The following is a 55,024-nucleotide window of genomic DNA, read 5'->3' as shown; positions in this document are numbered from 1 at the left end:
GGGACTCGCGTCCCGGGCGTATTTTTTTGACTTATATTCCAAAGGCCTGAATTGCCCGTCGGACAAATATGCCGCTGCGCCGCTCATATTATATTCCTGATACGGAGCTGTTTTTGCAGCAAGTTTTGTGCGACGCAAAGCCCTGGACGAGGGGGGTTTTTGTGGTGAATTTGAACCATTTGTCGACGAAAAATTTAATAGCATTTGCCAAGCTTCGACCCGGTCACACATTTCCCGTGTCAAGCGAAGAATCTCGGAATCTTGGCGCTGAATCCTGTTGACCCTCATTAGGGAAACAGTAACCTCTGAGCTTCTGAGGGCGAACAATCCCAAGCGGATAATATTCCGGGGGCGACACGGCAGGGCGGCGTGTCGTGATGGGGGAAATTGCGCCACAATAACAAACACCTGGCTCTCACCTCGACGTGGGGCAAATTAGAAGTGTGGCGGACGATGGCGTATAAAAAACTGGCAGTTTCCGAGACAAAAATGGCGGCTTTTGACGCCCAGGGCGCGACCGAAATTTCCGCGATCTGGCGTGCCGTTCGGGCCCGTTTGCGGGTCGAATTTGGCGATGCGCTTTATTCCCAGGAAATTGCCCGTTTGCGCGTCCGTCTGTCGGATGCGGGCGCCATCATTGTCCTCGCGCCAAGCACGTTCAATCGCGACTGGATTGAAGATCATGCCGGGGCGCGAATTCGCGCGATTTGGGCTGAACTCGATTGTATCCGCCGCGACCTGTTGGTGTTGGCTGACGGTCAGCTTGAACCACAATCGGACGTGGCACCGGTCATCACAGCGCCCGCCGCTTCGCCCATCGCATCGAGCGGGCGGGTCCCGGCGCCGAAGCCAGGCCGTGAAGCAACCACTGAATCGCGTTTCACCTTCGAGTCCTTCCGCGTTGGTCCGGCCAATGAAGTGGCCGCCGCGGCAGCGCGCAGTATTGTTTCCGCTGCGACGCCGCCCTTCAATCCGGTTTTCTTTTATGGCGATTACGGTGTCGGCAAGACGCATTTGATGCATGCCGTCGCCAGCGCGGTGACCCACGGCCCCACCCGCCGCAAGGCGCTGTATCTGACGGCCGAGGAGTTTCTCTCTGGGTTTGTCACCGCGATGCGGGCGCGCGATACCATCACTTTCAAGGAGACGGTGCGCGGCGTTGATTTCCTGCTGATCGATGATGTTCACTTTATCGCCGGCAAGCCAAAGACCGAGGATGAGTTCCTTCACACCATCGCGGCCCTGATCGCCGAGAACAAGCAGGTGGTGCTCGCGTCGCACCGACCGCCTTCAGAACTGGCGATAGCCGATGACCGCTTGCGGTCGCTGCTGACCGGCGGTCTGGCCTGCCCGCTGAGCAAGCCCGATCTCGACCTGCGCCGCCAGATTCTCGATTGCAAGATCGCCCAAGCGAAAGGCCATTACCCGGTCTTGTCCGTCTCCGAGCCAGTGCGCGATTTCCTCGCTGCCCGGATCACGACCGGACCGCGCGAACTGGAAGGCGTCCTCAACAACGTCATTTGCCGCACGGCTCTGCTGGGTCTGCCGGTGACGATGGAGGCGGTTTCGACGGCGCTGCGCGAATTATCGCTGAGCGCGGAAAAGCGCCTGACCGTCGACGAGATCCAGAAAGCTGTTGCGGCCCATTTCGGGGTCACCACGACAGACATCTGTTCCAAACGCCGGACCCAGAGCGTGGTGCGTCCGCGACATGTGGCGATGTATCTCGCCAAAACGCTGACGACGCGTTCATTGCCGGATATTGGGCGCCGCTTCGGCGGCCGCGACCATTCGACCGTGATCCACGCGGTCAACAAGATCATCGCCATGATTGAATCCGGCGATGCGATCGGTCACGACATTGATTGTCTGACCCGGGAATTGCGGGACTGAATCTGACCGGAAAATCGCGATTCGCTGGATAATTCTCTTGCGAATGCAATTTTTCATGTATCCTCTTTTACCCAACCTTTTCGGTGTCGGCTGATTTGCCAGCGCGCCACCGGCTCATGAAGACGTCAAAGCGGAACGCGAGATATGAAGCTGACGATCGAGCGCGCCACGCTCCTCAAGGCCTTGGGCCATGTTCAGGCCGTGGTCGAAAAGCGCAATACGATTCCCATCCTCTCGAATGTGCTGATTTCGGCAGGTCCCAATGGCGCGAGTTTCGCGGCCACGGACCTTGATATCGAAATTCTTGAGACGGCAGAAGCGCGTTGCGACGGCGAGGGCATGGTCACTGCGCCGGCTCACACGCTCTACGACATTACGCGCAAGCTGCCTGATGGTGCCGATGTGACGTTGGAAATGACCGGCGAAGATCCGCGTCTGATCCTGAAGGCCGGGCGCTCCAATTTCTCGCTGCCGTCCTTGCCGCCTGGTGATTTCCCGGTGATGCCGACGGAGGATCTCGAACACAGCTTCTCGCTGCCCGCAGCGCAGCTCGCCCGATTGATCGACAAGACCCGCTTTGCGATCTCGACCGAAGAGACCCGGTATTATCTCAACGGGATTCATCTGCACGCCTCCGAACAGGCCGGCCGCAAGACTTTGCGCGCTGTCGCCACCGATGGCGTGCGGCTGGCACTGGCGGAAGTTGATCTGCCCGATGGTGCGGCCGGCATGCCCGGCGTGATCGTGCCACGCAAGACGGTGCAGGAAATTCGCCGTCTGCTCGAAGACGCCAGCGAGGATGTCGAAGTCTCGGTCTCGGAGGGCAAGATCCGCTTCCGGCTTGGCAATGCCGTCTTGACGTCGAAACTGATCGACGGGGCTTTCCCCGATTACGAGCGCGTCATTCCGCGCGGCAATACGCGCATGATGTCGGTCGAGAACAAGCGTTTCGCCGAGGCGGTTGACCGGGTTGCGACCATTTCGATGGAGAAGTCACGTTCGGTGAAGCTCTCGCTTGGTGAGGATACGCTGGTTCTTGCGGTGAATAATCCGGAGAGCGGACAGGCCGAGGAAGAATTGGCCGTCTCCTACACCGATGAAGGCTTCTCGATCGGCTTCAATGCCCGCTACATGCTGGATGTCGCTTCGCAGATCGAAGGCGACCAGGCGCAGTTTCATTTTGCCGATGCCGCGTCACCAGCCCTGGTGACCGATAGCGGTGATCCGGATGCGCTTTACGTGTTGATGCCGCTGCGGGTGTGAGCAAACCGGCCGACACAGACGATGTGAACTCACCGCCGCCGGCCATCCCGGCGGCGGTTCGTCGTTTGCGGCTTACCGATTTTCGCTGCTATCCGGCCCTCGACCTTGAAATCGATGCACGCCCTGTCGCGCTGTATGGCGAGAATGGCTCGGGCAAGACCAATTTGCTTGAAGCCCTGTCGTTTCTGGCGCCCGGGCGCGGCCTGCGCTCGGCTGGCGCCGATGGCGTCGCGCGAAAGCTGGATGGGGTATCCGCGCCGGCCTGGGGCGTGTTTGCTGAAATTGAGACGTTTTCCGGCGATTTCAAACTCGGGGTTGGCGCGCGCGCTGGCGGCCGGCGTGAAACCCGTATTGATGGCGACCCAGCCCAACAGGTCGAGCTGTCGCGCCTGATCCCGATGATCTGGTTGACACCAGCCCAAGACCGGCTGTTCGCGGGTCCACGCGCTGATCGGCTGAAATTCTTCGACCGGCTGGTCTATGCCGCCGATCCGGCCCACGCCGAAGCCGCGACGGCCTATGAGAAGACAAGGGTCCGGCGTCAGCGCCTGCTCGATGATGGGCGCGCCGATCCGGTCTGGGTCGATGCGCTGGAGACTGAAATGGCCGGACACGGGGTCGCCGTTGCGGCAGCGCGGCTGGAGGCGCTGATCCGGCTGCAGGCTGAAATCGATGCGCGCCCCGAAGGTGCCTTCCCACAGGCCGATCTTGCCTTGGACGGCGCTGTCGAATCCGATCTGGCGTCGGGCGTTTCGGTGCCCGATGCGGAGGACAGGTTTGTCCGGGCCTTGCGCGACGGGCGCAGCCGCGACGGCGCCGTTGGGCGCACCTTGACGCGGGGTCCGCACCGGACCGAACTGGTGACCCGCCATCGTGACAAGGATCAACCGGCGGGCGATTGCTCGACTGGCGAGCAGAAGGCCCTGATCCTGACCCTCGCGTTGGCGCAGGCGCGTGTGTTGGCGCAGCGCAATGCGATCGCGCCGCTCTTATTGTTCGATGAGGCCTGTGCCCATCTCGACGCGACAAGGCGTGAGGGTCTGGCGCGCGAGATCCTCGCAACCGGCTCACAGGCTTGGTTGACGGGGGTCGAGCGGGTGTTGTTCGAGCCGTTTGGCGATGGCGCTCAATACCTGCGCGTCGAGGGTGCGAGCGTGTTTCCGGATCGCGGCTAGCCACGTCCCTCGATCATCGAAAAAACCTCTTGAGCAGGTCAAGCCTTGCCTGAAAAGCCCATATCGGGTAATAATTTGCCACGCTCCGGGGTTATGGAGAGATCGGTGCCACGGCACCTCAGAGAATTTCACCCCGCAATCGAACGATCCTGCCTTCGAGGCAATAGGCTTGCCTTGATTATGTCTGTCCGGAACACCCATCCGGCAGCCGACCCCGTTCGTTTGAGCACTGCGCGGCTTGTCCAGGCACTGGCGCATTACAGGGATTTGGCGTGATGCGGCATTGACCGCCCGGGACCGCGCGCGAGGAACGGAGATCGTCTATGTTTTTTGATGAGATGCTGGATGCCGACGGCCAGCCCCACGAACCTTATGCAGATTATGCCGCGTGGATGGCAACGATGGAGGGACCGGCGCTTCGCCGCAAGGCGCGCGAAGCCGAGGCTTTCTTCCGGCGCACCGGCATCACCTTCAATGTTTATGGCCGGTCGGCGGGCGATGAGCGATTGATCCCGTTTGATCTCGTTCCCCGTATCATTTCAGCGCGTGAATGGGCCCGGCTGACGAAGGGGATCGAGCAGCGGGTGCGGGCGATCAATGCCTTTTTGTATGACATCTATCACGACCAGGAAATCATCCGGGCCGGCCGAATTCCGGCCAGCCTGATCGCCAATAATGACGCGTTTCTGCCGAAGATGTTCGGCGTAAAACCGCCGGGGGGCGTCTATACTCACATCGTCGGCGTCGATCTGGTGCGGACGGGAAAGAATGAGTTTTTCGTTCTGGAAGACAATGCCCGCACGCCGTCTGGCGTGTCCTATATGCTGGAAAACCGGGAAACCATGCTCAACATGTTTCCCGAGCTGTTCTCGAAAATCTGCGTCCGCTCGGTGAGCAATTATCCCACGCTCTTGCGTCGCTCCCTGTCCAAGAGCGCTCCACCCGTTTGCGAGGGCCGGCCGGTCGTCGCTGTTCTGACTCCGGGCCTGCACAACTCAGCCTATTTCGAGCACGCGTTTTTGGCTGAACAAATGGGTGCCGAACTTGTTGAGGGGCATGACCTTCGTGTCATCAACGGTCGCGTCGCGATGCGGACGACACAAGGCTATACCCCAATCGACATCCTCTACCGGCGCGTCGATGACGATTACCTCGACCCGCTGAATTTCCGACCGGATTCGCTGCTGGGCGTGCCGGGCATCATGGACGTCTATCGCGCTGGGGGCATCACGATCGTCAATGCGCCGGGCACCGGCGTCGCCGATGACAAGGCCGTGTATTCCTACATGCCCGACATCATTGAATTTTATACCGGCGAGAGTGCGATTTTGAAAAACGTCCCGACATGGCGCTGTTCCGAACCGGACTCACTCGCTTATGTGCTTGAGCACTTGGCCGAGCTGGTCGTCAAGGAGGTCCACGGTTCGGGTGGCTATGGCATGCTGGTCGGTCCCGCTGCCAGCAAGGCCGAGATCACGGCGTTTGCGCGCAAGCTGAAGGCGCGCCCCGCGGCCTATATCGCCCAGCCGACACTGGCGCTGTCGACGGTTCCCGTCCTGACCAAGGCCGGGCTGGCACCGCGCCATGTCGATTTGCGTCCATTCGTGATGGTGTCCCCCGACCGTATCGACATCACGCCGGGCGGGCTGACCCGTGTGGCGATGAAGGAGGGCTCCCTGGTGGTGAATTCCAGCCAGGGCGGCGGCACCAAAGACACTTGGGTATTGGAGGACTGAATATGCTTGGAAAAACAGCCTCTGGCCTGTTCTGGATGTTCCGCCATCTGGAACGCAGCGAAAACACGACCCGGCTCGTCGAAGCGGGGTTTCGGATGTCCCTGACGCGTGCGGCGGGGAATGATAATGAGTGGGCATCGATCATCATGACTGCGGGGTGTTCGCAGGCTTATCTTGAGCATTACGATAATTACGACACCGCCAATGTGCTCGATTTTCTGCTCCGAAATCGCACGAACGCCTCGAGCGTCATGTCGATTATGGAGAATGCGCGCAACAATGCCCGCATGGTCCGCACGGCACTGACGCGCGAAGTGTGGGAGGCGATCAATGGGGGATGGCTGATCCTCAAGGAGCGTTTGGCCAAACCGGTGGCGACGAGCGAGCTGCCCAGTGTGCTCGCCTGCATCCGCCAGCAAAGCGCGCTGGTCCGCGCCGCCCTTCACGGAACCAAGCTGCGCAATGATGGTTATCGTTTCTGCCGTCTGGGGACATTTTCCGAGCGCGCGGACAATATGGCCCGAATCCTCGACGTGAAATATTATGTCCTGCTGCCATCCACCTCCTATGTCGGCTCCTCGCTCGACAATGTGCAGTGGGAAACCATCCTGCGCTCGGCTTCGGCTGAAAGTGCCTTTCACTGGATACATGGCGGCGAAACCAGTCCGCTCGACATTGCTGATTTCCTGATCCGCGACCCGCAAATGCCGCGTTCGCTGATTTATTGCTGCGAGAAAATGCGCGGTAATCTTGCCTTGCTGGCGGACCAGTATGGCGAACGCACGCCGTGCCTGGAAATGGCAGAGGTTATGACCACGACGTTACGCGGCCAAAGTGTGGACCAGATTTTCAAGATCGGGCTGCACGAGTTTCTCGTCAACTTCCTGGAACAAAACAATTCTCTCGCGACTCAAATCGAGCGCGATTACAGATTTCAGGAGTGAGCCCATGCGTCTGAAAATCTCCCATACAACCCGGTATGACTATCGCGATCCGGTCCCTTACGGACTGCAGCAGGTGCGACTGCGGCCCGATACGTCGGCGACGCAAACCGTGAGCCGTTGGACGGTTGCGATTGATGGTGGGCGCGAGGAGGTCGCATTCCGCGACCAACACCAGAATCTTGTCGACCTCATCAGTGTCGATCCCGACGCGCGAACGGTCTCGATCCGTTGCGAGGGCGATGTCGAGACCCGCGACAGTGCCGGCGTGTTCGGACCGCACGCAGGCTTTACGCCGCTCTGGTATTTCCTTCGTGAAACGGCATTGACCCGGCCTGGTGCCGGTATCGCCGCCCTGATCAAGCCTCTGGTCAAGGCCAAGCACGAGCCGATCGAACAACTCCACGTGCTGTCGAAGGCCATCACTGCGGTCATGCCCTACAGCACGCAGGGGACCCATTCGGCCACGACAGCGGAAGAATCCCTCGGTGCCGGCTCCGGCGTCTGCCAGGATCACGCCCAGGTCTTCATCGCAGCAGCCCGCGAGCTCGGATATCCCGCCCGCTATGTCAGCGGCTATCTGATGATGGACGACCGGGTCGATCAGGAAGCGAGCCACGCCTGGGCCGAGGCGCATATCGAGGGCCTCGGCTGGGTCGGGTTTGATGTCTCCAACTGCATCGCGCCGGATGAACGCTATGTTCGTATCGCGACGGGCCTCGATTATCGCGAAGCGGCCCCGGTTTCCGGCGTGGTGTTTGGCGGCGGAACGGAATCGATGATTGTGTCCCTGCAAGTACAGCAGTAACGCTTGCGCCGACATCGGACCGGAGTGTGATTGCATGACTTATTGCGTTGGCATGCGCCTTGATCGCGGCCTTATTTTCATGTCCGACTCGCGGACCAATGCGGGCATCGACAATGTGTCGGTGTTCCGCAAGATGTTCACCTGGTCGACGCCGGGCGAGCGCGTGATCACGATTATGACGGCCGGCAATCTGGCGACGACCCAGGCTGTGGTCAGCCTGCTCGACGAACGGTCCAAAGTGCCGGCTGATCGCAAGCCGAGCATCCTGGAAGCGGCGACCATGTTCCAGGTCGCGACGCTGGTCGGGGAAACGCTGAGTGAGCTGGTCCGCAGCCAGGCGGGTGAAGCGCCAACGGCGGAATCGCAATTCGGTGCGACATTGATCATTGGCGGTCAGATCGCTGGTATGGAGCCGCGACTTTTTCTCGTCTACCCGGAAGGGAATTTCATCGAGGCCAGTGATGACACCCCGTTCTTCCAGACCGGTGAGACCAAGTATGGCCGTCCGATCTTGCTGCGGGCCTATGACCGCGACATGTCGTTTGAGGATGCCGCGAAGCTCCTGATCCTGTCCTTCGACTCCACGCTCAAGGCCAATCTCTCCGTCGGCATGCCGCTCGATTTGCAGATCTATCAGCTCGACAGCCTGCAGGTTGGCAAGGAGCGCCGCATCGACCAGGACGATGCCTATTTCAATGAAATATCCTCAGGCTGGAGCGAGGCTCTGCGGACTGCGTTCCACTCCCTGCCGAATTTCAAATTCTGACACGGGCGTGGCAGGCGCATGACGCTCGATAATCTCCTTCTGTTCGCTGGTGCCCTGCTGATCCTGTTCGTCACGCCAGGCCCCGGCATTGCCGCGATGATCGCGCGCACGCTTGATGCCGGGCCTTGGCATGCCGCGATGTATGGGGTGGGCATTCTGACCGGCGATATTTTCTGGTTCACCCTTGCCGTCACCGGTCTGTCAGCGGTGGCGCAGCAGCTGGGGACGGTGTGGCTGGTCGCCAAGCTGGTCGGTGCCGGTTATCTGCTCTGGATGGCGGGCACGGCCTATTGGAGCGCCTGGACCGGAGCGCGGCCCAAGCCGGTCTTTGCTGCCGGTTCCAAGCGCGGCTGGGCCGGGACCTATCTGGCTGGCTTGGCGATGCCGCTCTCCAATCCCAAGCCGATCATTTTCTACCTCACCCTGGTGCCGGCCTTTATCCCGCTCGAGGCGATCACGCCGCCGGTTTATGCGCTGATGCTGGGGATCATGATCGCGCTCGCCGTGCCAACGGCCGGGGCTTATATCGGCGCCGCCCACAAGGCGCGTGAGTGGCTGAAAACGCCTTCCGTGCGGCGCGGTGCAGACATTCTCACCGGTAGCGTCATGCTAGCAATTGCGGTCGTGCTTTTGCTGCGCTGACAGAAGACTCACGCGTGCGCGCGCGTATGGCCACGGGGCTGGGTGTGCGGTACAACAAAGCCATGAGCGAACAAGCGAATCAAGAATACGACGCCGAGTCGATCAAGGTCCTCAAAGGCCTCGACGCCGTCCGTAAACGCCCTGGCATGTATATCGGCGACACCGATGACGGTTCGGGCCTGCACCACATGGTCTATGAAGTCGTCGACAACGCGATCGACGAAGCTTTGGCGGGCCATTGTTCCGAGGTTTTGGTGACCTTGCATGCCGACGGTTCGGCCAGCGTACGCGACGACGGACGCGGCATCCCGACGGATATCCACAAGGGCGAAGGCATGTCGGCGGCGCAGGTCATCATGACCCAATTGCACGCCGGCGGTAAGTTCGACCAGAATTCCTACAAGGTCTCCGGCGGCCTGCACGGGGTTGGCGTCTCGGTCGTCAACGCGCTGTCTGTGTGGATGGATCTGACGATCTGGCGCAAGGGCAAGGCCCACCATATGCGTTTCCAGCATGGCGTGGCCGATGAAGATCTCAAGGTGATCGGCGATGTCGAACCGGGCAAGACCGGCACCGAAGTCCGCTTCATGCCGTCCGAACTCACTTTCACCATGACCGAGTTTGATCGCGACACGCTGCAGCACCGGCTGCGCGAGCTCGCCTTCCTCAATTCGGGAGTCAAGATCACCCTGCGCGATGAGCGTCAGGATGAGGTCTGGTCTGACACCATGGTCTATGAGGGCGGCGTCGCCGCTTTCGTCAGCCATCTCGACCGCACCAAGACTCCGCTCTTCCCCGTTCCGGTCCTGATCCAGGGCGAGCGCGATGGCGTGATGGTTGAGGCGGCGCTGGAGTGGAATGACAGCTATCACGAGAATGTCTTGTGCTTCACCAACAACATCCCGCAACGCGATGGCGGCACCCATTTGGCCGGATTCCGCGGTGCGTTGACGCGTATCGTCAACAGCTATGCGGCCTCATCCGGCCTGGCGGCGAAGGCGAAGATCTCCATCACCGGCGATGATGCCCGCGAAGGCCTGACCTGCGTGCTGTCGGCCAAGGTGCCAGACCCGAAATTCTCCTCTCAGACCAAGGACAAGCTGGTCTCGTCCGAAGTGCGCCCGGCCGTTGAAGGCATTGTCGGCGAAGCGCTGTCGGAATGGTTCGAGGAACATCCGATTGAAGCCAAGCAAATCGTTGGCAAAATCATCGAGGCGGCCGCTGCCCGCGAAGCCGCGCGCAAGGCGCGTGAGCTGACACGGCGCAAATCGGCGCTGGAAATCTCTTCCCTGCCCGGCAAGCTTGCCGATTGCCAGGAAAAGGATCCGGCCAAGTCTGAAATCTTCATCGTCGAGGGCGACTCAGCTGGTGGTTCTGCCAAGCAGGGCCGGCATCGGGGCAATCAGGCCGTGCTGCCGCTGCGCGGTAAAATCCTCAATGTCGAACGCGCCCGTTTTGACCGCATGCTCGGCTCCGACCAGGTCGGAACCCTGATCACGGCGCTCGGGACCGGGATTGGCCGTGACCAGATCAATTACGACAAGCTGCGCTACCACAAAGTCATCATCATGACCGATGCTGATGTCGACGGCGCGCATATCCGCACGCTTTTGTTGACGTTTTTCTATCGGCAAATGCCTGAGCTGATCGATCGCGGCCATCTCTATATCGCCCAGCCGCCGCTATATAAAATCACCAAGGGCCGCTCGGAACGCTATGTCAAAGACCAGGCCGAGATGGATGCCTATCTGATCGAGGAAGGCACCAGTGAAGCCGATCTGCGCTTGGCCAATGGCGAGGTTATCACCGGCGCCGATCTGGCTGACCGGGTTGGCACGGCGCGGGCCGTGAAGGCTTCGGTCGACCGGCTGCAGCTGCGCGCGCCCGGCTTTGCGCTGGAAGCGGCGGCCCTGTCGGGCGCCCTGGTTGCCGAGCCAACATCCGAGGCGATTGAATCGGCGGCCCAGCGCCTCAACGGCTTTGCTGATGAGGGCGAAAATACCTGGGTTGGCGAACTGAATGCTGATCATAATCTGGTGTTTAGCCGCGAAGTTCGCGGCGTCACCGAGACGGTGGTGCTCAATGCGCCGCTGCGCGAAAGCCCCGATGCCCGACGTCTGTCGGAGCGGGCCTTGGCGATTGCCGATGTCTATATCGGCCCTGCCGTCTTCACCTCGAAGAGCGGACCGGTGACCACTTTCAGCCCGACACAATTGGTCGATGCGGTCGTGACGGCCGGCTCCAAGGGCATGAAAGTCCAGCGCTATAAGGGTCTGGGCGAGATGAATCCGGAACAGCTCTGGGAAACCACGCTCGATCCGAATGTGCGCACCCTGCTGCAAGTCTCGGTCACCCGTGCCGATCTCGCTGACGAGCTCTTCACCAAGCTGATGGGCGATGTCGTCGAGCCGCGGCGTGAATTCATCCAGGAACACGCGCTGGAAGCGGAAGTCGACGCCTGATCCGTTCCGGTCGCGCGTCAGGTGCCTGCTGAGTGCCTGTTAGTGTGCCATTGGTATGTCACTGGTCTGTCATTGATAGTCCGGTCATTGCCCCCTGGTTTGCGCCTCTATTTGCCGCGGATTTATGAAAATATGTTATTTTTCAATCTGTTGGCCTGGTTTCGTTGTTCTCCGGCGTCAATTTTTCAGGTTTTGCCCGCTTTCCACGCATGATGCCCGGCCCGTGAGCGTACATTTCCTGTCATGATCCGCGATCAGTGTAAGCGCATCGGTGCCGGGGTGGATAAGCGGGGCGGCCAAACCCGCCCCTAAAGCCCCTCCGCCTTGGCCTTGCGCCAGAAAATTACCGCCAGAACCGTCGTCACCGCCGGGATCATCAGCCCGTATTCGCCAGTCCACAGGGCGGTATTGCCGGTGTCGGTGGTGAGTGGATTGAACAGTTTGTCGAAATAGACATTGTGAGCGGCGTGAAACATCACCGCTGGCCACAGGCTGCCGGATTTGAAGGTGAAATAGGTCATCATCACCGTGAAGGCCGACATCTGCAGCCAAGCCTCGCCGCCGCCGTAAAACACCACGATTGGCCAGTGCCAGAAGGCCCAGATGACGCCGCTGAACAGGGCAACGGCGCCAAACGGCATCACCTTGCGCAATTCCCAGACGAAGAAGCCGCGCCAGCCAATCTCCTCGCCGACAATCGTGCTCGCCGCCCGGATACAGTCAATCGTCCCGATCAGCACCACCATCACCGCGATCAATACCGGCGTTGAGACCGAGAGCCCGGTCTCGCCGGCCCATTCGGCCAAGGTTTCCGGATTGGGAAACCCGCCCAGCCCGAAACCCCAGATCAGGCCATAGGCGACTGAAACATAAAGGATCGGCATGGCGAAGGCGCCGATATTGAAACGCCATTTGCCCCATCGCCATGGCAGCGACGAGAGCGGCCGCCCCCGGATCGCCAGCGTCGCAAACGCAGCCAGCGCCGGACACCACATCAGCGGCCCGACATAGAGGCTGGTCGGGTTGAGATTGACGATGGCGTAGTGAAACACGGCGCTCAACGCCGTGACGATGACCAGAAAGATGGCAATCGTGGTCCAAGCCTTGCGGCGTTCGGTCGTGTCGGTGCTCATTCTGCGTGTCCCCGCGCTGATGTTTGCAGCGGTTTAGGCGCGGGAGTAGGCGCGCGATAGCGGGATGGTTTGGGGCGGCGTCCCCCGGTGGGGTTCGCATTTCCCTTCAAAAAACAAACGCGTTGTCATCCCCGACGGATGCCCCCGACTTGATCGGGGGCGGAGATCGGGGACCCAGACGCTCAAATTTCTGAGGTGAGTGCCCGCGCTGGCCGCTGGGAATTGGGAGCTTGTGCCCGGGCTTCTGATTGAAAAACCAAGCGCCGGGCGTCTGGGTCCCTGATCTGCGCCCCGCATTCGCGGGGCATCCGTCAGGGATGACAAGAATTTGATTTTTAAAGAGTTATGACGTCAGTGCGCCTCGCCCCACGTCCTTCCGGCCTTCGCATCCACATCCAGCGGCACGCTGAGCTCAAGCGCCGGGCGGCAGGCCTCGCTCATCACCTTCTTCGCCAGCGCGATCATGTCCTCGGCCTGGGCCTCAGGCACTTCGAAGATGAGTTCGTCGTGGACTTGCAAGAGCATGCGGGCGTCGAGATTGGCGCGGGCGATGGCGTCGGGCATGCGGATCATGGCGCGGCGGATGATGTCGGCGGCGGCGCCCTGTAGCGGGGCGTTGATGGCCTGGCGTTCGGCGAACTGGCGCATATTGGGGTTCTTGTCGGTGATGGACGGGAAGTGGCAGCGGCGGCCGAAGATGGTTTCGACATAGCCGCGGGCTTTCACCTCCTCCTTCATCTTGTCCATATAGGCCATGATGCCGGGGAATTTCTCGAAATAGGCGTTGATGAAATTCTTCGCCTCTTCACGTGAAACATTGATCTGATTGGCGAGACCGAAGGCGGAAATGCCGTAGATGACGCCGAAATTGATCGCCTTGGCCTTGCGCCGCACCATCGGGTCCATGCCCTCAATCGGCACGCCAAACACTTCCGACGCGGTCATGGCGTGGATGTCGGCGCCGGTGCGGAAGGCCTCCTTGAGCGTGTCGACTTCGGCGACTTCTGCCAGCAGGCGCAGCTCGATCTGGGAATAGTCGGCGGCGACCAGGACATTGCCCGGCTCGGCGATGAAGACTTCGCGGATGCGGCGGCCTTCCTCGGTGCGGATCGGGATGTTTTGCAGATTGGGCTCGTTGGAGGAGAGGCGGCCGGTGGTGGTCGCGGCGAGGGAATAGGAGGTGTGGACCCGGCCGGTTTTCGGATTGATCGCGGCGAACAGCGCGTCGGCATAGGTCGATTTCAGCTTGGCGAACTGGCGGTATTCCAGCAGCGCCACCGGCAGGGGATGGCCGCTGGCGGCGAGTTCGTCGAGTACGGCAGCGTCGGTTGACCAAGCGCCGGTCTTGGTTTTCTTGCCGCCCGGCAGACCCATCTCGTCAAACAGGATCTCGCCCAATTGCTTGGGACTGGCGACGTTGAAGGAGCGCCCGGCGGCCTCATGGGCCGCGGCCTCGGCACCGGCCATTTTCTGGGCGAATTCCGAGGACAGGCGTTTGAGCTGGTCGGGATCGACCTTGACGCCGCAATTCTCCATCGCCGAGAGCACGGCGGGCATAGGGCGTTCGAGGGTTTCGTAGACGGTGGCCTTCTTCTTGGCGATCAGGGCTGGTTTGAGAATTTCCCACAGGCGCAGGGTGACGTCGGCGTCTTCGGCGGCGTATTCCGTGGCCTTGTCGAGCGGCACCTTGTCGAAGGAGATCTGGTTCTTGCCGCTGCCGCACACTTCCTTGAAGGGGACGCAGGTGTGGCCGAGATGCATTTCGGCGAGCGCGTCCATGCCATGGCCGTGCAGGCCGGCATCCATCACATAGGAGATCAGCATGGTGTCGTCGATTGGCGCGACGTCGATGCCATAGCGGGTCAGCACGCCGAGATCGTATTTGAAGTTCTGGCCGATTTTGAGAACTGCAGGGGACTCGAAGAGCGGTTTGAGCGCATCGAGCGCGGCCTGCATCGGCAATTGCTCCGGTGCCTTGCCGGTGTCGAACATATCTCCGGTCGCGGCCGGGTCGATATGGGCGAGCGGGATATAGCAGGCCTTGCCGGGCGCTGTGGCCATCGATATCCCGACCAGGCCGGCGGCACTGGAAGAGAGCGCATCGGTCTCGGTATCAACGGCGATCACGCCGGCGGTATGGCAGCGCTCGATCCAGTCATTGAGCTGGGCCATCGTGGTGACGCACTCATATTGTGAGCGGTCAATCGGGGCCGTTGCCGAGCCGGTCTCGTCAGCGGCGGGCCCGCCCAGTGTCTCTTCCACCTTGCGGGTGAAGGTGCGGAATTCCATCGATTTCAGGAAAGTGACCAGAGGTTCGGCGTCGGGATCGGTGATGCCGAACTCGTCGAGCTGGGCATTGAGCGGGGTGTCGCAATCGAGCGTCACCAGCGTGCGTGACATGCGGGCATCATCGCCATGGGCGAGGAGTTTTTCGCGGCGGGCATTCTGTTTGATCTCGCCGGCGCGTTCGAGCAGCGTGTCGAGATCGCCATATTCATTGATCAAGAGCGCCGCCGTCTTAATGCCGATTCCGGGCACGCCGGGTACATTGTCGGCGCTATCGCCGGCCAAGGCCTGGACATCGATCACCCTGTCCGGTCCGACGCCGAATTTCTCGAACACACCATCGGCATCGATGCGCTTGTTCTTCATCGTGTCGAGCATGGAGATGCGGTCGGAGACCAGCTGCATCAGATCCTTGTCGGAGGAGACAATCGAAACCCGCGCACCCTTGGCCTCGGCCTGGCGGGCATAGGTGGCGATCAGATCATCGGCCTCGTAATTCTCCATCTCGACCGAGGGCGCGCCAAAGGCCCGCGTCGCTTCGCGGATCAAAGCGAATTGCGGCACGAGATCTTCCGGCGCTGGCGGGCGGTGGGCCTTGTAGAGCGGGTAGAGATCATTGCGGAAAGTCTTGCCGGAATGGTCGAAAATCACCGCCAGATGGGTCGGTTTCTCGCCAGTATTGATGTCTTCCAAGAGCTTCCACAACATGTTGCAAAAGCCCTGTACTGCCCCGACCGGAGTCCCGTCGGAGCGCGTCAGTGGCGGCAGGGCATGATAGGCGCGGAAAATATAGCCCGACCCGTCGATCAGATAGACATGGCTGGAGGCATCGACGGGTCTGTGAACGGCCATGGGAAAGTCCTCGGGATTCGCGTTGGCGCAGACTAGCGCGGCGCGGGGCGCAGGTCATGGGGGAGTTGCGGCGGAGGGCGCTCTTGCTTGTCAAACTCTCGACGTTGGGATTTGATCGCGCAATCTTTACGGGTAGCGGAGTGGTTATGCGGGTCTGGATACGAGGCGCCATTGCCGTGGCGGTGGCGTTGGCCGCCTTCATTGCCGCCGACACGGCTTTGCACGCGACGGGCTCGAGTGGCTTCACACCCTCAGCCCTGGAATTGACGGAGCGTGCTGCCCGCTGGGGCGAGGCACCAGTGATCGCACTGGGCCTGTCCTACTGGGCGCGATCAAAAACCTCCGATCCGGATCTTCTGTTCTCCGGCCAGCAGACGCGCGCCCGGGCCTGGCGTGATCTGGGCTTCTTCGGCCCGGCTGCGGATTTGATGCGAGAGACCGTGCTGCGTGCGCCGACCGACAACACGGTGAGCGAGGCCAGCTATGTCTTCGTGCAGGCGAATGATCTCGACGCGGCGCGCGAGCTCACCGAACTGGTCACTGGCCGGCAGGCGCCGCGTCTGGCGCAACCTGATCTGGCGGTCTCCGTCTACCTGTCGATGCTTGTGAGCCGTGGCCGCAACGTCGAGGCCATTGCGGTCGTTGAAAATCTCGACACCATTCGTTGGTCGGGCTCGGCCAAGCGGCGTCTGGATGAGCTGAAACTCTACATCTATCTCGCGGCGCAGCGACCCGATGCCGTGCTGGATTGGCTGCGAGAACCGGCCCCCGCCTATTGTCTCGAAGTGCGGGAATGCGCCGCCTCGCGGCAAGTCTCCGAAGCGCAGGCGCAGGCCATGCTCGGCGAATGTGACCGGGCGGACGCCACCCTGACTGAACTGGTGGACCAGCTTCGCGCCGAGCCTTTCCGGGAAAATATCGATGATGTTTTGGGAGCTGACGGGGCGCCGTGGATGTCGACCATCTCCACGTCGGGCCAGTGGGAATGCCGTGCGCTCGGCATGCTCGGCCAGCGGGAAGAGGCGGTGGATGCCTGTCTACAGGATAGCGGCACCAACCCGTCGACCGCGACGGCCGCCAGCCGCGAGTATGCCGAATACGGTGTGCCGCCTCGTCTGGCGTGCGTTCCAGGCGGGACGGCCGGGTCGCCGTTCTGACGGGAAATTCCTGGAGGGACACCCGAAAAATTGTGTCCCCGGGCGCCACGTGTGATAATAATTATCCATCCGCTCTTGCGATGGAGAGAGTCTCATGCCCAGCAGCTATGCCCTTGGTCCGCGTTTCGAGGCGATGATGACCGAGTTGATCCAGTCGGGGCGCTATAATTCCAAGAGCGAAATCCTGCGCGACGGGCTGCGCATGGTTGAGGAACGCGAGACGAAATTTCTCTCCGAGCTGGAGGAATTGCGTGAGGCGGTCAGGCTGGGCGCGGAAAGCGGGCCGGGGATACCGGCTGAGGAGGTGTTTGACCGGCTTACGGCCAAGTATGAGCAAATGGCGAAGGATCAGGGTTTGCTGTGAGACTGGTTTTCTCGGATAGGGCCGAGGTGGACCTCGAGGAAATCGGCGACTACATCGCGCTCGACAATCCGTTGAGAGCTATGAGTTTTATCGCGGAACTTCGGAGCGCTTGCGCCCGACTGTCGGTCTTCCCTGAAGCGGCTCCCCTTCGGCCCGACCTCGGCGAGGGGATACGTGGCCAGCCGCACGGGCGATATCTGATCTTCTATCGTGTTGCCGATGGTGCCTTGCGCATCGAGCGCATCCTGCAGGGAAACCGTCTCTTCCCAGACCCCGATTAACCCCCAAACCCCAACTGTCCCGCCACGATCCCGATCACCGTAATGATCACAATCGCGAACAGGTTGAGCTTGAAGCCGGCCTTGATCATCTGGCCTTGGGTGACGGCGCCGGAGGCGTAGACGATGGCGTTCGGCGCTGTCGCGACGGGGAGCATGAAGGCGGTTGAGGCGGCTATCGCAACGGGCAGGACGAGTTGTTCCGGAGCGACGCCGGCGCTGATGGCGAGGACGCCGAGCACGGGCAGGAAGGCTGTTGTGGTGGCGACATTACTGGTCAGCTCGGTCAGGAAAACGACGGTGGCGACGACGATCAGGATCAGGAGCGGCGTTGGCCAGTCGGCGAGGAAGGTCAATTGCCCGCCCAGCCAGTCGGCCAGACCTGTCGAAGACAGGGCTGCCGCCAGCGAGAGACCGCCGCCGAACAGGATCACCACATTCCAGGGCAGGCGGGCGAGCCCGTCCCAATTCATCAGCGCTTCGCCGCGTGCCTCGCCGGTCTTGCCGGCCGGGACCAGGAAGGTCGCCAGTGCGCCCATCACGGCGATCTGGGTGTCGGTCATCTGGATCGATACCGGGATGTCGAGCGTGCCGGTCAGCCAGGCGAGCAGGGGATTCCAGCCCCAATTCCATCCTTCGCCTGAGAAGAAAGGCGTCCAGGTGAGGAGTTCCGCCGGCAAGGAGCGGCCCATCCATAACAGGGCGACGGTGCCGAACAGGGCGGCAACGCGGATCTCCGGTGCAGTCATTTTGCCCAGCCCGGCTAGCTCGCGCTCGACCATGGCTTCGGCAGCTGTGCTCTCCCCGGCGCCCTTGAGATTGAAGCTCAGCCGCGTCAGCACGAACCAGCCGACCGGAATCATCAGCAGCACGGCGGGCAGGCCCATGCCCATCCAGCTCGCGAAATCGAGCGTGTGACCGAATTCATTGCGCAGATAGCCGACGGCGATGAGATTGGTCGGGCTGCCTACCGGCGTCCCCATGCCGCCAATCGAAGCCGCATAGGCAACACCAAGCGCCAGCGCCGGCGCGAAATATTTCGAGGTGACACCCTCATGCTCGACCTCCTGCGCCACGCGCAGGGCAATCGGGATCATCATCAAAGTGGTGGCGGTGTTGGAAATCCACATTGAGAGCAGGGCCGAGGCGAGCATGAAGCCGCCGATCAGGGCTGCCGGATGACCGCCGAATTTGGCGACGATATTCAGTGCGATCCGGGTGTGGAGATTCCATTTCTCGATGGAGAGCGCGACGATGAAACCGCCCAGCAGCAGCATCACGATCGGGCTGGCATAGGGTGCTGTGGCACCGCCGGTCGTGGTGATGTTGAGCAGTGGGAAAATGGCAATCGGGATCAGCGCGGTGGCGGCGATTGGAATCGCTTCGGTTGCCCACCAGGCGGCCATCATCAGTCCCAGCGAGGCCAGTAGCCAGGCTTCGCGGCTGAGGCCGTCGGGAACGGGCATGAATTGCAGGCCAATCGCCAGCACAATCCCGGTGATCAGACCGGTCTTCCGGCTCGACATCATGGCCATGCAGCGCCTCCCCAGACGGTTACGTCTCAGCTCTGCGTGAGTGGATGATCAGGCTTTCGGGTCTTGTGCCGAGCCCGCCTTGACGAAGCGGCGGTCACAATAGGGGCATTCGACGAAATCGTCTTGGCCCATTTCGAGGAAAACCCGTGGATGACCGAGCGCGCCGCCACCGCCATCACAGGCAATGCGGTGGCCGGTGACCGGGATGATTTCGGAGGGTGGAATTGTATTTGCGGCGTCGGCCATGCATCAGCCCTCATGGACAGCGGGTTGGAGGATGCCTAGTTATGGCCTTCCTAACTTGGCCGTCAATTCCGAGGCGACATGTCCGACACAAAAAAACTGCCAGAATACGCGCTTGAAGCGGTCGATTTGCGCAAAACCTATCATGGCGGCGGCAAGACCGCCGACAAGGAAGCGCTCAAGGGGATCGACCTCAAGGTCAAGCGCGGCTCCTTTTTTGGACTGCTGGGGCCGAATGGTGCTGGCAAGTCGACCTTCATCAATATCTTTGCCGGCCTGACCAACAAGACCAGCGGCACAGCGCGCACCTGGGGCGTTGATATCGACCAGGACAGCCGCGCCGCGCGGGCTGCGATCGGTGTTGTGCCGCAGGAAATCAGCGCCGACGTCTTCTTCACCCCTTATGAGACGCTCGAATTGATGGCGGGCTTTTATGGTGTACCGAAGAAGGAGCGCCGCACCGATGAATTGCTCGAAGTGCTGGGTCTGACCGACAAGCGCGACGCCTACGTGCGGCAATTATCCGGTGGCATGAAGCGCCGCCTGCTGGTCGCCAAGGCGATGGTGCACACGCCGCCGGTTCTGGTGCTCGACGAGCCGACCGCGGGCGTCGATATCGAATTGCGCCGCCAGCTTTGGGATTATGTGCGCGAGCTGCACGCCAATGGCACCACCATTGTGCTGACCACGCACTATCTCGAAGAAGCCCAGGAATTGTGCGACGAGATCGCCATCATCGATCATGGCAAGGTGATCGCCTGCGAGCCCAAGGAAACCCTGCTCAAGCGGATGGACCGCAAGACGCTGGTGATCACACCCGGCGAGGCCCTGACCGCCGTGCCCGCTTCGCTCGATGGACTTGATGCAGAAATCCGGCCCGATGGATCGCTGGCGATCTCCTATCATTTTGGCGCTGTCTCGGTCGCCGAAGTGATCGAGCGCTACCATGCGTCCGGCGCCCATATCGCCGATCTGCGCACCGAGGAAGCCGATCTGGAAGACGTCTTCCTGTCACTGACCTATCATCGCGAAGACGCCTAGGGCGGAATGTCATAATGGCGACCGCGGGGACCGTCGCGGGATCTCGAACGGCCCTTAAAGAGTTTACTCCCGATCCACGCGCGTTAAGGTGGTGTCCTCGCGGATGGGGGGGACTTGTTGATGCGTGGTGTTGGGGTTTGGTTGCGGCGTAGTGTGATTCTGGCGCTGATTGTCGCGCCGTGGGTGTGGATCGCCTGGCAGGCGCAAGGCGGAGAGACAGGGCGTGTCGGTACAGCGGAGCCAGCTGAAATTGAGACTGCCTCGGCCCTGCCGTTGGAGGCTCAATTCGGCCCGGAGCCAGCCTTCATCCGCGAGATCAATCCACCTGATCCGAGTGAATACCAATTCGAACCCCAAAACGGTGTGCGCTACATCCTCGTGCATCGCGAGCATGATGCCCAGGAGAACGGGCGGACCTGGTATGATCGCATAGTGTCACAGGCGATGACCACCAGCGGAGTGAGCAGCGTCGCCAATACCACCGTTACTTATGATCCGAGTTTTGAGACGCTCATCTTTCACGGCTTCACTGTGTATCGGGATGGCGAGGCTATCGACAAGCGCGACAGTACGACGATTGAATTCGCCCGACGGGAGACACGGCTGGCGCGCCAGATGTTTGACGGACGGATGACGGCCATGGTCCGGATCGACGACGTGCGTGTCGGGGATGTCGTCGACTTTTCGTATTCGCGGATTGGCCGGAATCCGGCTCTTGGGCATTATGACACCACTTCCCAAGTGCTCGGCTTTGGCGTCCCGGTAGAACGCTATTATTTTCGATCAGGCTGGCCCTCGTCGGACCCGGTGCAAATGACGCTCACGGGACCGGAGACTGAAGTCCCGGTTGAGATTGACCGGACGGCGAGCGCCGTATCCTACAGTTTTGGCCCGGCCGCGTTGGATGCGATTGAAGCGGAAACCGGTGCCCCGGCCTGGGTCCGGCAAAGCCCGCAGCTCGCACTGACCAGTTTCGCAGATTGGCGCGATGTTGCAGCTTGGTCGGAGCCTTTCTACCGCCCCCAGCGCAGCGCGGGGGTGATTGAAGTCGCGGACCAAATCCGCGCGGCGCATGCCAGCGATGGTGCCCGCCTCGTGGCGGCACTCCGCTTCGTGCAGGATGATGTGCGCTATCTGGCAACCTCATTCGGAGCTGACGGTTATATCCCTGCCCTGCCGGATCAAACGCTCGAACGCCGCTATGGCGACTGCAAAGCCAAAACGCTCCTTTTGCTGTCCATTCTGGACGAGTTGGGCATTGAGGCCGAGGCGGCGCTGGTCAACACGTCGCTGGGTCGCGGGTTGTCAGACCGACAACCGAACCAGCTTGCCTTCAACCACGTTATTGTCCGGGCCCATCTCGGCGACCGGAGCTACTGGCTTGATGGAACGGTCTCCGAGCAGGGCGGCGACCTCGATACGCTGGCCGAAAGTTCGCTGGGCTTTGCCCTGCCGATTAGCGGTCAGGGCGAAGGTCTGGTGCGGATGCCGGAGATTCCCGAGGCTGCCCCGTTTGCGAGCACGCAGGAACGCTTCGACCTGTCTGCTGATGATGGCAGCGCCATCGTAGATCTTGTGATGACCGGGCATGGGCGGGGTGCTGACAGGATGCGCGTCCGTCAGGCCCGCTCAGGTCGCGGCGAGATCGAGAATGTGCTCCTTGAGCACTATAATCGCATCTACGGCTCGGTTGAGCTGCTTGAGGCGGCGTCCGTCGAAGACGACCGTGATGTCAATGTCATGGTGTTGCGATTGCGGTTCCGCTTGCCCGACGCGCTCAGCTTGAATGAGGACGGCGTAACGCGCGAACTCAGGGGTTCGGCCTTTCTGAGCAATGTCGTCAATTCGGGAGCCGAGCGCGACCGGGTCTATCCGCTTGGGCTCGGGTTTCCGGTTAATGAGGAAGCCAGCATTGAACTGGTGCTGCCGGATTCCCGGAACAATTGGGCCGCCACGATGCCGGACCGGACAATTGATGAGGCTGCCTATCACTACTCTGTCCAATCTGAACGTGACGGCGCGACGCTCTGGATTCGCTATCGGCAAATAGTGCACGCGCCGGACGTCGATCCGGTGACCGGCGCCAGACTGGTGGCTGACGCGGCTCATGTCCGGCGCCTCAGTCAATGGTCGGTACGTTCGAGCGGGCAAGAGCCGTAGCACTCCAGCACCGTCACCAGCTCCGGTCTTGGCGCGGTCAGCCCTTCCATCGAGTAAGCGCAGGGTGCAGTGTCGATGGGCGGGCGACATGCCAATCGCCCCAATGCGCCGAGCCTTGAAAAGGAAGACCATGTCAATTTCGGACCAAGCCCCGCTTCAATCAGGATTTCATGCGAAATCGACTGCCGCAGACGTCTTGAAGGATATCGATCTGACTGGAAAAATCGCCATCGTCACGGGCGGTTATAGCGGGATTGGACTGGAAACGGTGCGGGCCTTGGCCAATAAGGGGGCGAAAATCATTGTTCCGGTCCGCTCCAAGGCAAAAGCGAAGGAGGCCTTGGCCGGGCTTTCGGGCGATATCACAACGGTGCCGATGGATCTGGCAGACCTGGCATCGGTCCGGCAGTTCGCTGCGTCGATGCAGGAGACGCTGCCCCGGCTTGATCTGTTGATCAATAATGCCGGCGTTATGGCGAGTCCGGAATCCCGGGTCGGGCCCGGTTGGGAATCTCAGTTCGGCATTTGCCATATGGGGCATTTCGCGTTGTGCCGGGGTCTGTTTTCTCTGATCGAAAAGACACCGGCGGCGCGTGTGGTGGCCTTGTCATCCACCGCGCACAAGATCTCGGACATCATCTGGGACGACATCAATTTTGAAAACACGCCCTATGATAAATGGCGGGCCTATGGCCAGGCCAAGACGGCGAACGCGCTGTTTGCCAACGCTCTGTCCCGGCGCCTGAAAAAATTCGGCGGTCTGGCGTTTGCCGTGCACCCGGGCGGGATTTTCACGCCACTTCAACGCCATTTGCCCAAGGAAGAAATGATCGCTCTGGGGTGGTTGGGCGAAGATGGCGAGCCCTCCGAACTGGCCAAGGCCGGCTTCAAGACTCCTGAGCAGGGCGCCTCTACCACGCTGTGGGCTGCAACATCACCGAAATTGATGTCCAAACCCGGCGTCTATTGCGAAAACGCCGACATCGCGGCCGTGACGATTCCGGACACTCCCATGGCCCGCTTTATGGGCGTTGACCCGCACGCCTGCGACGACGACTCCGCCGAGCGGCTCTGGAGTCTGAGCGAAGACTGGCTTGCCGACGCCTGATGGATTCCAGGGGATTGCCGAATTGTCCCCTTTTTGCCCCTTTTGCCGCTGATACTACCTGTGTCCGGCCATGAGCCGGTGCGACGGGGAGGTCGAGGCGATGATGAAATGGATCCGGCAAGCTTTCGCGCTGCTGATCGCTGCGCCGATGTTTGTGTTCCTGGCCTGGCTGTTTGGCATTTTCATGCAGCCGGATGGCGCGGTCGGTGGGGGCGTCGCGCTGATCCTGGTGCTGGGGAGCGCGATCCTGTCGCTGCTGACCTATCGCTGGCTCTCCCGCGACGGGCCGAAAATCTATTTCCGCAATCGCGGCGTTGACGGCGTTGATGACGGGGTCGGTGTCGGCATGATGGGGCTCAGCCAGCACGATCAGGCCGAGCGCCGCCGCGACGATCATCATGACGGCCATCCCGGCGATTTCGGTACGGGCGGCGATGATGGCGGCGGCTAAGGGCGGCGGCGCGCCATCTCATCAAACGCCTGTTTTTGCCGCGTTTTGACGGATGAGATGCCTGCCCAGTCGGGTCGCTTGCCGGCGTGATGAACCGGACGCATTACACGTCACGATTAAATTTGCCTGAGCTGCAATTCGGGCGCAATGTTTCTGGTGTCATTCCATGCAATTGTGAGGGTCATGACATGCGACTTTCTGTTTTAGCCTCGACCTTGGTGTTGATGTCGTCGACGTCCTCCTTGGCATTGGCGGGCGGTTTTTCCGTTGATGAATATTCTGCGGCCGATATGGGCCGCGCCAATGCCGGCTTCGCCAGCCAGACGACCGACGCCTCGGTCGCCTTTGCCAATCCGGCGCTGATGGCGCGATTTGGCTCGGCGATGGTTTCCGGCACGCTCTCCGGTAATTTGATCTCATCCCGGTTCCGCGATGCGGGCTCCGTCGACCTGTTCGGCAATCCGCTGGGGGGCTCGACCGACGGCTTCCTCAAGGATGCCGTCGTCCCGGCCTTCTACGCCGTCATCCCTGTGAGCCATGATCTGGCATTCGGGCTGGCGCTTACAACACCTTTTGATGCCGACAACAAATATGATGCCGGTTGGCCGGGGCGTTACCAGTCCGCCGAAACCCGGCTGCAGACGATACTGATCAGCCCATCGCTGTCCTACGCGATTACCGATCGCCTCGCGGTCGGGGGTGGGGTCGACGTGCTTTACGCCAAGGCGACGATCGGCAGTGCGCTCGATTTCGGTGCCCTGTGCCTGGCTGACGTCGGGCCGGCGACCTGCGTCCCGCTGGGCCTCCTGCCGCAAAGCGCGGACGGGGCATTGCGGGCCGACGGCGATGATTTCGATATCGGCTGGAATCTCGGGCTGGCCTGGTCCCCGGCAGACAATTGGCTGTTCGGCGCGCACTACCGCTCCGGCTTCAGCCCAACATTGAAAGGGGGGGCCGACTTTACGGTTCCGCCGCAGGCGGCGTTTTTAACCGCCGGGGGCGCTTTTATCGATACGAGTGCGAGCACGACCCTGCAATTGCCGGGCCATGCCGAATTCAGCGCCAGGTGGAGCGCCAGTCCGGCGCTCTCCGTGTTCGCGTCGGCGGTCTGGACAGACTGGTCGGTGCTCAAGAACCAGACCTTGGTCTTCGCCAACCCCGCACAACCTGACAGCATTGAACCTCTGAATTACCACGACACCTGGAGATATGCCTTGGGCGTCGATTATGATCTCAACCCGTCCTGGACCCTGCGCGCTGGCTTCGCCGTTGATGAAACGCCGACGAACAGCGCTTTCCCCACGCCGCGCATTCCCGATGCGAATCGCCAAGTCTACGCGCTCGGAGCGACCTGGCATGCCAGTCCCGGCTGGACCTTGGACTTGGCCTATAACCGGGTCAATCTTGACGATTCCTCACTGAATAGAGTCGGTGTGTTCGGAGACCGATTGATTGGGACCTTCTCCAGCGACGCCGATGTCATCGGTGTCGGCGTCAGCCGCAGCTGGTAGGCGCAGCGGGTGTCACCAAATTGCGTTTGTGACGCCGGTCACCGCCTTGGTTGTCGGCCAAGGGTGTGCTGTGACTTCGTGTGACTCGATTGCCGGTGTCCGGCTGGCGCAGATCCGCTGCGTCGGAAGGGCCAGGCGTGAACCCTGATGGCGTGCTGCTGCGGGGATGAGCCCTTGAGAGGCGTTGTTGCCTTGACAACGATTAGATGATTAGCTAATCGTCTACTCATGAATGATGTTTTCAAAGCCCTCGCCGATCCAACCCGCCGCCGGGTCTTGCAGATCCTGAAAGCGGGTCCGCGTCCGGCCGGAGAATTGTCCGCCGCCTTTCCGGTCTCCAAACCGACCATGTCGGCCCATTTCAGCGTGCTGAAACAGGCCGGTCTGGTGACGACCGAGAAGTCCGGAAAATCCATCATCTACCACCTCAATGTGTCCGTTCTGGAAGAAGCTCTGCTGGGCTTTTCCGAGGCGTTCGGCTTTGGCCGCAACGCCGTGGACGCCCCTCAGGAGAGACCCCAATGATCACACGCAATGTCGGATTCTCGCTTCTCACCGCGTTAGGCCTGATCGCCGCAAGTCTGGCCGCCGTCTGGGCCTCCAATGCTGAGATGGCAGGGCCGGATTTTCCCGGCCGCGTCTCCGGGGCCATCACCGGACTGATCCTGGCGGTGTTTTCAAACGCGGTCGCCAAACGCATCGGCGGCGGCGAGACCAGCGCCGGCAAGGCGGCCGCCAAGCGTTTCATGGGGCTCGCCCTGGTGTTGGGCGGGGTGGCCTATGCTGCCGCCTTCCTGTTTGCACCGATTGATCTCGCCCGCTGGATCGGCATGGGCGCCGTCATCACGGCCCTGCTTGTCACCGCGGCGCGTTTTTGGGCCGGGCGCAAGGATGCGCAAGCCGGGCCGGACGACAACTGAAACGCTCCCGCGCTAGCCGATTGCGCCCGTGAAGCGCATCGGGTAAGCCTGCCCAATAGTGCGCACCCGTAGCTCAGCTGGATAGAGCGCTGCCCTCCGAAGGCAGAGGTCATGAGTTCGAATCTCGTCGGGTGCACCATTCTTCGCTCGCTGCGCGAGCTTCAGCTGGGCAGGCCTCCACTTATCCGAGCGAAGGATGTCCCGCCATAGCCTCGGCGAAGGCGGACTGCACCAACACCTGTCCAGCTAGCTTTGGACGGATCATGACCCGGGCGCATCCAGCCGTTTGGATGTATCTTCCTTGAGGCCTCTCTCGGCGATCATCGCGAAGGCTTTGCGCCAGCCGGGCGCCAGCGCTTCGAGGCTCGCCAATTCATTCGCATCGCGCTTGGCGGCCTGCTGGTTCAACCGGGCGTGCGTAACGCGTGCGACAGACCATTGCGGGTGGGGGCGTTCGGCTAAGGTGACGTCGTCGCCACAGGCCACCATCCCGGTTTCCAGCACGCGGTAATACCATCCCGTGCGCAGGGTTTTCTGAAACAGAAAGGCCATCTGGTCCTGACCGGTGTGGGCGTTCAGTTTCCAGCAAGGCTGCCGGCCCTGGCTGACCTGCACCAGCGCTTCCCCGAGGCGGAAAATATCGCCAATGCAGACATTATGTTCCGTCAGGCCTGTGGTCGAAATATTCTCGCCGAAGGCTGCCGGACGCGTGCCGGGCGGAATCAGGCCTTCAGCCTGCCAATTGGCATAATGCTCGGCGGCGTAGTGGTGGACCGCCTTGTCGGGGCCACCATGAACTTTCAGGTCGGCCTGTTGATCGCCTTCGAAGCCGGTCAGGGTCAGCATTCGGGGGTGCTGGACCGCCGACTTATTGATGGCAGACGCGGGTTTGCCAGGCCAGCGCGCCTGGGCTGACCCGGTGAACAGGCCGGAAATGGTGCAGGCTTCAAGCAGTTTCATGTTCATGGCAGATCTGTTGCGTCTCCGCGGAGCTCAGTGCGACCTGCAACAGGGTACAAAACCCGCCGCTCTGTTGCGGCTTGAAATAGCGGCAGGTGTGGCAAATGCCGAAGGGTTTCGACTGGTTCGCCCTGACCGCTGCGCCGAGCAAGCCGCGCAAAGCCGTTTCCATGAGGACGAGTTCGTCCTCGGCGCGTCCCACAAGGGCCGCCGATAACAGGGATTTCGCGTCAGCCAGCTGCCGGCCCGCATCCGTCAATTGGTAGGAGATCGAGCGCTTGTCAGAGGCCGATCGCTCTTCGCTGACAAAGCCTTTGCGTGAGAGTGCCTTCAGGGTCTGGGAGACCGTGCCGCGCGTGGCACCGAGATATTCGGCGACGTGGGAGGGCGAGCGGGAGAAGCGGTTGGCTTGGCCGAGATAGTCGAGCGCGCTGCGTTGCGCCGGGTTGAGCGCTCCGTCCCAAGTCTGCGCTGCATCGAGGCGCGCGAGGCGGTTGATGAGGGCGCGTATGCGTTCGTTTCGGTTCATGCCGCTTTATAGCGAGTCGAAATTACTATTGCAATAGTAGCGACTCGCTAGTATATCGGAGCCGTCAATTCGCAACCAAGGGGCCAAACCCGATGACAAAACTGATTGTTTCCATGCTCGCGCTTTCGATCGGCAGCACAGCGGCGTTCGCCGACGGCGATCATGCCAGCCATGCACTGCACCAGGATGGGGCTGTGATCTCGCCGGCCAGTGAAACCGCCACCGCCGCATTCGATATTCTCGCCGCCCACGCCCATCGCAATGCCAACCAGGTGACCTTTCACATGACGACCCATGGCGTCGCAGGCGGCGAAGCGCCGGACCCGAACGGGGCGCTGGGCGGCGCGCCGGTCTATTCCTATGTCTGGCCAACCTCGCTCGATCCGGCCTCGGTCGGGTTTGAGCCGGGAACCGGGATTCTGGCGCTTGCCGCCACCAGTCACCCGGATTTTGACGATACGCCGCTGGTTGATGAAAACCGCGATGGCGATCCGGCCAATGATGGCTTGCTCTGGCATAGCCATTGGGTCGTGCTGGTCCCGACGGAGACATGTGGCCCGGGCGCCCTGGCCGTGCGGGACATTCCCGAAGGCGAAACCCCACGGCTTCCCGCCACCTGGCCGGGCCTGCCGATCTTCCTCGACAGCCCCGGCTTCACGCCGCTGTTTGACGGACCCGAGATCGTCGTGACGGTCGGCTTCGCCAGCGATGTCGAGCTTGAAGCCATGAGCTATGATGGCGTCACGGGGGCGCTTCGGGTCAACGCCAATATCCACGCACCGCTGCTGTGCGTCACCGATGTGTTCGACGTTGCCTCCGGCGATCTCTCGCTGCCGGGCATCGTGCAGTAAGCAACCCGGGATGCGGCGACGCCGATTGACCGATCGGCCGTCGCCGCATCACATCTCCACACCCGTCTGGCCGCACACAATTCTCCGAGGAAGACATGACTCAAGCCCCCGAACTGATGGTCTCGCAATGGTTCAATACCAAAGCCGAGCTGAGCCTGGCGGCCCTGCGCGGCAAGGTCGTTGTCATCGAAGCCTTTCAGATGCTCTGCCCCGGCTGCATCATGCGTGGCATCCCGCTGGCGCAATCGATCCAGCGCACGTTTTCGCCAAGCCAGGTGGCGGTGATCGGTCTGCACAGCGTGTTCGAACATCACGCGGCCATGTCGCCCGTCTCGCTGGAGGCTTTCCTGCATGAATTCCGGATCACTTTCCCGGTCGCGGTTGATGCCGCTGGCCCGGACAATTTCCCCAGGACAATGAGCGCCTACCAGCTGCGCGGCACCCCAAGTCTGCTGATCATCGACCAGCAAGGCGTCTTGCGGGCCCATTATTTCGGCCATGTCTCGGAGCTGGAGGTCGGCGCCGTCATCGCCTCCCTGATCGCCCCCGAAGCGATCCAGTTTGCCGCGACAGGGGCGGAGGTTTCGGGGGCGGGCTGCGCGGTGTGATGCTGGGTGATGACGCTGTGCTCTGAAGCGGTGGCTCACGACAGTAGGCCGGCGCTGGTACGCAGGTTTCCTGCTCTCGATCATGCAGGTGTCGCGTTGGAAGTGCGCCAGCGTCGCAAGACCGATGGCGGCGCAGAGTATCGAACTCTGCAGACACGTTCCGAGCCCGACGGACCCTATCCGCCCGACGCCCCCTCAGGAATGCGGGCACCGATCAGCTCTAGAGCATCTATCGCGATTACGCGCAGCTCGTCAGGATCGATCCCAAGCCTAGGCACAATGGTCGCGTTGTCGCCATGGTGTTCGTCACACGTCGCGCTGTTGCAGTTTTCCAACTTCGCAAAATCACGATAGCAAGGGTGCCCTGTGCCAACCAAGCTGATCTTTCTAATGATCTGTCCTAGATTTTGGTCGGGGCAAAAGTAAGCAGAATATGAGCGACGGTAGTGGGTCTCGAGTACCCTTCGGAGCTTTAGAACAATGTCGTCAGGGTTACCTTTTCGCTCGTCGATGAACGCCGAAAGCTCGTCCTTCAACTTCGCGTGCTTGGCGCGGCACAGCTGATCCAGATCGGCTATCGTGGCGCGCGACCATTGATCGCGACCCTCGAATTCAATCTCAAACGCCGAACTTAGAACCCCGATGCAGCGATTTCCGACGTCGCGGAGGAGGAACTCATCATGTGAGAGGACGATAACTTGTGCGCATCTGGTGCAGAGGCTTTTGATCTCTTCAATCGTTCTACCTCTCCGATGACTGTCATGGCTGCTCAGCGGGTCGTCGATGACAATCGTCTTTCGGGAGAGGTCGGGGTCGCCATCGAGTTTTGCCAAGAAGAATGAAAATGCGAGCGTCGCCTTATCGCCGGCTGAAAGTGTATTCCTGAACGTCGGGACAGCCTCTTGAGCGCGACCACGGCCCCGCGCGATAGTCTCGCCCTTTATCACTAACCGATAGTCCGACTGACCAGAATTGCCTTGCATGCTGTTTGTAATTTCGGAAATGTGGAAGGTCGCACCAAAACGAGAGAGGTAGTGATTAACTCGCGAATGATAATGTTCAGCCGCAGATTCGTTAGCCGCCTTCAACTGTCCCTGCACCTGTGATCGGATGCGCCGAGCGCGTTCGTCGCGCCGTTCAGCCGTCTGATATGAATCCGCCCGCCTCTGGACACCGACGTCGTGACGCAGAATCCGCTTTTTGAGAGCATCGCGAGCGGTCGCCGCCACCGCTTCAGTGGCGGGCGCTGCTGCTAGGGCAGCAACTGTGCGCGCATTTATCGCCGCAACAGCCTCGTTGTACTGCTTTGCCAAACTGAGCGCGCGATCGAGTGAGAGTTGAGCCGCGACCAGGCGGTCTGAGTCATCAACTTCATCGAGAGGCGCGGCGCGCTTTTGGTCCAAGAGTGACTTCGCAAGTTTATGGGCATCGGTAAGTAGGGCTGTGAGTGTCGATACGTCTGGCAACGCCGAGTCGAATGCCACGAACTCGGCCCACTTCGATACGGCTTCTGAGTTGGCTGAAATATTGCTCGCCACTTCCGATCTCGGGCTTTCGCCCAATGACTCATTCAACCTGTCTATTGCCTCAGTAATCGAGGCGACGTGGTTCTTATAAGTCTCGCTGAATATCTGGCTGTAGAGCGTCACCAAGCCCTTTTCGTCGGCATTTTCGCGCCCACAAAACGGGCAGGCATCGTCGTGGATGTGTTCTACGCCGTAATTGATCCAGGCCTCGCCCCTCTTGTCGAAGTCGAAATGCCTGAAGTGTGCGAGCAGGCGATCACGGGCTGTTGTTTCCACTTCCGCAATGGTTTTCCCCAACACGGCAGCCAAATCGACAGAAAAGCTTGGCTCTGGAAGGTCAACAAGGCTTTTTAATGCAACAATTTTGTCGACCTGTTGCATTCCTTTGAGTTCCAGCTCCGCAGTCTCGAGGCGCTTCCGGAGTCCTGCATCTGGCGCAAGCGCGATGAAATCAATCAAACTTATGTCCGAAGGGATGTCGTCTTCGAGAGCAGCCTTAGCTTCCTTCAAGCTTGTCGCTGTCCTCCTGGCGAGCATATTAAATCGGTCGAGGTGCTTTGCTAGCCGGACTCCAACGTCACCGATTATGAGGGAGAAAAGCCCGCGATCATGCGTAAGCTCAACTAGTTCGCCCGCGTAGATGTTGTCCGTAATGAAAGTAGTGTCGAATACCTCTATCGGCGCATCGGTTGGTGTCCACTTTTCGTCTGCAAACCGGATATTTCCAGCGTCACTTACGAGTGTAACTTCAGGAGCTGCACTGCCGTTTCCAAGTGATCGGCGGCCGAGCACAGTGCTGGAACTTCCGTCCCTAGCGGCTCGCATGACAGAGGTGAGTGTCGATTTTCCACGTCCGTTGCGCGCGTAGAATAGCGTGAGTGGAGCCAGCTTCGGTGAGTCCGGCGTGTGAAACGCCTTCAAAACCCCTACGTTGCGGATAATCAATTTTTTGAACATGGGTTGATTGCTGACTCCAATTTGGCGGGGTGTCAAAGCACTTCAGAAGTCGCTGTGCGCTATCGGATTGATGAGCTAGGCGAAGACTGTCCCAATTACGCGCGGTTCATCCCTTGGCTTAATCTATTTCAAAGTGGGTTCGCTTCTGAGCCCAGTCGTCTCTCTCCTGCAATTGACTGATCAGTCAGTCACCCCTATATCCACCCCATGATCGCCAAACGCGCCAAGCTGATCGAGACCGCGACCCGCCTGTTTCATGAGCGCGGTTTCTGGGACACGCCGACGGCCTTGATCGCCCGTGAGGCCGGTGTCGCCAATGGGACATTGTTCAATTATTTCCCGTCCAAGGCGGCGCTGGTGGAAGCGGTCTATCTGGGGCTGAAGCAGTCCTGGGCGGTCCATTTGCAAGCCGCTGCGCCGCAATCGGGCAGCGTGCACGACCGCTTGGCGGGCTATTGGCTCGGCGCCATTGACTGGGCGCGGGCGCATCCTGATCGTCATGCCCTGCTGGGACAATTGAAGCTTTCCGACGAGATCGGTGAGGGCGCGCGCGCCGATGGTGTCGACATGTTTGCCGCGACGCTGGAGCTAATCGGTGAGGCGATGACGAGCGGCGTGATCCGCCCGATTGATCCGGGCCTGCTCAAAACGCTGGCCGAGGCGCAGGTCGGCGCCGCGATCCAATTCCTGACAACTCATCCCGAAAGCCCGGTCGATGAGATTGCCCGCACATCCTTCGAGATTTTCTGGCGCGGCATCGCCCTCGCCCCAAGTGGAGACTGAACTCATGACACAGATCAATCCGCAAGCCCCGATCATGGTCACCGGCGCGACCGGCTATCTCGCCGGCGTCATCGTCAAGCAATTGCTTGAAGCCGGCTATACCGTCCACGCCACGGTGCGCAATCCCGACAAGGTCGATGGCCTGAAATATCTCAACGCCATTGCCGCCGGCACGCCGGGCCAGATCAAGTATTTCAAGGCCGATCTGATGGATGCCGCCTCCTTCGAGGCGCCGATGGCGGGCTGTGAGCTGGTGATCCACACCGCTTCGCCCTTCACCCTCAACGTCAAGGATCCGCAGACCGAATTGGTCGACCCCGCCGTCAATGGCGTGCGCAATGTCCTCAATGCCGCCAATGCGACGCCGACTGTCAAACGCGTTGTGATGACGTCGAGCTGTGCCGCAATCTACAGCACCAATGCCGATATCAAGAACATGCCGAAGAAAATGCTGACCGAAGCCGAGTGGAATACCAGTTCGAGCCTGACCGAAGAGCCCTATTCCTATTCCAAGACTTTGGCAGAAAAAGAGGGTTGGAAAATCGCCGGTGCCCAGGATCGCTGGGACCTGATCGCGATCAATCCGTCCTTCATTCTCGGGCCTGGCATCAATCCGCAAACCACCGGAGAGAGCTATTCGATCATGATGGAATTCGGCAGCGGTGCGATGGCCAATGGCGTTCCGAATTTCCGCATCGGCATGGTCGATGTGCGCGAAGTGGCGGCGGCGCATATCAAGGCCGGCTTCACGCCGGAAGCGAGCGGGCGCTACATATTGTCGGCGCATGATTCCGGCTTCCCCGAGATGGCGGCCGCGCTCCGGGCCCATTACGGCGACCAGTTCAAGATCGCCGACAAGCGGATGCCGAAATTCTTCGTCTGGCTGTTTGGGCCCATCATCAACTCGGCACTGACGCGCAAACGGGTGTCCGAGAGCGTCGATATCAATTTTCACGCTGATCATTCCAAGAGCGTGCGCGACCTGGGGGTCGACTATCGACCGATGGCCGATTCGGTGGTCGAACTGTTTCAGCAATTGATCGATGCCGGGCGATTGACGCCCAACCCGTCGGCCTAACTCTGTCACTTGCACGGTGTTGCGGCAGGCCTAGACTGCGCCGACACCGTGGAACGGAGAGTTGCTGATGCGCCGGATTTTGATCGTGCTTGCCCTGATGCTCGGGGTTGCGGCCTGCCAGGGGCCAACATCCGGCAGTGATGGGACCAGCGGCGATATTCTCACCATTTATGGCGAGATCGGTACGGTGGACCGCGGGCCGGTCGACCCGGCCACCGAACCGCTGTTCGGCGCCTTCGGCATGGATTTCGACGCGGCCTGTCTGTTCAACTGGGCCAGCCTCGATGACCTCGAGCAGCATACGATTGAAACCGACTTCCCGCTCGGCGGACCGATCCGACGCTTTTCCGGGCCCCTGCTCAGTGACGTGCTCGATATTGCCAATCCGCGCGGCGACCGTTTGATCGTTACGGCCCTTGATGGTTATCAGCGCGAGATTGATATCGACCGCGTGCGTCAGCATGATGTCATCCTGGCCCTGCGGATGAACGGGCAGCCGCTCGGCATTGGCGGTTTCGGTCCGGCGATGCTGGTCTGGCCGCGCGGCAGCGACCCCGCCCTGGCTGGCATGTCCGATGATGACTGGCTCTGGGGCGTGTTCGCGATCGAGGTCGTAACGGCCGCCGCAGATTAATCTCTTTGAGGCACGGCAACCGCACAAAACCATTTTCAATCCCGACCGCTCCTGCCTAAGGTGCGCGCAAGCAGAAATCGGGGAAGATTATGCAAGACATTATCGGGACTGCCGATACGACGACACTCGATGTCGTCACGGGCTACGTCAATATTGTAAACGGCATGGTGTGGGGACCACCCATGCTGATCCTGTTGCTGGGGACCGGCATCTATCTCACCGTTGGGCTGGGCTTCATGCCTTTGCGCAAGATCGGTTTCGCCTTTGGCGAGCTGATGAAGGGACGAAAGTCTGAAGGCGAAGGCGATGTCACCCCGTTCGGCGCCCTGATGACGGCGCTGTCCTCAACCATCGGGACAGGCAATATCGCTGGCGTCGCCGTGGCCATTGCCATTGGCGGGCCGGGCGCGCTGTTCTGGATGTGGATGACGGCGCTCGTCGGCATGGCCACCAAGTTTTCCGAAGGCGTGCTGGCGGTTAAATTCCGCGAAGTCGACGCCGATGGCCGCCGGGTTGGCGGGCCGATGTATTATATCAAGAACGGCATGGGCAAGGGCTTCGTCTGGCTCGGCGGCCTGTTTGCCATGTTCGGCGTTTTGGCCGGGCTCGGTACCGGTAATGCGATCCAGACTGTGGAAGTCGTTCGCACGATCGGCGACACCTATGGCGTTGAATACTGGATCACCGGCGCGGTGATTGCCGTCCTTGCTGGCCTTGTCATTCTGGGCGGCATCAAACGGATCGCCAGCGTTGCCGAAAAGGTCGTTCCGGCCATGGCGCTGACCTATATTGCCGTCGGCCTGGTTGTCGTGGCGCTCAATTATACCGGCATCCCTGACGCGTTTTACCGGATCTTCTCCAACGCCTTCGGCTTCGGCGCGGCGGCGGGCGGCTTCTCCGGCGCCTTGATCATGTTGGCGATGCAACGCGGCGTCGCACGCGGCATTTTCTCAAACGAGGCCGGCCAAGGCTCGGCCCCAATCGCGCACGCTGCGGCGCAAAACAATGATCCGGTCGACCAGGGCATTATCGCCATGCTCGGCACTTTCATCGATACCATCATGGTGTGCACGATCACTGGCCTGGCGATCCTCACCTCCGGTGTGATTCCGGCCGAATGCGATGCCGGCCTGTTCGCACTCGGCGGCACCTCGCCGGAAATCTGCGAAACCGGCGCGCGCATCACCAGTGACGCCTTCGCCTCGGCTCTGCCGGGCTTCGGTCAGCACTTCGTGGCCGCAGCGCTGGCCCTGTTCGCCTTCACCACCATTCTGGGCTGGTCCTATTATGGCGAGCGTTGCGCGGAATACCTGTTCGGCGAGAAAATCGTGACCCCATTCCGCTGGCTGTGGGTGGCGATGATCATGTTCGCGACCATGCTTCTGTATGCGGGCGACAACATCACCGAGCTGATGAACACCTTCTGGCTGACGACGGACACGCTGACCGGCCTGATGGCGGCGCCAAATCTGGTGGCCTTGCTGGTTCTGTCACCCTTGGTCTTCAAGATGAGCAAGGAGTATTTCGCCAAGCTTGAGGCGGCCAAGGCCGCTGCGGCGACGGCTTCCGAGTAGTCGGTCGTTGGAAATGATGAGAAGGCCCCGCTTCGGCGGGGCTTTTTTATGTCCGGCTCAGACGGGTGACCAGATTGGCCAACAAGGCCCCGATTGTAATGCCGATCAGGTCGGCGGCGATATCCGCACCCGATGCTGTGCGGCCCGCGCCTTCAAGGGCTTGCGCCCATTCGATCCAGATCCCGTAGGCCAGCAATGTGCCTGGCATCACCCAGACACGTCGCGGCCATGCCATGCGCGCCAGCAAGGTCAGAACGAAGAATGCCGAGATGTGCTGGACCTTGTCGGGACCGAACAGTTCTGCCGGTGCCGGAATGCCCGGCTGGAGCGCCAGATCAGTGATGAGATAGATCATGGTCACAAACAGCACACGCCCACCCCAACGCAGTCCCGCATCTGGACGCGCGGCTCCAGGGTTTCTAGGTTCGTGCGAATAGTTTCGGGGCGAATGAAACATGTCTGCTTTATCCAATGATATCGACTACCTGCGGCAGCCACGCTCCGATTGGACGCGCGCCGAAGCCGCGGAAGTCTACCGCGCCCCGATCAACGACCTGATCTTCACCGCCCAAGCCGTGCACAGACGGTGCCACGCCGCCAATCAGGTCCAGACCAGCCAGCTCTTGTCGATCAAGACCGGCGGCTGCGCCGAGGATTGCGGCTATTGCAGCCAGTCGGCGCATTTTGACACCGGCCTGACCGCGTCAAAACTGATGCCGCTGGATGAGGTTCTGGTCGCCGCCGAACGGGCCAAGGCCGGCGGCGCGACGCGTTTCTGCATGGGTGCCGCCTGGCGATCACTGAAACCGCGCGATGAAGCGAAAGTTTGCGCCATGATTTCTGGCGTCAAGGCGCTGGGGATGGAGACTTGCGTCACGCTCGGCATGCTCGGCGATGGCCAAGCGGAAACCCTGCGCGATGCCGGGCTGGATTATTACAATCACAATCTCGATACGGCGCCGGAAGATTATGGTCGGGTGATCTCGACGCGGACCTATCAGGACCGGCTCGACACGCTGGCCCAGGTGCGCGGCGCCGGCATTCATGTCTGCACTGGCGGCATTGTCGGCATGGGCGAAAGCGAGGATGCGCGCATCGGGCTTCTGACCGAGCTCGCCATCATGTCACCGCAGCCGGAAAGCGTGCCGATCAATCACCTCGTCGCCGTGCCGGGCACACCGCTCGGTGACAGCAAGCCGCTCGACGGGATCGACTTCGTACGCACCATCGCGACGGCGCGCATTATGATGCCGCAATCCTTCGTGCGGCTGTCAGCCGGGCGCGAAGGCATGAGCCGGGAATTGCACGCGCTGTGCTTCCTCGCCGGTGCCAATTCGATCTTTGTCGGTGAGGAATTGCTGACGACGCCCAATCCCGAAACGAATGACGACATGGCGATGTTCCAGGCGCTTGGCCTCGAAGTCATGGCGATGCCGGCGGAATAGTCAGCCTTCGCCGATGCGGGGCGGACCGCCCTTGGTCGTCTGCGATGGGCCGAAGGCCCGGTCGAGCAGGGCCGTGGAGTCCATTGCCAACTCGATCGCGTCCGAAATGTGCTGCAGGATGGCCATGTTATTCGCCATGACGTGCAGGGCTTCCGGCCGCATATCACTGGAGATCCGGGTGCAACGGGTGAGAATATCGGCCCGCAATTCGAGCAGAATGTCCTCGAGTTTGCGGCCTTCGGGATTTTCCTCAGATACCAAAAAATGGGTCATGCCCTTGCTCCATACGCCGGTTTGACGGGTAATATGGGCGCAGAAGCGTTAAATTTCGCCTCATGGGCGATGGACTTGCCAATCATGGGAGCTGGACGATGACACAGACAAAACTGGGCGCGCAGGCGGTGCTGGCGCAATTGACCGGCTGGGCCGCTGTGGAGGACCGCGACGCTATCCACAAAACCTATCAATTCGCCGATTTCAACGAGGCTTGGGGCTTTATGAGCCGAGTGGCGGTCAAGGCCGAGGCGATGAATCATCATCCCGAATGGTTCAATGTCTGGAACCGTGTCGAGATCACGCTGGCCACTCATGATGCTGGCGGCGTCACCGGCCTCGATCTCGAACTCGCACGCTTTATGGACAAGGTCACCGGCTGACGCGAGAAAGCCAAAGGGGGAAGATTGAGCCCCGGCTTGTGATTTCGGCTGCTTTGGGCGAAGATCGGGCCGTGTTTCTGGGAGGGCAGAGATGACCGGCTTAATGATCGCCATGGCGCTGCTGCTGCAGCCGGCCGATCCAGCGGTGGCGGCGAGTGCCGCCGCGCTTCCGATGATCGAGCGTACGGAAAGATTGGAAGTCGAGCGTTTTCGCCGTGATCGCCACAATCAATGGCGCGCCGGCGAGTGGACCGGACAATGGTCGGGCATGGGCAGTTACAGCTCCGGCTTCGGTCGGCAGCGTAATTATTCACGCGCCAGCTTCTCCGTCACCGGCCCGGGCTTTGAGACGGGCATGGTCACGGCCGAGTGCGAGGGTGGACAGCTCGACTGGGACTTCCTGTGGATCGAGTGGGCGCACGAGGATCTCGCTTATGTCTGCACATTCTCCCGCGATGGCGCCTTGATCGAGGGGGCCCGTTTCGAACTGGCGCTGCAGCGAAGCCGGGGTTTTGCCGGCATGGGGCGCAATGAGCGCGCCGGACAGATCACCTATGGCGGGCAAACCCTGCGGCTGAGAACGCAAAGACTGAGTGGCACCGCGTTTCCGTCAGGGCGCGTGCCCGGCTATGTTATTCTGGATGGCGAACAGGAAATTGGCGGCATGGATTACGGTGTCTTCAAATCCAAAATCTACTTGCCGCCCGAAGGTGTGGAATTGCGCGCGATTACCCTGTTGGCGGCGCTGTCCGTTGTCCATTTTATGGATCCGGCCAACAGCAATCATTGAAACGCCTCAGTCGGTGTTGATGATGACCATGCCGATCAAGACCTGCGCGCCCTCGGTTCCGAGAGTCATGTCGGTCGCGTCCTGCAGCAATTGCGCAATCCGGTCAGCATCGGGTACGTCGCCGAAGCGGTAATTGACACCGGTATAGATGCTCATTGCGGTGACATAGGCGTTGCGCAGGCGCGGCATCATCTGCTCGACACGGCGGCGCAGCCGTGCGTCCGGAACTTCCAGCCCGGCCTCGATCTGCAGATTGCCACGCGCGCGGTGATCAGCCTGAACTGTCGCCATTAGCGGCGGCAACGGCAGGTAGGTGTTGGAGGAGGTCAGGCTGCGATGGCGACTGTCATCGGCCTGCGCTTCGCCATGCGCCGGCGGCGAGTTGCTGCTCGCCATAGCGGCGCTGTTGGACGCAAGGCCGAGCGCGAAGGCGAGGGTGCATGCCGTCAATAGGGAATGGCGAAATGTCTTGTTCATGCCAACAGAATGGCACGGCCCGGTAAAGGAAGCGTTCCCGGGAGCCCCGAAATCCTTGAGGTTTTTGCTCTCAGCGTGATCGCGGTCATGGGCGGTTGCCGCGTTTCCATGTTTGGGTATGTGCAGGCCCGCCGGTCGGCGGGCGGGCGAAGTTTGCGGCGATTGCCGTCTGGACAGCGAGAGTCAACCGGGATGCAGCTTCTGCGATACTCCAGGCTAACATCCGCGCCGGATCGACGCGTCAGCGCATGAAACGCGTCTTGCTCGTCGAGGACGAACCGGCCGATGTCGCGGCGATCCAGCAGGCGTTTGAGCGCGTGTCCGTCAATGTCCAGCTCGAACACGCCGGGTCAGCCCGCCATGCTTGGGAATTGATGTGTTGCTGGGCCGAGGCGCCGAGTGGTCGCCGTCCGGTCTGCGTGTTGATCGGCCTCAAGCCGGGCGCGCCGGACGCCGTGTGGTTGCTGGAACAGATGCAGGCCGATGCACGCTTTCGCAGCCTGCCGGTGATGGCGATCGGCTCCGAGCCGGGTCCGATTGAGCAAGCCAGACAATTCCCCAACGTGATCGGCGCGCTTAAGCGCCCGGGCGATGATCTCGACTGGCGCCGCATGATCGGCTCCGTCGCCCGCCTCAGCCAAGCCCTGCCCGATCTGGCTGGCGCCTAGGTGTGCGGCTATCGATAGCTGGGGGTCGGCGGTGCAGTCCGCCTTCGCCAAGGTCAGGGCGGGACACCCTTCGCTCGGCAAGAGCGAGCCGTCAGATGCCACACCTTCGTGTCCAAACCCTGCCATCCGCGTGCCCAGCCTTGGTTGGCGAGGGTTGCATTCTCATGCAGGAAAAGCACATCCTGCTGGATGGCGCGCGAAATCGACACGGCTGCGAGGGAACAGGTTCTCCACACGTTCGGAATTCCGGAATGCTTGCACGTACCTGTCGCTGCCGTCGATGAAGCAGCAATTCACACCCACATTGGCGAGATCGTTCAGCACCTAGGCCGCAGGACCCCGCCGGGAGCTTTCCTGGTTCATGTAGATGAGCCGCCGCCCCGCAGTGAAAGTCTTCCCATCTGGGAAAAAGAGGGATCCGCGGTATTTCACCGGCGAGAACAAGTTTGGGCGCATGTAAGTTACACGCGCTATCGGGAGGCATATCGAAGGGCTTTTCCCGACGAGAACATTGCCCAATTGATATTGAGTCACTGCATGAATCGCCGAGTGGCCGCGATCAAGGGCTTTCAATATGTAAGGATTACGCCGACCTCTCGCAGAGCCAATTCAAGCAGCGCCTTCTCAGAAAAATGGGGCGTAGCGCTGTATAGCAAGCCCAGTGAATTGGCGGCATTCAAGCGGCGCGGTTTGGCGATACAGTATGCGGACCTTAGCGACTTGATGCTAATGTTGGATTTGAATCTCGGCGGCGGAATCATGGATGCCGTTAATGCAGGGCAAAAGCTTATACTTCCGCCAGAACAAGGTGCGCTCAAGTGGCCAAGAAATTAGTTAAATCAACTCACTAGGTTTGGAGCATCGCCTGGCGGCCTGCAATCCCAACTGACGGCGGGACATCCTTCGTTCGGATAAGCATTGGGCCTGCCCAGCCGAAGCTCGTGTAGCGAGCGAAGGATGGTGGAGCCGAGCGGGATCGAACCGCTGACCTCGTCATTGCGAACGACGCGCTCTCCCAACTGAGCTACGGCCCCTTACCAAGAAGGCAACTAAGAGCGCGCGCGAGCGCTGTCAAGCGCGCGCATCTGGACGCGACGCGGCAGGGCCGCTACACACGCGGTCGTCTCTAATCGCTCCGGAATTTGCTATGCCGCTCGAATTGTCCTTTGGCCAGGCTCTGGTCGTGTATTTCCTCAATCCGATTTTGGGTCTGCTGTGGATCATCGTGATCGTCACGGTCGTTCTCAGCTGGTTGATCAGCTTTAATGTCGTCAACCCGCACAACCCCTTCGTGGCCATGATCTGGCGCATATCCAACACGGTGACCGAGCCGCTCCTGGGGCCGATCCGTCGCGTGCTGCCGAATCTGGGCGGGATGGATTTCTCGCCGGTTGTTCTGCTGCTGCTGATCTCATTCGCGCAGGGCTATATCGTGCCGATGCTCATGCGAGTGCTGTGAGCCGAGCCTGGATTGAGGACGAAGCTGGCCTGACGCTGCGCATCCGCCTGACGCCTAACGCGTCAAAGGATGCCGTTGAAGGGGTGACCGAAACCGCAGACGGGCTGTGCCATCTCGGCGTCCGCGTTCGCGCCGTGCCCGAGAAGGGCAAGGCCAACCAAGCGCTGATTGTCGCAATGTCGCAGTTTCTTGGCGTGCCGAAGCGCGATATCGAGGTGATCCGCGGCTCGACGTCGCGGCTGAAGACGGTGCGGGTAACCGCCGACACAGCAACGCTCAAACGGCTGGTTGCGGTGATGGGCGGAATTGAAGGGAGAGTTCAGGGGTGAGCGCTGAATTGATCGACGGCAAGGCTATTGCGGCCGAAATCGATGCCCGCGCCGGCAAGGCTGCAGCCGGGCTCGCCAAGGCGCTCGGCCGGGCGCCCTGCCTCGCAGTCGTGCTGATTGGCGATGATCCCGCCAGCGATGTCTATGTTCGCTCCAAGGTCAAACGGACCGAGGCGGCCGGCATGACTTCGATTGAGATTCGTCGACCGGCCGATGTCGCCGAGGCGGAAGTGGTTGCCATCGTGCGCGGCCTCAATGACGACGCCGATGTCGATGGCATTCTGGTGCAGATGCCCTTGCCCACTCACATCGATTCGAATGCCGTGATCGCGGCGATTGACCCGGACAAGGACGTCGATGGGCTGACCGAGGCGAGCGCGGGACGTCTGCTGCTTGGCAAGCCTGGGCTTCGCCCGTGCACGCCAGCCGGCTGTGTCCTGCTGGCTGAACGTGCGCTGGGCTCGCTATCCGGCAAGTCGGTCGTGGTGATCGGCCGCTCCATCCTGGTCGGCAAGCCGGCCGCGCTGTTGTTTCTCGAGCAAAATGCGACCGTCACTATTGCCCATTCGCGCACCCATGACCTACCGGCCCTGACCCGCTCCGCCGATATCGTGGTTGCCGCCGTCGGACGGCCGCAAATGGTGCGCGGCGACTGGGTCAAACCGGGCGCCTGCGTGCTCGATGTCGGCATCAACCGGATTGATGCGCCCGAGCGCGGCGAGGGCCGCACCCGGCTGGTTGGCGATGTCGCCTTTGATGAAATTGTCGGCCATGCCGGCTGGATTACACCGGTTCCCGGCGGTATCGGGCCGATGACGATCGCCATGCTGTTGCGCAATACAGTGCTGGCCGCTGCCGCCCGCGCCGGATTGGTCGCACCCGCTGGTCTATAGTCCCGTACCGCTGAATTTGACGCCGGTGAAGCGGCTCCAAATTTGAGGTCTTTGAACGTTCTGAAATCGGAAAGTCGGCCCGCCACGAATGCAATAATGGCTTTAAATTCACCGCTTACGGTTTTCTGTAAACGCTTCAATAACGCAACTCGGCGAAACTCGGGTGGAGGGAGATTCGACATGGCCAACCAGGCGCTACACGTGCTGCACGTGGAAGACGACTTTGCAGACGCAATGCTCGTTCAGAACGCTGTCTGCGAGGCCGGTGATTTCGACATTTCCTTTGAGGTCGTGCGAACTTTGCGCGAAGCCAAGCTGCGTATGCAGGGCGGCGGGTTCGATTTGATTCTGCTCGATTTGCGGCTGCCCGACTCGGTTCATCCCACCGAAACGCTTGAAATCGCGCGCGATAGCGCCGGCGATACGCCGCTTCTGGTTCTGTCAGGCTCGATGGCAGTCGACCGCGCCTATCTCGGTGAGGAAACGGCGAGCCTCGACAAAAATGACAGTTTCAAGATCGAACGTGGCCGGGCGTCAGTCAACTTGGCACAAGTCATCCGAACCGCCGCCGACACGGGCGATTTTCTCAGCATCTGATCGCCTTCAGACGCTGAGAGCGTATCAAGCACCTTACATTTCCTCTCCCGCCAACGCTATAATCGCGGATATTGAAGCGGGGGAGACGCCAATGCGCGACGCACACGAAATCGACTACAAGATTTGCGGCGAAGACATCCAATTCGTCGAAATCGAACTGGATCCGGGCGAGACCGTCATCGCGGAAGCCGGCGCCATGATGTACAAGTCGACCGGCATCGCCATGGAATCAGTATTCGGCGATGGCTCCAGGAAGAACCAGGGCTTCATGGGCGCGTTGGCCGGGGCCGGCAAACGGCTTCTGACTGGCGAGAGCCTGTTCATGACCGCCTTCACGCATCAGGGCCAGGGCAAAGCGCAAGCGGCCTTCGCGGCCCCTTTTCCCGGCACCATCATCGCGGTCCATCTGCCAGATGTCGATGGCGAGCTGATCTGCCAGAAAGACAGTTTTCTGGTCGCCGCCAAAGGCGTCTCGATCGGAATTGCGTTGCAGAAAAAAATCATGACCGGCCTGTTCGGAGGCGAAGGCTTCATCATGCAGCGCCTTGAGGGCGATGGCTGGTGCTTCATTCATGCCGGCGGCACCCTGGTCGAGCGCGAACTGGCGGCGGGCGAAGAGATCCACATCGATACCGGCTGTGTGGTCGCCTACACCAAGACAGTCGAGTTCGAGATCGAGCGCGCCGGCAATGTAAAATCGATGATTTTCGGTGGTGAGGGCGTGTTTTTTGCCAAGTTGAAGGGGCCTGGCCAAGTCTGGATGCAGTCCATGCCCTTCTCACGCCTCGCCGGTCGCATCATGGCGAATATGCCCGTCACCGGCTCCGGCCAGGGTGAAGGCTCGGTACTCGGCCCATTGGGCAGTATCATCCGGGGCAATTGATCCATCTGGCTCCAACAGTTTGCGACGGGATTAGACACGATGCGACACGAAGATTTGCCGGCTGCCGAACAGGACGCCCTCGACGCGGCCACTTTCCGCCGCCTGTTGGCGCATCTCGATGCCAACAGAGATGTCCAGAATATCGACCTGATGATCCTGGCCGGCTTCTGCCGGAATTGCCTGGGCAAGTGGTACGCCGCCGCCGCAGAGGAACACGGCATTGAGCTTGCCCCCGAAGCGGGTCGCGAGCGCGTCTACGGCATGCCCTATGCCGACTGGAAACGAGACTTCCAGGCCCCGGCGACGCCGGAGCAATTGACCGCCATGGGCGCGCGCGCCAATCGGTAGACCTGCGTCTTCCAGGACCGACCGCTACGGTTAACCCGGAAGGTCACGGCGCCAATTCCACGGGAGATTACAGCTTGGACGAATTCTGGAATTTCATGGCCGGGCTGCCGCTCTATGGGCGATTGCTGGTCTTCGTGGCGATCGCGATCGCAACGCATACCCTCGTCCGCCTGACCCGCTTGTTCTTTATGCTCCTCACCAATAGCGCTGTCGGTCGCAAGCATCAGAAATTTCATTCGATTGCCTCCCTGCTCTCCAGTGTTGCCGTCTTTGTCCTCTATTTCTTGACCCTGGGCCTGATCCTGCACGAATTCGGCGTGTCGCTGACGGCTTACATGGCCAGTGCCTCAGTGCTCGGCCTGGCGATCGGCTTTGGCTCGCAAGGCGTCGTGCAGGACGTCGTCAATGGCGTCACCTTTATTTTTTCCGACCTCCTGGACGTCGGAGATCTCGTGGAAATTTCAACCCAGACCGGGATCGTGAAATCGATTTCGATGCGCTTCGTTGAGCTCGAGAATTCATATGGTGCCATCGTGTTCATCCCGAACCGAACAATCGCCAATGTCATCAATTACCCGCGCGGATATTTGCGCTGTATTGTTGACGTGAATTTGCCCGGTGATGCCGCAATGCAGAGTGAAGCCGAACAGACTGCGATCACCCTGATGCAGGATTTTTACGAACAATTTCCCGGGATTTTTCTGTCCAAGCCGTCAAACATGGGTCGGGTGAAGCTCAGCTCCGGACGCGAATTCGTCCGAATCAAATTCCGCATCTGGCCGGGGCGCAGCAAGCCGATTGAGGATATCTTTCCACAGCAAGTTGTCGTCGCCTTCTCGACCAAATTCCAGGACTATAAGCCCTGGATGGTGGCCGTGGGGTTTGAGCTTGAAGGGAAAGCGATTCCAGTCAGGCCGACCCTGACATGGCCGCGCCGAAAGCAGGACTAGCAGGCCGAAACTGGCGAGGTCCAATCAGGGGTCGCCCTCAAATCCATAAGAAAGAGTGGTGCCGCATAGGTGACTCGAACACCTGACCTACGCATTACGAATGCGTTGCTCTACCAGCTGAGCTAATGCGGCATACCTAGGGGCTCTCCACCGGTAGTCTGGCGAGAGGCGGCGGAAACTAGCTGCGAACGGGCGGGGGAGCAAGTCCCCCGGCAGTATCGGCATCAGCGATGCGGTCAGAGCTTGAGCGGAGCGTCCCGCCGCTGTCCGATCCGGTCGACGACTGGTTTGGCCAGCGCTTTGAAATCCGGGGCGCCCATATTCTCCACCACCAGGTCGGCGGCGTCGCGCTGCGGCTCGACATGCAGGGCATGCATCGGGCGCACGATCTCATTGAATTGGTGTTTGACGGAAGCCTCAGTGCGGCCGCGTTCGGCGACATCGCGCTGGATCCGGCGGGCCAGGCGCGTGGTGTCACAGGCATCGACGAAAATGGTGAGATCGAACTGCGCCGCCAGCTCCGGGCTCGCCAGCAGATGCAGGCCCTCGACAATCAGCACGCCAGCCGGCGCACGCTCGACAGTCTTGTCGCAGCGGCAATGTGTGGTGAAATCATATTGCGGCGCGTCGACCGGCTGGCCCTCGCGCAGGGCGGCGAGATGGCTGGCGAGCAGGGCATGATCCTTGGCCGCGGGTTCGTCAAAATTGAAGGTTGCGGCGACAAATCCCGGCTGATGGCCGGCATCGACGTAATAATCGTCCTCCGGAATGACATAGGCATCGTGGTCGGCGAAATGATCGGCCAGAGCGTGGGCCAGACGGGTCTTGCCCGATGCGGAGCCGCCGACAACGGCGAGCAGGAAGGGCCTGGGCCTCATCGGCCGAGCCCCGAATCCTCGCCGTCATCATCGATGCCCGGATCGTCGGGTGGGCGCGGCGCTTCGAAATAGGCGGCGAGTTTGGCGGGGCCACGCTTGTGCGGCGCTTCCAGCAGAGCTGTTTCCGGTACCGCTTCGGCATTGCGCTCATAGCGCTCATAGCGCGGGTGGATCAGCCGGCCCTCATCGCCATAGGTATAGACCATCCGCTTCCAGTCATCCGCCGTATAGGGGAAGGCACGTCCGTCCGGATCCATGTCCGACCAGTCGGCTTCTGTCGAGGCGTGGGCGGCGCGGGCCATCCAGCGGCGGGCCTGCTCATCTTCGCCTTCAAGCCGTGCCAGCCGCGCCGCCAGAGCGCACAGGCGCGAGCTGGGCGCGCCATCGGCGATCAGCGGGGCGATCAGGGTCCGAGCTATGACGGCGTCATTATCTTCCAGCGCGACATCGATCAGCACCAGCTTGCTTTCGCGATGCTCGGGCTGCAGCGCCGCGAGGCCCTTGAGACGCTCAAGCCGTTTCACCTTGGTGTCGGACTTGCGCAGGTCGCGGTAGGCGCGGGCGATCGCCGGGTGTGGCGCAAGGGTCCAGCTCGCCTCCAGCACGTCGGAGGCCTTTTTGTACTTGCGCGCCGCCGTCAACAGCCGCGAAGCGAGATTGGCGGCGGGGGCGTAGCCCGGCGCGGCTCGGCAGGCTGCTTCGGCCAGATCGCGGGCGTGGTCTGTGTCGGTCGCTTCGCTGGCCAGAGCCGAGGCGGTCAACAATACGGCGCGGCGGCGTTTGGAGATGTTTGGGGCGATATGCTTGCGCCGATCACCCTCGCCGAGTGTTTCCAGCGCGGCGTCCCAGCGGCCTTGGGCGACCTGGGCGTCAAACAGGGCATCAAAGGCCCAGCGCGCTCCCTTGGCCTTGTCGAAGGCGTCGGCGGCATGTTCGGCGGTGGCTTCCAGATCGCCGCGATCATGCGCAAGCTGGGTCAAGCCCCGGCGGGCGACGACGCGGGTGCGCGGATCTTCGAGCAGGGCCTCATATTGGGTTTCCGCGCGCTCCGGATGGCCAGCCGCTTCGGCAGCGCGCGCCGCGAGCAGGCGAGACAGAGCGGGTCGGTCGAGCAAGGCATCGGCGCGCGCAGCCTGACGCACCGCAGCTTCACCATCACCGGCGGCGGAGGCGATCAGGGCACGTTCGAGGGCGTCATAACCTTGCTCGCGGCGGCGGCGCGACAGGAAGGACTTCACCTTGTCCGGCGAGGTCCACAACATGTAGATCCCCCACCAAGTCACCAGCATCAAAAAGGAAAACAGGATCAGCGCGCCAGCGGCGACGACGAACGGCATCTCCATCTGCGTGCCGAGAAACTCGAAACTGGCATGGCCTGGATTGAGCGCAAGGAAAGCCCCCAATGCCGTGGTCAGAATGACGATGATGACAACAATAATCAGGCGGATCATGACGGATCCTCTCCCTGGGCGGCGGCCGCCTCGGCCAAAGCCTGACGCAGTGACAACAGGCGCCGGTCAAGATCGAGCCGCGCTTGGGCGCTGATCAGCCAGTCCTGCGCCGCCGGCAGCGAGGTCGCATCCAGCCGTTCGGTCAGCGCGACCGCGCCTTCCAGATCGCGCAGGGCGAGGCGGTTTTCCGCCAGCGCCGAAATCGCCATCGCACCGGTATCGGCTGTGCCCGGATTGGCTTGGCGCACTTCGATCAGGCCGAAGAATATCCGGCCCGGTCCAGCAGCATCGCGGATTGCATCGCCGGGGTAATCAGCGGTCAGATCGTCGAGCGTCGGCACGCCGGCGCGGGCATAGCTGGCCATTGCGGCCAGATCGGCATTGCCACGCCAAAGCTGGGCCAGAGCCGCACGTTCAGCTTCAAAACCCTCATGGGTCCCGGCGATATCGCGCAGAGCGCTCAGCGCAAGGGCGCGAGCCGCGAGCTGGCGCGAGGCTTGACCGGTATCGGTCGAGGGCCGCGTCTGCGCCGCAGTCTGGGCGGCAGCGTCAGCGGTGGTCTGGGCCGTTTGCGCGAGGGTGCGGGTTTCGGTCAGCCCCGTCTCGAGCTGTTCGATGCGTGCCGCGAGGAGAGCGGTTTGCGGATCGGCAATGGGATCACCCGTAGCCGCAGCGATATCCTGCGCCGTCTCCAGCGCAGCCAATCGATCGGACAGGTTTTGCAGCAGCAGCGGATCGACCGAAGCTTGAGTGCCCTGAGCCGAGGCGTCGGCGGTCTGCCGCGCCAGAATGCCGAGATCGGCCAGTTCGCTCTCGGCGCTGTCGAGACGGGCGGCGAATTGCTCCAGCGCCGCGTCGACGCGGGCGTTGCCAAGGCTTGCGGGTGTGGCGGTTTCCAACGCGGCCAGGCGTGCTTCAAGGGAAGTCAGGTCCGGCCCTGTCGCTGTCGGTGCAGCCTCCAGCGCGTCGAGCCGGGCATTGATCGCAGCGACCGGTTGAGCCAGCGCCGATTGTGCGGCCTGCGCCGGGCTCTCGTCTTCGAGCGTGGCCAGCCGGGTTTCCAGCGTTGTGATCGTCCCGGTTAGCGCTGCGCGCTCGGCCGCAGCGCCGGCATCGCCCGTACTGGAAGCAGGAAAATAGTGCGCCCCGACAAAGCCGAGTCCGCCGCCCGCCAAGGTGGCCAGCACAAACAGCAGGGCGACGGTCGCGCCGCCCACACCCCTGCGCCCGCTACGTGAGCTGTCTGGCTCCGGCAGGTCACTGGCGGGTTCGAACTCGGCGTCGACCGGTTCGGGATCGGGATTCGGGTTGGGATCGGCCATCTCAATACGCGATTCAGCTAGGTTTCTCGCACCTTATGATGCGTTGCCGAGCGGCGCCAGTTCCAAGGGATGGACCAGCAGGTCCAATAGCGCGTCTTCATTCGGCTGTGGCGCCGCGATCAGTTTCGCAAAGCCGGCGTTTTCCAGCGGCTTCAACGCATTGGCGCTGATGCCGTAGGCGGTGACCGATTTCAGCCAAGGCTGCAGTCCGAATTTGCGAACCAGGTCGAGAAAGGTCTTCGCGCCGCGTGTCGAATGGATCAGAACCGCGACCGGCGCGCCGCACAGGATGGCGGCGATGGCGTCTTCTCGCAGGGCATCAACGGCGACCGCGCCGTAACCGATTGCATCGCGCACCTGAAAGCCCTCCGACTTCAGCTCACCCGCCAGATCGCCGGCGACATGGATGCCCCGAACATGAAGCAGCGCACCGTCTTGCGGCTTCAGTTTGCGCTGGATCAACGCGGCCAGGTCGTGGACATCGCCATCGGCCGAATAAACCTTGCGAAATCCGATCTTGCGGGCATCGGCGGCGGTGTTGTCGCCAACCGAGAAAACCGGCAGATCGCGCTCCGGCCGTCTCGGACCCCAAGCACGGACACCATTGCCGCTGGTGAAAATCAGAGCCTGGATCTGCACCAGATCGACATCAATGCGGGCGCGAAAACTGATGTCGAGCACCGGTGCGATGATCGGGTCAATGCCGCGCGCGCGCAGGCCTGATGCGGTGCGTTCAGCACCGGGCCAACCGCGGGTGACCAGAACCGTCATGCGCCGCCAAGCGCGATAGCGAGTTGATCTCCCGCCGCGTCCCTGACCGCCTGGCCCAATGACTGGCCGGCGGCTATTGCGCTGGTTCTGGTGGCTGTTTTCATGTCGAATCGCATCTGCTCTCGCCAACGGACCTGACCATCAGGAGTCAAAACTTCGCCGGTGAAGTCCATTGATTCGATATGCACGTGTGCCGCGATCGGGGTGCGGCAGGAGCCGTCGAGCCTTGCCAGAAAGGCGCGCTCGGCCAAGGTTGTCAGCTCGGTTTCGCGATGATTGAGCGGCAATAACAGCTCGCGTGCGCGGTCATCATCACCGCGAATCGCGACACCAACCGCGCCCTGGGCGGCGGCGGGGAGCATTTCGGACAGGGCCAGCGGTTCGGCGTGTGCCTCCTTGCGGCCGAGCCGGTTGAGGCCGGCGCGGGCCAGGAATGTGGCGTAAATTTCGCCGGATGCGAGCCGACCTAGGCGTGTGTCGACATTGCCGCGCAGCACCACCACCGACAGGTCGGGCCGGGCATGCAGTGCCTGAGCTTGCCGCCGCAGGCTGGCGGTGCCGATCACCACGCCTCGCGGAAGATCGGCGAGCCGGGTTTCGCCGCCGCGCGCGAGCAGCATGTCGCGGGCATCTTCGCGCTCGAGAATCGCGCCCAGTTCAACGCCGTCTGGCAATTGCGTCTGGACATCCTTCATCGAATGGACGGCGAATGCGGCCCGGCGTTCCAGCAGGGCTTCGTCGATTTCCTTGGTGAACAGGCCCTTGCCGCCGGCCTCGATCAGGGCGCGATCCTGGATCTGATCACCGGTGCTCAGCAGGCCGAGGATCGGGAAGACGGTCTCGCGCAAGGCATCCTCAACCCCGTGCGCGCGGGCCAGGCGCGCCTGGACGTCGCGGGCCTGTACAAGGGCAAGCGGAGAGCGCCGGGTGGCGATGGGCATGGGTTTGGACGGTAGCGGCACGTTGCGGGATCCCGGCGGTAAGGTTATCGATCAGACATGGACTTAGCCTCGCCATCCCCTGTCGCGCAAGACGGTATGCTGACCGTGCTCGGGCTTGAATCGAGCTGTGACGAGACCGCAGCCGCCGTGCTGCGCCGATCCGCCACAGGCGAGATCGAGGTGTTGTCCGATCTCATTCTCGGGCAGACCGAAGCGCATGCGCCCTATGGCGGGGTCGTGCCGGAGATCGCGGCGCGGGCGCATGCGGAAGCCATGTCAGGGCTGGCCGAGCAGGCTTTGACCCAAGCGGGGCTTGTTCTGGCGGATATTGACGGCATTGCTGCGACGTCCGGACCGGGGCTGATCGGTGGGGTGATGGCGGCTTTGATGACGGCGAAGGGGATGGCGCTTGGCTCGGGCAAGCCCTTGATTGCGATCAATCATCTTGAAGGACACGCGCTGTCGCCGCGTTTGAGCGAGAATCTCGATTTCCCCTACTTGCTCCTGCTCGTCTCCGGCGGTCATACGCAGTTGATTTGTGTAGAAGATTTCGGGATCTACCGGCGTCTGGGCTCGACTTTGGATGACGCGGCCGGCGAGGCGTTTGACAAGACGGCGAAGGTTATGGGGTTGGGGTTTCCCGGTGGTCCAGCGCTGGAGCGGTGCGCTGCGAGCGGCAATGCCAAGCGCTTTGCTCTGCCCAACCCGCTAAAGGGCCGTCCGGGTTGCGATTTTTCCTTTGCGGGGTTGAAAACCGCAGCGCGTCAGATCTGGGACGGGCTCGAAAACCCCAGCGATCAGGACCGCGCCGACCTTGCTGCATCGGTGCAAACGGCCATCGCGCGTACACTGGCTACTCGTTCACGGCGGGCCATGCGCGAGTTTGCTGCTAACTACCCGCTGACTACCCGCCCACTGCCTCTTGTCGTCGCCGGCGGCGTCGCGGCCAATCAGACGGTGCGAAAATCGCTCGAAACAGCGGCGCGCGAGGAAGGTTTCCGCCTGATCGCTCCGCCGATGCGCTGGTGCACCGATAATGCGGCAATGATCGCGCTGGCCGGGATCGAACATTTGCGGCGCGGGCAAACCGATGGTCTCGACGCACCGGCGCGGGCGCGCTGGCCTTTGGACGCCGCCTCAGCCAGATTGGACCCGGTGATTGGCTCGGGACGAAAGGGACCAAAGGCGTGACAGATTTTCAAACCATAGGCGTGATCGGCGCCGGAGCTTGGGGCACGGCGCTGGCACAGACGGCGGCCAAGGCCGGTCGCGACGTGTTGATCTGGTCCTTCGAGCAGGACGTCGCCGACGTGATCAATAACCAGCACGAGAACACCATCTACCTACCCGGTGTGGCACTCGAGCCCAACATTGCCGCCGTCACGGCGATGGCCGATCTCGATGTCTGTGACGCGGTGCTGGCGGTAGCGCCGGCGCAGCATTTGCGCGCGACGCTGGAAAAATTCGCCCCCTTCGCCAAGCGCGGCCTGCCGGTCATTCTGTGCGCCAAGGGCATCGAGCAATCGAGCCTGTCGATGATGAGCCAAGTGCTGAGCGAAACCCTGCCCTCGGCGATCCCGGCGGTGTTGTCGGGGCCAAGCTTTGCGATCGATACCGCCCAAGGTCTGCCGACGGCGGTGACGCTCGCCTGCAAGGATGAGAAAATCGGCGCCGCCCTGATCGAAGCGCTCGGCACGCCGCGTTTCCGGCCCTATCTCGCGACCGATCTGATCGGCGCGGAAATCGGCGGCGCGGTCAAGAATGTGCTGGCGATTGGTTGCGGCATTGTCGAAGGGCGTGGGCTGGGCAAATCGGCCCATGCGGCCCTGATCGCGCGCGGCTTTGCCGAGATGACGCGGCTGGCCATGGCGCTCGGCGCCCAGCGCGAGACACTGGCCGGATTGTGCGGGCTGGGCGATCTGGTGCTGACCTGTTCCTCGCCGCAATCGCGCAATATGTCCTGCGGTCTGGCGCTCGGGCGCGGCGTGCATCTGGACGATATTCTAGGCAGCCGCCGCTCGGTCACGGAAGGCGTGGCGAGCGCCCCGGCGGTCGTTGCGCTGGCGAAACGATGCGGCGTTGAAATGCCGATCTGCGAGGCCGTCAATGAGGTCCTCGCCGGGCGCACGACGGTCGACGCCGCCATCGAAGCCCTGCTCGCCCGCCCCTTCACGCTGGAATCCGCCTGATGCTTTACCTCGTCCACACCCGTGACAAGCCAAACGCCCTCGACATCCGCCTCGCCAACCGCCCGGCGCATCTGGCCTGGCTGACCGCCGCTGGCGTGCGAATCAAGGCCGCCGGCCCCTGGCTCGGCAGCGATGACAAACCGGCCGGCTCGCTATTGATCGTTGAGATGGAGAGCCGCGCCGCGCTCGATGCTTGGCTGGCGCAAGACCCCTACGCCCTCGCCGGCCTGTTCCAATCGGTTGAGGCCGCGCCCTATAAATGGGTGTTCAACCCGCCGGTCGACCTCAATCCATGAGCAGCCTGCCGCCGCCTGGCACGGTCTTGGGCCGCCTCGACGACCTGCCCGACCCCGGCGCCCGGGCCTCAGCCTGGAATGACGGCGCCATCATCCTGGTCCGCCGCGGCCAGCTCGTCACCGCCTTCCTCAACACCTGCCCCCACGCCCAGAGACCGCTCAACCTGCCCGGCGGCAAGGTGATGCTGCACGAGGGGCAGTTCATCGTCTGCCCGGTGCATGGGGCGAGCTTTGCTGCCAGCGACGGAGTTTGTGTCGGTGGACCGGCCGTGGGCTATGGGCTGACCGGGGTTGGGGTTGAGGTTGTCGGGGGTGAGGTGCGGGTGGTGTGAGGGCAATTGAGTCTATTCTGATTGCTGCCTAGCCTGCGGACATGCCAGCGTGGCTGGCTGGAGCGGGACCGTCGGGAGGGAACATGCCTACGATATTTAACTGGCGGCTGGTGCTAATTGTCTGTGGCGTCTTGGGCGGCTGCGGCGCAGGGCACTCATGGGTATTGGTGCCAACGGGTGATCTTCGTGAGCGGCTTCCCGACATGCGGGCTGGTGACTACGAGATTTCAGGCAGGCTACGCATCACCGAAGAAGGCTATGTGTTGGGCGATGAACAGGGCGGTTTGCTACAGGTGAATTTGGACGATGGCGCTTTTGACGAGTGCATTTCCGTCGCGCTCGAAACCGGGTTCGCGAATGTTGCAGGCAGGTTTGAGCCTCCCCACCAAATAACGACCGTGCACTACATCGAAGTCGACGAGCATATGGCCGAGAATGCTTGCGCGGTGGAGCCCGTTAAATCACAGATTACTAGGCAATACGCACGTATCCGGGAGATTCAAGCGCGTTCACAAGAGTGAGAAGCGACGATCGATGAAGCGAATTTTTCAGTTTTTCTTGCTGTTCGTCGGCGTGTCCGTGATCGGTTCTCTCGCCGCGCCCTTTGTGCTGGGGCAAGATTTCATGGAAATTTGGCCCTGGTTGGCGGTCGGTATAGTGCTGCTGGCGGTTGTTGTGAATGGGATTTGGTATTTCATATTGAGAGCCAAATAATGCCTGCATGAGGGCATCTTTCCCAATTACCCGCTTTCCAGCCAAGGGTTTGGCATGATTGAGTTTTACCCGCAGGAGTTAGTCTGGAACGAAGCTGGCTCCCACCTCGCGCCAAAGAAACATGAGTGGCCGCAATGGGTGACGGGTCCGATCGGGCTTCGATGGCGCGGGGCTGTTCTGCGCATTCCTGATGTGATTCACATTGCGCTCATGCATGCCCTGGCGGCCGCTTCATATCGTACGCTGATGGGTTGTGAATTGACGGTGATTGGCTTCGAGGACCGGCCTGATCTGTGTATCTCGCGCGGCGCTGCGGAGGATCTACGATTCGTCTTCGAGAAGAGCGCAGATCTAAAGTTCTGTGGTGAAGAGCAGGTCACCTACGACGCGCTCTGCCACGCAAGCATCGC

General features: G+C 61.4%; 59 protein-coding genes and 3 tRNA genes (1 of these 62 only partly in view). 45 read left to right on the top strand and 17 right to left on the bottom strand.

Annotated features, from left to right (window positions below):
* Positions 1-489 precede the first annotated feature (489 nt).
* The 9 genes from dnaA (at position 490) to gyrB (ending at position 11,686) form a co-directional block, all read left to right on the top strand.
* A complete protein-coding gene (gene dnaA / locus AAC029_RS04645; protein ID WP_339744452.1) occupies positions 490-1,893 on the top strand; it encodes a chromosomal replication initiator protein DnaA in 1,404 nt (467 codons plus the stop codon).
* Between the two features lie 144 nt (positions 1,894-2,037).
* The gene (dnaN, locus tag AAC029_RS04640; RefSeq protein ID WP_339744450.1) at positions 2,038-3,156 is read left to right on the top strand and encodes a DNA polymerase III subunit beta; all 1,119 of its coding nucleotides are present in this window, start codon (positions 2,038-2,040) and stop codon (positions 3,154-3,156) included.
* Positions 3,153-4,331 (top strand): DNA replication/repair protein RecF, encoded by a 1,179-nt coding sequence (recF, locus tag AAC029_RS04635; RefSeq protein ID WP_339744448.1) that lies wholly within the window; start codon positions 3,153-3,155, stop codon positions 4,329-4,331. Before dnaN ends, recF begins: the two co-directional genes overlap by 4 nt.
* 323 nt (positions 4,332-4,654) lie before the next feature.
* Positions 4,655-6,067: a circularly permuted type 2 ATP-grasp protein gene (locus AAC029_RS04630; RefSeq protein ID WP_339744446.1), complete on the top strand. Its 1,413-nt coding sequence runs from the start codon at positions 4,655-4,657 to the stop codon at positions 6,065-6,067.
* A gap of 2 nt (positions 6,068-6,069) precedes the next feature.
* Positions 6,070-7,011: an alpha-E domain-containing protein gene (locus AAC029_RS04625; protein ID WP_339744444.1), complete on the top strand. Its 942-nt coding sequence runs from the start codon at positions 6,070-6,072 to the stop codon at positions 7,009-7,011.
* A 4-nt stretch (positions 7,012-7,015) separates the two neighbouring features.
* Positions 7,016-7,816 (top strand): transglutaminase family protein, encoded by an 801-nt coding sequence (locus tag AAC029_RS04620; RefSeq protein ID WP_339744442.1) that lies wholly within the window; start codon positions 7,016-7,018, stop codon positions 7,814-7,816.
* 34 nt (positions 7,817-7,850) lie between these two features.
* Positions 7,851-8,582 (top strand): proteasome-type protease, encoded by a 732-nt coding sequence (locus AAC029_RS04615; protein ID WP_339744440.1) that lies wholly within the window; start codon positions 7,851-7,853, stop codon positions 8,580-8,582.
* 18 nt (positions 8,583-8,600) lie between these two features.
* Positions 8,601-9,224, top strand: a complete 624-nt coding sequence (locus AAC029_RS04610; RefSeq protein ID WP_339744438.1) for a LysE family translocator — start codon at positions 8,601-8,603, stop codon at positions 9,222-9,224.
* Positions 9,225-9,286: 62 nt separating this feature from the next.
* The gene (gyrB, locus tag AAC029_RS04605; RefSeq protein WP_339744437.1) at positions 9,287-11,686 is read left to right on the top strand and encodes a DNA topoisomerase (ATP-hydrolyzing) subunit B; all 2,400 of its coding nucleotides are present in this window, start codon (positions 9,287-9,289) and stop codon (positions 11,684-11,686) included.
* A 308-nt stretch (positions 11,687-11,994) separates the two neighbouring features.
* On the opposite strand, the gene AAC029_RS04600 is transcribed toward gyrB, so the two are convergent.
* The gene (locus AAC029_RS04600; RefSeq protein ID WP_339744435.1) at positions 11,995-12,819 is read right to left on the bottom strand and encodes a type II CAAX endopeptidase family protein; all 825 of its coding nucleotides are present in this window, start codon (positions 12,817-12,819) and stop codon (positions 11,995-11,997) included.
* Between the two features lie 351 nt (positions 12,820-13,170).
* The gene (gene polA, locus AAC029_RS04595; RefSeq protein ID WP_339744433.1) at positions 13,171-15,957 is read right to left on the bottom strand and encodes a DNA polymerase I; all 2,787 of its coding nucleotides are present in this window, start codon (positions 15,955-15,957) and stop codon (positions 13,171-13,173) included.
* A 146-nt stretch (positions 15,958-16,103) separates the two neighbouring features.
* Here polA and AAC029_RS04590 point away from each other — a divergent pair, with 146 nt between their 5' ends.
* The 3 genes from AAC029_RS04590 (at position 16,104) to AAC029_RS04580 (ending at position 17,759) form a co-directional block, all read left to right on the top strand.
* Positions 16,104-17,114, top strand: coding sequence for a hypothetical protein (locus tag AAC029_RS04590; RefSeq protein WP_339744431.1), 1,011 nt, complete (start codon positions 16,104-16,106; stop codon positions 17,112-17,114).
* A 94-nt stretch (positions 17,115-17,208) separates the two neighbouring features.
* Positions 17,209-17,478: a type II toxin-antitoxin system ParD family antitoxin gene (locus AAC029_RS04585; protein ID WP_339744429.1), complete on the top strand. Its 270-nt coding sequence runs from the start codon at positions 17,209-17,211 to the stop codon at positions 17,476-17,478.
* Positions 17,475-17,759: a type II toxin-antitoxin system RelE/ParE family toxin gene (locus AAC029_RS04580; RefSeq protein ID WP_339744427.1), complete on the top strand. Its 285-nt coding sequence runs from the start codon at positions 17,475-17,477 to the stop codon at positions 17,757-17,759. Before AAC029_RS04585 ends, AAC029_RS04580 begins: the two co-directional genes overlap by 4 nt.
* Here AAC029_RS04580 and AAC029_RS04575 read toward each other — a convergent pair.
* Positions 17,756-19,291 (bottom strand): SLC13 family permease, encoded by a 1,536-nt coding sequence (locus AAC029_RS04575; protein WP_339744425.1) that lies wholly within the window; start codon positions 19,289-19,291, stop codon positions 17,756-17,758. The genes AAC029_RS04580 and AAC029_RS04575 overlap by 4 nt on opposite strands.
* Positions 19,292-19,339: 48 nt before the next feature.
* A complete protein-coding gene (locus tag AAC029_RS04570) occupies positions 19,340-19,537 on the bottom strand; it encodes a zinc-finger domain-containing protein (RefSeq protein WP_339740922.1) in 198 nt (65 codons plus the stop codon).
* A gap of 78 nt (positions 19,538-19,615) precedes the next feature.
* Here AAC029_RS04570 and AAC029_RS04565 point away from each other — a divergent pair, with 78 nt between their 5' ends.
* The 8 genes from AAC029_RS04565 to AAC029_RS04530 all read left to right on the top strand — a co-directional run bounded on the left by AAC029_RS04565 (position 19,616) and on the right by AAC029_RS04530 (position 26,864).
* A complete protein-coding gene (locus AAC029_RS04565; protein ID WP_339744423.1) occupies positions 19,616-20,575 on the top strand; it encodes an ABC transporter ATP-binding protein in 960 nt (319 codons plus the stop codon).
* A 120-nt stretch (positions 20,576-20,695) separates the two neighbouring features.
* Complete coding sequence (locus AAC029_RS04560; protein WP_339744421.1) at positions 20,696-22,735, top strand: DUF3857 domain-containing protein; 2,040 nt, start codon at positions 20,696-20,698, stop codon at positions 22,733-22,735.
* 130 nt (positions 22,736-22,865) lie between these two features.
* Entirely contained in the window at positions 22,866-23,843 is a 978-nt protein-coding gene (locus AAC029_RS04555) for an oxidoreductase (RefSeq protein WP_339744419.1), read from the top strand.
* Positions 23,844-23,943: 100 nt separating this feature from the next.
* Positions 23,944-24,294 (top strand): hypothetical protein, encoded by a 351-nt coding sequence (locus tag AAC029_RS04550; RefSeq protein WP_339744417.1) that lies wholly within the window; start codon positions 23,944-23,946, stop codon positions 24,292-24,294.
* Between the two features lie 188 nt (positions 24,295-24,482).
* Complete coding sequence (locus AAC029_RS04545; protein ID WP_339744415.1) at positions 24,483-25,805, top strand: outer membrane protein transport protein; 1,323 nt, start codon at positions 24,483-24,485, stop codon at positions 25,803-25,805.
* Between the two features lie 228 nt (positions 25,806-26,033).
* Positions 26,034-26,330: an autorepressor SdpR family transcription factor gene (locus AAC029_RS04540; protein WP_339744413.1), complete on the top strand. Its 297-nt coding sequence runs from the start codon at positions 26,034-26,036 to the stop codon at positions 26,328-26,330.
* A complete protein-coding gene (locus AAC029_RS04535) occupies positions 26,327-26,725 on the top strand; it encodes a hypothetical protein (RefSeq protein WP_339744411.1) in 399 nt (132 codons plus the stop codon). Before AAC029_RS04540 ends, AAC029_RS04535 begins: the two co-directional genes overlap by 4 nt.
* A gap of 62 nt (positions 26,726-26,787) precedes the next feature.
* A tRNA-Arg gene (locus AAC029_RS04530) sits at positions 26,788-26,864 on the top strand.
* Between the two features lie 122 nt (positions 26,865-26,986).
* Here AAC029_RS04530 and AAC029_RS04525 read toward each other — a convergent pair.
* Positions 26,987-27,691 carry an MOSC domain-containing protein gene (locus AAC029_RS04525; RefSeq protein ID WP_339744410.1) on the bottom strand — a complete coding sequence of 235 codons (705 nt, stop codon included), beginning with the start codon at positions 27,689-27,691 and terminating at the stop codon, positions 26,987-26,989.
* Positions 27,672-28,214, bottom strand: coding sequence for a MarR family transcriptional regulator (locus tag AAC029_RS04520; RefSeq protein ID WP_339744408.1), 543 nt, complete (start codon positions 28,212-28,214; stop codon positions 27,672-27,674). The genes AAC029_RS04525 and AAC029_RS04520 overlap by 20 nt, the downstream gene beginning before the upstream one ends.
* Positions 28,215-28,306: 92 nt before the next feature.
* Between AAC029_RS04520 and AAC029_RS04515 the strand changes: the two genes are divergently transcribed.
* Together AAC029_RS04515 and AAC029_RS04510 are read left to right on the top strand one after the other, a co-directional pair.
* On the top strand, positions 28,307-29,065 hold the full coding sequence (locus AAC029_RS04515) for a hypothetical protein (RefSeq protein WP_339744406.1): 759 nt from the start codon (positions 28,307-28,309) through the stop codon (positions 29,063-29,065).
* Between the two features lie 95 nt (positions 29,066-29,160).
* Positions 29,161-29,673, top strand: a complete 513-nt coding sequence (locus AAC029_RS04510; protein WP_339744404.1) for a redoxin domain-containing protein — start codon at positions 29,161-29,163, stop codon at positions 29,671-29,673.
* Positions 29,674-29,849: 176 nt separating this feature from the next.
* On the opposite strand, the gene AAC029_RS04505 is transcribed toward AAC029_RS04510, so the two are convergent.
* Positions 29,850-32,156: an AAA family ATPase gene (locus tag AAC029_RS04505; RefSeq protein WP_339744402.1), complete on the bottom strand. Its 2,307-nt coding sequence runs from the start codon at positions 32,154-32,156 to the stop codon at positions 29,850-29,852.
* Positions 32,157-32,363: 207 nt separating this feature from the next.
* Between AAC029_RS04505 and AAC029_RS04500 the strand changes: the two genes are divergently transcribed.
* From AAC029_RS04500 to AAC029_RS04485, 4 genes are all read left to right on the top strand, one after another.
* Positions 32,364-32,939: a TetR/AcrR family transcriptional regulator gene (locus AAC029_RS04500; RefSeq protein ID WP_339744400.1), complete on the top strand. Its 576-nt coding sequence runs from the start codon at positions 32,364-32,366 to the stop codon at positions 32,937-32,939.
* A 4-nt stretch (positions 32,940-32,943) separates the two neighbouring features.
* Complete coding sequence (locus AAC029_RS04495) at positions 32,944-34,017, top strand: NAD-dependent epimerase/dehydratase family protein (protein WP_339744398.1); 1,074 nt, start codon at positions 32,944-32,946, stop codon at positions 34,015-34,017.
* Positions 34,018-34,084: 67 nt separating this feature from the next.
* Positions 34,085-34,651 (top strand): molybdopterin-dependent oxidoreductase, encoded by a 567-nt coding sequence (locus AAC029_RS04490; RefSeq protein ID WP_339744396.1) that lies wholly within the window; start codon positions 34,085-34,087, stop codon positions 34,649-34,651.
* Positions 34,652-34,740: 89 nt separating this feature from the next.
* Positions 34,741-36,225 (top strand): sodium:alanine symporter family protein, encoded by a 1,485-nt coding sequence (locus tag AAC029_RS04485; protein WP_339744394.1) that lies wholly within the window; start codon positions 34,741-34,743, stop codon positions 36,223-36,225.
* Between the two features lie 46 nt (positions 36,226-36,271).
* Here the strand turns inward: AAC029_RS04485 and AAC029_RS04480 are convergent, their stop codons facing one another.
* Positions 36,272-36,595, bottom strand: a complete 324-nt coding sequence (locus AAC029_RS04480; RefSeq protein WP_339744392.1) for a VanZ family protein — start codon at positions 36,593-36,595, stop codon at positions 36,272-36,274.
* A gap of 85 nt (positions 36,596-36,680) precedes the next feature.
* On the opposite strand from AAC029_RS04480, the gene bioB reads away from it, so the two are divergent.
* The gene (bioB, locus tag AAC029_RS04475; RefSeq protein WP_339744390.1) at positions 36,681-37,670 is read left to right on the top strand and encodes a biotin synthase BioB; all 990 of its coding nucleotides are present in this window, start codon (positions 36,681-36,683) and stop codon (positions 37,668-37,670) included.
* Here the strand turns inward: bioB and AAC029_RS04470 are convergent, their stop codons facing one another.
* Positions 37,671-37,943, bottom strand: a complete 273-nt coding sequence (locus tag AAC029_RS04470) for a histidine kinase (protein WP_339744388.1) — start codon at positions 37,941-37,943, stop codon at positions 37,671-37,673.
* A 98-nt stretch (positions 37,944-38,041) separates the two neighbouring features.
* On the opposite strand from AAC029_RS04470, the gene AAC029_RS04465 reads away from it, so the two are divergent.
* Positions 38,042-38,326 (top strand): 4a-hydroxytetrahydrobiopterin dehydratase, encoded by a 285-nt coding sequence (locus AAC029_RS04465; protein WP_339744386.1) that lies wholly within the window; start codon positions 38,042-38,044, stop codon positions 38,324-38,326.
* A 91-nt stretch (positions 38,327-38,417) separates the two neighbouring features.
* Positions 38,418-39,116, top strand: a complete 699-nt coding sequence (locus AAC029_RS04460) for a hypothetical protein (protein ID WP_339744384.1) — start codon at positions 38,418-38,420, stop codon at positions 39,114-39,116.
* A gap of 6 nt (positions 39,117-39,122) precedes the next feature.
* Here AAC029_RS04460 and AAC029_RS04455 read toward each other — a convergent pair whose 3' ends face one another.
* The gene (locus tag AAC029_RS04455) at positions 39,123-39,593 is read right to left on the bottom strand and encodes a hypothetical protein (RefSeq protein ID WP_339744382.1); all 471 of its coding nucleotides are present in this window, start codon (positions 39,591-39,593) and stop codon (positions 39,123-39,125) included.
* 248 nt (positions 39,594-39,841) lie between these two features.
* On the opposite strand from AAC029_RS04455, the gene AAC029_RS04450 reads away from it, so the two are divergent.
* Entirely contained in the window at positions 39,842-40,261 is a 420-nt protein-coding gene (locus AAC029_RS04450; RefSeq protein ID WP_339744380.1) for a hypothetical protein, read from the top strand.
* 189 nt (positions 40,262-40,450) lie between these two features.
* Positions 40,451-41,095 (top strand): hypothetical protein, encoded by a 645-nt coding sequence (locus AAC029_RS04445; RefSeq protein WP_339744378.1) that lies wholly within the window; start codon positions 40,451-40,453, stop codon positions 41,093-41,095.
* A gap of 124 nt (positions 41,096-41,219) precedes the next feature.
* On the opposite strand, the gene AAC029_RS04440 is transcribed toward AAC029_RS04445, so the two are convergent.
* A tRNA-Ala gene (locus tag AAC029_RS04440) sits at positions 41,220-41,295 on the bottom strand.
* Positions 41,296-41,408: 113 nt separating this feature from the next.
* Between AAC029_RS04440 and AAC029_RS04435 the strand changes: the two genes are divergently transcribed.
* The 7 genes from AAC029_RS04435 to AAC029_RS04405 all read left to right on the top strand — a co-directional run bounded on the left by AAC029_RS04435 (position 41,409) and on the right by AAC029_RS04405 (position 45,720).
* Positions 41,409-41,720, top strand: coding sequence for a YggT family protein (locus AAC029_RS04435; protein ID WP_339744376.1), 312 nt, complete (start codon positions 41,409-41,411; stop codon positions 41,718-41,720).
* Entirely contained in the window at positions 41,717-42,049 is a 333-nt protein-coding gene (locus tag AAC029_RS04430) for a DUF167 family protein (RefSeq protein WP_339744374.1), read from the top strand. Before AAC029_RS04435 ends, AAC029_RS04430 begins: the two co-directional genes overlap by 4 nt.
* Complete coding sequence (gene folD, locus AAC029_RS04425; RefSeq protein ID WP_339744372.1) at positions 42,046-42,942, top strand: bifunctional methylenetetrahydrofolate dehydrogenase/methenyltetrahydrofolate cyclohydrolase FolD; 897 nt, start codon at positions 42,046-42,048, stop codon at positions 42,940-42,942. Before AAC029_RS04430 ends, folD begins: the two co-directional genes overlap by 4 nt.
* Positions 42,943-43,122: 180 nt before the next feature.
* On the top strand, positions 43,123-43,539 hold the full coding sequence (locus AAC029_RS04420; RefSeq protein WP_339744370.1) for a response regulator: 417 nt from the start codon (positions 43,123-43,125) through the stop codon (positions 43,537-43,539).
* A 91-nt stretch (positions 43,540-43,630) separates the two neighbouring features.
* Entirely contained in the window at positions 43,631-44,422 is a 792-nt protein-coding gene (locus AAC029_RS04415; protein ID WP_339744368.1) for a TIGR00266 family protein, read from the top strand.
* 39 nt (positions 44,423-44,461) lie between these two features.
* Positions 44,462-44,770 carry a DUF1244 domain-containing protein gene (locus AAC029_RS04410; RefSeq protein ID WP_339744366.1) on the top strand — a complete coding sequence of 103 codons (309 nt, stop codon included), beginning with the start codon at positions 44,462-44,464 and terminating at the stop codon, positions 44,768-44,770.
* Between the two features lie 74 nt (positions 44,771-44,844).
* A complete protein-coding gene (locus AAC029_RS04405) occupies positions 44,845-45,720 on the top strand; it encodes a mechanosensitive ion channel domain-containing protein (RefSeq protein WP_339744364.1) in 876 nt (291 codons plus the stop codon).
* 56 nt (positions 45,721-45,776) lie between these two features.
* Here AAC029_RS04405 and AAC029_RS04400 read toward each other — a convergent pair.
* The 6 genes from AAC029_RS04400 to hemC all read right to left on the bottom strand — a co-directional run bounded on the left by AAC029_RS04400 (position 45,777) and on the right by hemC (position 51,104).
* A tRNA-Thr gene (locus AAC029_RS04400) sits at positions 45,777-45,852 on the bottom strand.
* A 104-nt stretch (positions 45,853-45,956) separates the two neighbouring features.
* On the bottom strand, positions 45,957-46,598 hold the full coding sequence (gene udk, locus AAC029_RS04395; RefSeq protein ID WP_339744362.1) for a uridine kinase: 642 nt from the start codon (positions 46,596-46,598) through the stop codon (positions 45,957-45,959).
* On the bottom strand, positions 46,595-48,049 hold the full coding sequence (locus tag AAC029_RS04390) for a heme biosynthesis HemY N-terminal domain-containing protein (RefSeq protein WP_339744360.1): 1,455 nt from the start codon (positions 48,047-48,049) through the stop codon (positions 46,595-46,597). The genes udk and AAC029_RS04390 overlap by 4 nt, the downstream gene beginning before the upstream one ends.
* On the bottom strand, positions 48,046-49,371 hold the full coding sequence (locus tag AAC029_RS04385; RefSeq protein ID WP_339744358.1) for a hypothetical protein: 1,326 nt from the start codon (positions 49,369-49,371) through the stop codon (positions 48,046-48,048). The genes AAC029_RS04390 and AAC029_RS04385 overlap by 4 nt, the downstream gene beginning before the upstream one ends.
* A gap of 33 nt (positions 49,372-49,404) precedes the next feature.
* Complete coding sequence (locus tag AAC029_RS04380) at positions 49,405-50,142, bottom strand: uroporphyrinogen-III synthase (RefSeq protein ID WP_339744356.1); 738 nt, start codon at positions 50,140-50,142, stop codon at positions 49,405-49,407.
* Positions 50,139-51,104: a hydroxymethylbilane synthase gene (hemC, locus tag AAC029_RS04375; protein WP_339744354.1), complete on the bottom strand. Its 966-nt coding sequence runs from the start codon at positions 51,102-51,104 to the stop codon at positions 50,139-50,141. Before hemC ends, AAC029_RS04380 begins: the two co-directional genes overlap by 4 nt.
* Before the next feature lie 36 nt (positions 51,105-51,140).
* Between hemC and tsaD the strand changes: the two genes are divergently transcribed.
* From tsaD to AAC029_RS04340, 7 genes are all read left to right on the top strand, one after another.
* Positions 51,141-52,274 carry a tRNA (adenosine(37)-N6)-threonylcarbamoyltransferase complex transferase subunit TsaD gene (tsaD, locus tag AAC029_RS04370; RefSeq protein ID WP_339744352.1) on the top strand — a complete coding sequence of 378 codons (1,134 nt, stop codon included), beginning with the start codon at positions 51,141-51,143 and terminating at the stop codon, positions 52,272-52,274.
* Positions 52,271-53,272: an NAD(P)H-dependent glycerol-3-phosphate dehydrogenase gene (locus AAC029_RS04365; protein WP_339744350.1), complete on the top strand. Its 1,002-nt coding sequence runs from the start codon at positions 52,271-52,273 to the stop codon at positions 53,270-53,272. Before tsaD ends, AAC029_RS04365 begins: the two co-directional genes overlap by 4 nt.
* Entirely contained in the window at positions 53,272-53,568 is a 297-nt protein-coding gene (locus AAC029_RS04360; RefSeq protein ID WP_339744348.1) for a YciI family protein, read from the top strand. Before AAC029_RS04365 ends, AAC029_RS04360 begins: the two co-directional genes overlap by 1 nt.
* Entirely contained in the window at positions 53,565-53,900 is a 336-nt protein-coding gene (locus AAC029_RS04355) for a Rieske 2Fe-2S domain-containing protein (RefSeq protein WP_339744346.1), read from the top strand. Before AAC029_RS04360 ends, AAC029_RS04355 begins: the two co-directional genes overlap by 4 nt.
* Positions 53,901-53,983: 83 nt before the next feature.
* Positions 53,984-54,421: a hypothetical protein gene (locus AAC029_RS04350; protein ID WP_339744344.1), complete on the top strand. Its 438-nt coding sequence runs from the start codon at positions 53,984-53,986 to the stop codon at positions 54,419-54,421.
* A 13-nt stretch (positions 54,422-54,434) separates the two neighbouring features.
* The gene (locus AAC029_RS04345) at positions 54,435-54,614 is read left to right on the top strand and encodes a hypothetical protein (protein ID WP_339744342.1); all 180 of its coding nucleotides are present in this window, start codon (positions 54,435-54,437) and stop codon (positions 54,612-54,614) included.
* Between the two features lie 54 nt (positions 54,615-54,668).
* Positions 54,669-55,024, top strand: partial view of a hypothetical protein gene (locus tag AAC029_RS04340; protein ID WP_339744340.1) — the 5' portion only. It continues 124 nt past the right edge of the window; the window shows 356 of its 480 coding nt (coding positions 1-356); it begins with the start codon at positions 54,669-54,671; its stop codon lies off the right edge, out of view.

It is taken from the genome of uncultured Maricaulis sp. (assembly GCF_963975345.1).
Lineage (GTDB): Bacteria > Pseudomonadota > Alphaproteobacteria > Caulobacterales > Maricaulaceae > Maricaulis.
Note: the sequence above shows the minus strand (reverse complement) of the source record. Positions and strands in the feature narration are given on the sequence as shown.

What these genes read in the sequence shown, in the direction of transcription:
- dnaA (WP_339744452.1), top strand. Translation starts at nt 490, where the DNA reads ATGGCGGCTTTTGACGCCCAGGGCGCGACCGAAATTTCCGCGATCTGG.
- dnaN (WP_339744450.1), top strand. Translation starts at nt 2,038, where the DNA reads ATGAAGCTGACGATCGAGCGCGCCACGCTCCTCAAGGCCTTGGGCCAT.
- AAC029_RS04630 (WP_339744446.1), top strand. Translation starts at nt 4,655, where the DNA reads ATGTTTTTTGATGAGATGCTGGATGCCGACGGCCAGCCCCACGAACCT.
- AAC029_RS04625 (WP_339744444.1), top strand. Translation starts at nt 6,070, where the DNA reads ATGCTTGGAAAAACAGCCTCTGGCCTGTTCTGGATGTTCCGCCATCTG.
- AAC029_RS04620 (WP_339744442.1), top strand. Translation starts at nt 7,016, where the DNA reads ATGCGTCTGAAAATCTCCCATACAACCCGGTATGACTATCGCGATCCG.
- AAC029_RS04615 (WP_339744440.1), top strand. Translation starts at nt 7,851, where the DNA reads ATGACTTATTGCGTTGGCATGCGCCTTGATCGCGGCCTTATTTTCATG.
- AAC029_RS04610 (WP_339744438.1), top strand. Translation starts at nt 8,601, where the DNA reads ATGACGCTCGATAATCTCCTTCTGTTCGCTGGTGCCCTGCTGATCCTG.
- gyrB (WP_339744437.1), top strand. Translation starts at nt 9,287, where the DNA reads ATGAGCGAACAAGCGAATCAAGAATACGACGCCGAGTCGATCAAGGTC.
- AAC029_RS04600 (WP_339744435.1), bottom strand. Translation starts at nt 12,819, where the DNA reads ATGAGCACCGACACGACCGAACGCCGCAAGGCTTGGACCACGATTGCC.
- polA (WP_339744433.1), bottom strand. Translation starts at nt 15,957, where the DNA reads ATGGCCGTTCACAGACCCGTCGATGCCTCCAGCCATGTCTATCTGATC.
- AAC029_RS04590 (WP_339744431.1), top strand. Translation starts at nt 16,104, where the DNA reads ATGCGGGTCTGGATACGAGGCGCCATTGCCGTGGCGGTGGCGTTGGCC.
- AAC029_RS04585 (WP_339744429.1), top strand. Translation starts at nt 17,209, where the DNA reads ATGCCCAGCAGCTATGCCCTTGGTCCGCGTTTCGAGGCGATGATGACC.
- AAC029_RS04575 (WP_339744425.1), bottom strand. Translation starts at nt 19,291, where the DNA reads ATGGCCATGATGTCGAGCCGGAAGACCGGTCTGATCACCGGGATTGTG.
- AAC029_RS04570 (WP_339740922.1), bottom strand. Translation starts at nt 19,537, where the DNA reads ATGGCCGACGCCGCAAATACAATTCCACCCTCCGAAATCATCCCGGTC.
- AAC029_RS04565 (WP_339744423.1), top strand. Translation starts at nt 19,616, where the DNA reads ATGTCCGACACAAAAAAACTGCCAGAATACGCGCTTGAAGCGGTCGAT.
- AAC029_RS04560 (WP_339744421.1), top strand. Translation starts at nt 20,696, where the DNA reads ATGCGTGGTGTTGGGGTTTGGTTGCGGCGTAGTGTGATTCTGGCGCTG.
- AAC029_RS04555 (WP_339744419.1), top strand. Translation starts at nt 22,866, where the DNA reads ATGTCAATTTCGGACCAAGCCCCGCTTCAATCAGGATTTCATGCGAAA.
- AAC029_RS04550 (WP_339744417.1), top strand. Translation starts at nt 23,944, where the DNA reads ATGATGAAATGGATCCGGCAAGCTTTCGCGCTGCTGATCGCTGCGCCG.
- AAC029_RS04545 (WP_339744415.1), top strand. Translation starts at nt 24,483, where the DNA reads ATGCGACTTTCTGTTTTAGCCTCGACCTTGGTGTTGATGTCGTCGACG.
- AAC029_RS04540 (WP_339744413.1), top strand. Translation starts at nt 26,034, where the DNA reads ATGAATGATGTTTTCAAAGCCCTCGCCGATCCAACCCGCCGCCGGGTC.
- AAC029_RS04535 (WP_339744411.1), top strand. Translation starts at nt 26,327, where the DNA reads ATGATCACACGCAATGTCGGATTCTCGCTTCTCACCGCGTTAGGCCTG.
- AAC029_RS04525 (WP_339744410.1), bottom strand. Translation starts at nt 27,691, where the DNA reads ATGAACATGAAACTGCTTGAAGCCTGCACCATTTCCGGCCTGTTCACC.
- AAC029_RS04520 (WP_339744408.1), bottom strand. Translation starts at nt 28,214, where the DNA reads ATGAACCGAAACGAACGCATACGCGCCCTCATCAACCGCCTCGCGCGC.
- AAC029_RS04515 (WP_339744406.1), top strand. Translation starts at nt 28,307, where the DNA reads ATGACAAAACTGATTGTTTCCATGCTCGCGCTTTCGATCGGCAGCACA.
- AAC029_RS04510 (WP_339744404.1), top strand. Translation starts at nt 29,161, where the DNA reads ATGACTCAAGCCCCCGAACTGATGGTCTCGCAATGGTTCAATACCAAA.
- AAC029_RS04505 (WP_339744402.1), bottom strand. Translation starts at nt 32,156, where the DNA reads ATGTTCAAAAAATTGATTATCCGCAACGTAGGGGTTTTGAAGGCGTTT.
- AAC029_RS04500 (WP_339744400.1), top strand. Translation starts at nt 32,364, where the DNA reads ATGATCGCCAAACGCGCCAAGCTGATCGAGACCGCGACCCGCCTGTTT.
- AAC029_RS04495 (WP_339744398.1), top strand. Translation starts at nt 32,944, where the DNA reads ATGACACAGATCAATCCGCAAGCCCCGATCATGGTCACCGGCGCGACC.
- AAC029_RS04490 (WP_339744396.1), top strand. Translation starts at nt 34,085, where the DNA reads ATGCGCCGGATTTTGATCGTGCTTGCCCTGATGCTCGGGGTTGCGGCC.
- AAC029_RS04485 (WP_339744394.1), top strand. Translation starts at nt 34,741, where the DNA reads ATGCAAGACATTATCGGGACTGCCGATACGACGACACTCGATGTCGTC.
- bioB (WP_339744390.1), top strand. Translation starts at nt 36,681, where the DNA reads ATGTCTGCTTTATCCAATGATATCGACTACCTGCGGCAGCCACGCTCC.
- AAC029_RS04470 (WP_339744388.1), bottom strand. Translation starts at nt 37,943, where the DNA reads ATGACCCATTTTTTGGTATCTGAGGAAAATCCCGAAGGCCGCAAACTC.
- AAC029_RS04465 (WP_339744386.1), top strand. Translation starts at nt 38,042, where the DNA reads ATGACACAGACAAAACTGGGCGCGCAGGCGGTGCTGGCGCAATTGACC.
- AAC029_RS04460 (WP_339744384.1), top strand. Translation starts at nt 38,418, where the DNA reads ATGACCGGCTTAATGATCGCCATGGCGCTGCTGCTGCAGCCGGCCGAT.
- AAC029_RS04455 (WP_339744382.1), bottom strand. Translation starts at nt 39,593, where the DNA reads ATGAACAAGACATTTCGCCATTCCCTATTGACGGCATGCACCCTCGCC.
- AAC029_RS04450 (WP_339744380.1), top strand. Translation starts at nt 39,842, where the DNA reads ATGAAACGCGTCTTGCTCGTCGAGGACGAACCGGCCGATGTCGCGGCG.
- AAC029_RS04445 (WP_339744378.1), top strand. Translation starts at nt 40,451, where the DNA reads ATGGCGCGCGAAATCGACACGGCTGCGAGGGAACAGGTTCTCCACACG.
- AAC029_RS04435 (WP_339744376.1), top strand. Translation starts at nt 41,409, where the DNA reads ATGCCGCTCGAATTGTCCTTTGGCCAGGCTCTGGTCGTGTATTTCCTC.
- AAC029_RS04420 (WP_339744370.1), top strand. Translation starts at nt 43,123, where the DNA reads ATGGCCAACCAGGCGCTACACGTGCTGCACGTGGAAGACGACTTTGCA.
- AAC029_RS04415 (WP_339744368.1), top strand. Translation starts at nt 43,631, where the DNA reads ATGCGCGACGCACACGAAATCGACTACAAGATTTGCGGCGAAGACATC.
- AAC029_RS04410 (WP_339744366.1), top strand. Translation starts at nt 44,462, where the DNA reads ATGCGACACGAAGATTTGCCGGCTGCCGAACAGGACGCCCTCGACGCG.
- udk (WP_339744362.1), bottom strand. Translation starts at nt 46,598, where the DNA reads ATGAGGCCCAGGCCCTTCCTGCTCGCCGTTGTCGGCGGCTCCGCATCG.
- AAC029_RS04390 (WP_339744360.1), bottom strand. Translation starts at nt 48,049, where the DNA reads ATGATCCGCCTGATTATTGTTGTCATCATCGTCATTCTGACCACGGCA.
- AAC029_RS04385 (WP_339744358.1), bottom strand. Translation starts at nt 49,371, where the DNA reads ATGGCCGATCCCAACCCGAATCCCGATCCCGAACCGGTCGACGCCGAG.
- AAC029_RS04380 (WP_339744356.1), bottom strand. Translation starts at nt 50,142, where the DNA reads ATGACGGTTCTGGTCACCCGCGGTTGGCCCGGTGCTGAACGCACCGCA.
- tsaD (WP_339744352.1), top strand. Translation starts at nt 51,141, where the DNA reads ATGGACTTAGCCTCGCCATCCCCTGTCGCGCAAGACGGTATGCTGACC.
- AAC029_RS04360 (WP_339744348.1), top strand. Translation starts at nt 53,272, where the DNA reads ATGCTTTACCTCGTCCACACCCGTGACAAGCCAAACGCCCTCGACATC.
- AAC029_RS04355 (WP_339744346.1), top strand. Translation starts at nt 53,565, where the DNA reads ATGAGCAGCCTGCCGCCGCCTGGCACGGTCTTGGGCCGCCTCGACGAC.
- AAC029_RS04350 (WP_339744344.1), top strand. Translation starts at nt 53,984, where the DNA reads ATGCCTACGATATTTAACTGGCGGCTGGTGCTAATTGTCTGTGGCGTC.
- AAC029_RS04345 (WP_339744342.1), top strand. Translation starts at nt 54,435, where the DNA reads ATGAAGCGAATTTTTCAGTTTTTCTTGCTGTTCGTCGGCGTGTCCGTG.